The following is a 57671-nucleotide window of genomic DNA, read 5'->3' as shown; positions in this document are numbered from 1 at the left end:
GCCGATAAGCCCGCCATTACGGATGGCTGCGGTGGCCACGCCCGACTACTTTCGGCGTCATGCTGCGCCGGAGATACCGCAGGATCTGCTGCATCACAACTGCATTAACATGCGGCAGGCGACAGCGGGTGGGTTGTACGTCTGGGAGTTTGACGGTGAAGAGGGGCCGTTAAATGTACGGGTAGATGGACAACTGACGTTCAACACCTCGGCACACATTGCAGAAGCGGCTCTCGCCGGGCTGGGGATCGCTTTCCTGCCTGAACAGGAAGTCGCAGAAGGGCTGGGGCAGGGCACCTTGATCCGCGTGCTGGAGCGCTGGTGCGAGCCGTTTCCCGGCTATTACCTCTACTATCCCAGCCGCAAGCAACATTCACCCGCTTTTACCCTGGTCAGAGAGGCATTAAGGATAAAAGAGGGAGCATGATGAACCTTATTGGGATAGATGCCATTCCATGGCGTAATACGTCCTAAAGCGCTTTATTCAGAATTACTTAGAAGGACGGCGACTAATTTTGCCTCCTTTCCGACCGGCTTCCCTGGCTTTTTCAGGATCGTTTTTGAAATTGCCCCCACTGACCTTGCCTCCTGCACTGCCAGCTTCACTCGCCCGTTCTGGATCGTTGGCAAAATTGCCGGCACCACCTCTGTATTTCTGTTGTGTCATAGGAAGACCTCATATCAATGTTCCATTAGATAAAAAGGACTAGCTAGTCACATCTGCAAGCATAGTCGTCCGCTTCGTTTATGCAAATGCACAGACTTAATTTATTGATAATAGTGATGTTAATTTTTCGAAAGGGGATGGTGTCGGCAGGGCTGTGGGGGATGAACTACGCTTACAGACCTGACGAAAAAGGAGAGTGCTATGAGTAATGCGACCTTAATCGACACGCTTGAGCTGGGTTCTGACGAGCAGAAACAGAAATATGAAATTTACGGCGATGATGCACAGACGCCCACTTTTGCTGTGATCTACCGGCAGCAGGGCGATAGCTGGCAGCAGCTGGATGAGAAAATCACGTTCGCCGCGCAGGATGAACAGCAGGAAGCGACGGGATCAATGGGCTACGGTTCCGGCGACACGCTGCCAGATTTACGCGACCTGCCTGCCGAAGCTCGGGAGCGCTGCGAACAGCACTGGAACCAGCAGAGTGACGGGTAAACAGGAATAGCGCCGCTTTGTTTGTTAGCGGTGAAGTCGCCTGTTTAAGAGAGACGCCTGGAAGCGGCAGAACAGACCTCTGAGCGCTCTCTTTTCCCGACAGCCACCACAAAAACGACCACCCGGTCATCAATAACCTGGTATGCAAGTCGATAACCGGATGACTTTAGCTTGATCTTATAGCAGTCAGGCATCCTGCTGAGTTTGTTCGCCTCAATTCTGGGTGACTCAAGACACTCAGCCAGCTTCTTTTTAAGCTGTTCACGTACTGTCGGGCCCAGCTTGCGCCACTCTTTCAGTGCCCTCTGATCACACTCAAGCTGCCAGGGCATTAAAGCTTGTCCAGCGTGATCCTGACAGGCTCAGGATTTCGCAGGCGTTCTTTCACTATGTCTACTAACGCCGCATCTTCGTCACTGAGTGATGTCTGCTTAAAGGGAAGACGTTCATTATCTGCAATATATGCAAGCATAAGGCGCAGCGCGTCAGAGGGCGTCACACCCATTTTTTTGAGCGCAGCAAAGGATCGTCTCTTAAGATCATCATCAATTCGGATGCTAATTGAACCCACAGTGAACCTCCTTTGTATTTACAGTTACCGCATTGGTAAGCCAGCATCGCAAACCTGTTCACCCGCACAGCCTTATATTTTCCCGATAAAATCACGCTAAAGCTTATTTTATGCTACGAAGATGTAACATATTCATCCATTAAACCAACTACAGCAATCGTTAAAGCTTTTCCCGCTACTGGCGATAACCAACTGGCGTTGAGTGCGCCGATCATTGATGAACCCGGCACTCCGCGACGAGTTCTGAACGCGAACGGACCTGCTTTTAGCCCTCCTTTTATACACACCAGAAAGCGCTAATTTAAGCGCAAATTACTCAAATAAAAGCGAATATAATAATATGTCGATCATTAAGACGATCAAAAGACGCCTGCCTGTTGCCCGTCTTTCGCGTAGCAGTCAACCTGCCAGTGGCACCTACGATTGTCGTGCGTTGCCAGATTCACTGGCCTCCATGGGTTTAAGCTCGCGCGCGGGCGGGATCCTGATGACCTTCGTTCCGCCTGAAGCCGATTTTCAGCGGGTCAGTCAGGCCTGGCAGCGCTTCAACTCCGCCGACCTGACGGTGTTGACGCTCTCTTCCAACGGCGCGCTGAGCAGCAGCAGATCGCAAAGCACCTACTGTGATGGCAATGGTCCGGAGGGAAGCTACCTCTGGCTGCCGGACACACTGATCGCACGCCATGAGACGCATATTGTTGATCTGCATGTCGCCGACACCCAGACCGCCAGCCAGCGCATCACCGCCATCCAGCAGGAGCTGGCGCGCTTGCAGGTGCGGATGCCGCTCTCGGCCGATCGTACTTTCGCCATGATTTACTGTGATGGATTGTCGGCATCTGAAGGCTTTCTGATGCAGGCCTGGTATAACAGCGGGCGCTTTCCCTGCCTGGCGATTGGCGGTTCGGCCGGGGGTAAAATCACCTTTGATGGCACCTGGATTGGTACAGGTGGCAGGGTGTTGCAGGGCAAGGCGGTGATTGTGTTCTGCCAGATGGCGCCAGGAAAATCATTTGCTCCTTTTAAAAGCCAGAACTTCACGCCACGCGATCAGAGCTGGCTGATTGCTGAAGCCGATCCGATTGCGCGCACTGTGACGTCAGTGTTTAACCGCCAGGGGCAGCAGCAGTCGTTTGTTGGGGCGCTGTGTGAACATCTTAACTGCAACGAAGCACAACTGAGCGAACGGCTAAAGGGACTCACTTTCGGCGTTAAAGTTGGCGGCGAGTTCTTTATTCGCTCGATCGCCAAAATTGAATCGGGCGGCGTACACTTTTTCTGCGATCTTGAGTTTGGCGATCGGCTGTTCCTGATGGAGGAGAAAGACTTTAAACAGACGACGCAGCGGGAGTGGCAGGCTTTTACCGCTCAGCATGGCAAACCCGCGGCGATCCTGATGAACGACTGTATCCTGCGTCGCGTCGGCAATGCCGACAAGCTGCATAATGCCCACTTCTTCAAAGGCATTGCCGCCGCCGGTTTTTCCAGCTTCGGCGAAATCCTGGGCGTGCCCATCAATCAGACGCTCTCTGCACTGGTGTTCTTTAATCATGACGTCAAAGCGATGAACCAGTTCCCGGTAGAGTACGCCGGCTACGCGGCACACTACGCGCAGCGAGCGTTGCGCCGCTGGGAAGCGCTTAACAGCGTTCAGACGCGGGTTCTGGATCGGGTTATCACTTATCAGCAGGCGCTGACGCCGCTGATGGAGGCGCTGCCGGTGCTGGAAACAGCCACTCAGAGCCAGGGAGAAACCCTGAGCCTGGCAGAGAGCAGTATCCGTAACATCAGTAACATCGCCACCGAGAGCCAGCAGGCTCAGGGGCGGCTGGATGATGGTCTGGACGATCTGGAGAAAATTTCCAACGGCATCAATGAGATTACGCATGGCATCAGCAATATTGCTTTCCAGACTAACATCCTGGCGCTGAATGCCGCAGTAGAAGCGGCTCGTGCAGGCGAGGCTGGGCGGGGATTTGCGGTGGTCGCGGGCGAAGTTCGTCGTCTGGCGCACTCCTCCAAAGAGCAGGCCGAAGCCACAGCCAGTAACATCGGTGAGGCAGTCAGCACCATCTCACGTATCCGGCTGGTGGCCAGTGATTCGGCGCAGACCGCCGCCCAGATGGCAGAGCGCAGTATCAGTGCAGCCGATACCCTGGCGGCCATGAATCAACAGACGCGACATGAGCGCGCTGACATTGCGAAGCATCTCGGCAGCCTGCGTGAACTGACGCAGGGGATGGATGCGATGCAGGAAGCCGTCGCGCAGCTCAAGGTGTTACAAACTCTTTCCGGTGCGCAGGTTAAGGGCTGATTTATCAGCATAAAAGATAAAAAAGTGCGGTGTAAGCGTAACGACCAGGCAGGGCGGGCTTTCAGTTGTTACACTTGTCGGTGATTAACCACGCAGAGGTATGAATGAAAATTAAAAGTTATGCAGCCATGCAGGCTGGCCAGGCCCTTGAACTCTATGAGTACGATGCCGCCGAACTGGCAGCCGAAGAAGTCGAAGTCCAGGTCGAATATTGTGGCGTCTGCCACTCAGATCTGTCGATGATCGACAACGAGTGGGGCATCTCTCAGTTCCCGGTGATTGCAGGACATGAAGTGATTGGCCGGGTTTCAGCCCTGGGCGAAGCGGCTAAGAATAAAGGTCTTTCAGTCGGCCAGCGTGTAGGAATCGGCTGGACAGCAAAAAGCTGTCAGCACTGCGATGCCTGTATTAACGGCGAGCAGGTTAACTGTCAGCAGGGCAGCATCCCGACCATCATGAACAAAGGTGGTTTTGCCGAGAAGCTGCGTGCTGACTGGCAATGGGTTATTCCGCTGCCGGAAAAACTGGATGTGGCGAGCGCCGGTCCGCTGCTGTGTGGCGGTATCACCGTGTTTAAACCGCTGCTGATGAGCAACATCACGGCGACCAGCCGTGTGGGTGTGATTGGTATCGGCGGACTGGGCCATATCGCAATCAAGATCCTGCACGCGATGGGTGCCGAAGTGGTGGCATTCAGCTCAACGCCGGATAAGAAGCAGTCAATCCTGGATATGGGCGCGGATGAAGTGGTTAACAGCCGTGATCCTGAAGCCCTGAAAAAGCAGGCAGGCCGTTTTGACCTGATCCTGAGTACTGTGGCGGTCGACCTGGACTGGAAACCTTATTTCGCTGCGCTGGCACCTCAGGGTAAATTCCACACCGTGGGTGCCGTGCTGAAGCCGATTGAAGTGAGTGCTTTTGATCTGATCCTGGGCGACAAAGCGGTGACCGGTTCATCAACCGGCTCACCAGGCCAGCTGCGTTCGCTGCTGCGACTCGCCTCGCGTGCGGATATTGCGCCACAGGTTGAGTTCTTCCCGATGTCTGACATCAATAAAGCGCTGGATCACGTCCGCGCCGGTAAAGCCAATTACCGTGTGGTTCTGAAAGCCGATTTCTGATGCGAATCTGAAATAACATGCCGCAGCCTGCTGCGGCATTTTTTTAACCTCAATTTGTCAGCAAGCCCTTAGCCAGCCCCGTGGCAATCACCTCATCGGCTGTCACGCTGAACCATTTCTCTGTAGCGCATTCCGCGTTATCACGGCGCCATGCGGCAACCATCTGGTAGCCCAGCGTATAGCCATACCATCGGCGAAAGTCACCCGTGCCGAAGAACCAGGCAGAATGATCATAATGAGGGCTTTGCAGCGTGGTCAGCGGCACTGGATTAGCCTGCAATTCGCTTAGCTCTATGGCTCGTTCCCACGGCTCTGCTGCCGTTTTAAGCAGCCAGCAGACGAACTGACCCGCCAGACCTTCGCTGACCAGCGCTTCACCCAGCGTCCAGCCATATCCCGGTCCGCGCATTCGCAAACAGTGATGGACTTCATGCACGATCTGCCGCACCAGCGTGCCATTTTCCAGCATCCCGGGCAGATTCGGATTTGCCGGGTCAATGGCCAGGCCGAACAGGGTGGGACTGTAAGCCCGACCTGCAAAACCGGTTTCAGGAATGACTGCCTCCGGCATGCACTGAACCAGAATATCCAGAGGAGGGACACGCGTCACGGAGGAGAGGTGCTCGCAGGCGAGCTCAGCGGCCCTGACTATTGACGATTTATAAGGCCCGACATCACCCGATGCCTCCAGCCAGTGCAATTTCCATAAGTCGTTCACAGACTCTCTTGTCAAAGGTTAATAATCAGAACACAGGTCCGGGACCCGCCAGGGCTACTAATATTTTAACCGGCAATGCTTTTAACAGACATCGTCAGAGAGCGTTATCGTTGTCGGTAAAGAGTTAAAAGCAACTTCCGGAACTTCTGCCATTCCTGAACATTCCGGGCTGTCTCGTCACGACGCCAGCACCGATAGATACCCTGCCATAAGAAAATAGTGCAGTTTGGCCCGATTTCATCGAACACTGTCCTCTGAGCCTGTCACGCGCAGGTAAACAGTGCCGTAAAGTGACCTCATGGTAGCCAGTAAGCCTGGCTGATTTCACTGAGAATGTTCACGGAGCCAAAATGAAGCTGACCCAGATTCGTAATGCCACCCTGCTACTGGACTATGCAGGCAAAAAATTCCTGATCGATCCGATGCTGGCCGAAAAAGAGGCCTGGTCCGGGTTTGCCGGAAATGCTCGTCCGCATCTTAGAAATCCGATGGTTGAGCTGCCTGTCCCGGTCGCTGCACTGCTGGCAGTCGATGCGGTTATTATCACTCACACGCATATGGATCACTGGGATGAGGCTGCGCAGCAGTTAGTGCCGAAGACGATGATGATCTACAGCCAGAACGAAACAGATGCAGCGCTGATTCGTTCGCAGGGTTTTGAAAATGTTCGCGTGCTGCAGGATGAGAATCCGTTTGTTGATGGCCTGACAATCTATAAAACCGACGGTCAGCATGGCAGCAATGCCTTATATGCAGACAAAGTGATGGGCGATATTCTGGGTGACGCCTGTGGCCTGGTATTTACCCATCCGGCAGAAAAAACCCTCTACATTGCAGGCGATACCGTATGGGTTAAGCCCTATGTCAGAGCGCTGCAACGTTTTCAGCCGCAGGTAGTGGTAATGAATATCGGCAATGCAACCAACGATCTCTATGGCCCGATTATCATGGGAAAAGAGGATACCCAGCGTACGCTGAATATTCTGCCTGAGGCAACGCTGGTTGCCTCACACATGGAGGCGATCAACCACTGTTTACTGACGCGCGCTGAGCTACGTGCCTGGACTACCGAACAGGGTATTGCTGACCAGGTGCTGATCCCGGAAGATGGTGAAACAATGACGTTCTGAGCGTCGTGGCACTAAACCTGCACAATTGTGCTGGAGATCTCAACACTACGCTGTCACACAGTAAGGGGAGAGGATGGCTGCTCTGAGAGTCGCGGTGCTGGCAACGGCCGGTTTTAGTCCGTTTCATTTTTCAGTTCCCTGTATTCTGTTCGGCTCTGCCCTGCCGCAGCCGGATCTGTTTCATGTCGATATCTGCGCACTGAAACCTGGCCCGGTCATTTCAGAGATGGGATTGTCAATTACGGTGGAACAGGGTCTTGACCCGCTTGATCAGGCGGAGATTATTATCGTGCCCTACTGGCACAATCCGGCTGAAAAACCCGCGCAGGTGTTGCTTGATAAGCTGGTGGCAGCCTGGCAGCGCAGCGCAGAGGTCGTCGGACTATGTCTGGGCACTTACGTACTGGCTTATGCAGGTTTGCTCGATCAGCATCGTGCTGCCACTCACTGGGAATTTGAGCGTGACTTCAGCGAGCGCTTTCCGCAGGTTCACCTCGACAGTAATGCTCTTTATACCCGTGACAATCGTCTGATCACCTCTGCCGGCACCGCGGCGGGCATCGACTGCTGTCTGGATATCATCCGTCACCACTATGGCAGCGCCATGGCTAATCGGGTAGCCAGACGCATGGTGGTGCCGCCTTACCGTGAAGGCGGTCAGGCGCAGTTCATTGAGCGGCCGGTTCCGGAAACAACGCGTGACAGTAAGATCAACGCGTTGCTGGCGTCCCTGCGACAGAATCTGGATCAGCCGCAGGATCTTGACTCACTTTCGCGGACGCTCAGCATGAGCAGGCGAACGCTGACGCGTCATTTTCATAAGGCGACAGGCATGTCCCTGGGAGAGTGGCTGACAGCAGAGCGTCTGCAACGCAGCCAGCTATTACTCGAAACCACCGGCATCAGCATTGAATGTGTGGCAGAAAAGGCGGGTTTTGATTCGCCCGTGTCATTTCGTCAGCGTTTTAAATCCCGGTTTGGCGTCTCTCCCAGCGAGTGGCGCCGGACGTTTCGGGGGCCGCATCCGGTGATGAGTGATGAGGCATTACGACAGGATGATGAGTGACCCGGCGCGGATGAATATCTGCGCCTGTGGCTTTGCCTGCCGGAATATTCCCGCGTAATGGCGGTCACTATTCCGGCAGAAATAAATGTGACTACAGCAGGAAATCATCCAGCGGCTGGCCGTTTTCAATGGCCGCCTTAATTACGGAGGGCGTTCGGCCCTGACCCGTCCAGTAACGAACCTGACCATTTTCGTCATTGAAACGGTATTTCGCCGGACGCTTTGCGCGTTTCTTTTTGCTGGTTACCGAGGGAGATGCGCCATTTACCAGCTCCGCCGGGTTAATCCCTTCTTCCATTAACAGCTCATGGTAGAACGCCAGTTTTTCTGCTTTCTGACGGGCTTCCGCTGCCCGCGCGTTTTCCTCTTCACGACGTTCATTTACCACGGTCTCTAATTTCTGGCGTAACTCTTCCAGCATATCTAAAGCCATATTGCGCGCCTCTGCACGAAGCGTGCGGATATTGTTCAGGCTGCTCAGGTTTTTACTCATAACAAATCCTCAAATACTCAACTTAATCAATAAAGTGCAAATTATTCAGCTGGCAAGGGTAACATTTACCGACGTGATATTTGAAGCGCTAGTGTAGCCTTATTCGCTATTAATCCACTATTAATAGCGCTGGTTAAACCAATAAAGAAGAAATTTTAAGCGAAATCTGCTGGTTTATTGCGGATCATCATTGTTGAAACAGGATTGTGGGATTTGCATTTTTGCTTTTGATTTACTGTGCTTAAATCAGTCAACAGGGTTTATTAAGGACAGGCATGACGTTTCGCCGGAAAAATGAGGGGCCAGCGCCAAAAATCTCGCCGCTGCTAAGAAGTATTATCCTTTCAGGCGTATTGCTCAGCGTGGCGGTGATTGGCTTAAATGTGTGGACGCTGCGGGAAGACTGGAACGAAACCGTCGATAAAGCTGAAGATACGGCGGTTAATCTGTCGCTATCACAGGCGCGCCAGGCGGACGATACGTTTTTGCAGACCGAGCTCTCTTTACGCGAAGTGCAACGCGAGCTCGAAAAGCAGATTGCCACAACCGGTGTAGATGGCGATGCGCTGAGCCAGACGATGCGCCTGTTGCAGAGCCGCCTGCCGCAGCTACACGGCTTATTCTACTATGATGCGCAGGGGAAATGGATAGCCACTTCTATGAGCCGGATACCACCTGACATCAATAATTCCGATCGTGAATATTTTGATTATCACCGCGCCAGCGCTCGCGATACCCTCCATGTCGGCCCGGTGCTTCGCAGCCGCACTACTCACGAGCTGGTGATCCCGGTTACGCTTCGTGTGAACGATGCCTTTAACGGCTTTCGGGGTGTCCTGCTCGCCACCATTAAAGTGGACTATTTCCGCCGTTTCTATAGCTATTATGAACTGAGCGATGGCGATGTGCTGGTCCTGATGCTGGCAGACAGTACCGTGCTTTACGCCCGTCCAATGCCGGATAGCTACATCGGTAAAAATCTCTCAGTGAGTCCGCTTTTCCTCAGGATGCTGGCCCATGCGGATAAAGGCAGCGGTCAGTGGACCGCTGCGCTTGATGGTAAAAAACGCATCTTTGGCTTTGTCCGCTCACAGCGATATCCATTGGTAGTGGCCGCGGGATATGACAAGCGCGCACTGTTTAACCACTGGCTTAAGAGCTGGGTACAGGATCTGATTCTGAGCCTGGCGCTGCTGATTGTTATTCTTTTACTGGGTGCATTTGTACTGCGTCAGGCACGGCATACGCTGCGTTATCAGCTTGAACTGACGCAATTACGCGATGAGCTGACCGCGGCTAATCGCGCACTGGAAAATCTGGCACAGAGTGACGGGCTGACGGGTGTTGCCAACCGGCGCCATTTTGATCACATGCTGACTGAATGCCTGCAGAACGTGGAGCGCAGTGGCCAGCCCGTGTCATTGATCCTGCTCGATATCGATTACTTTAAACGTTTCAACGATACCTACGGCCATGTGGCGGGTGACGATTGCCTGAAAAAAGTGGCTACTGTCCTGAAGAACGCCGCCCGCCGCAAAAACGACCTCACAGCGCGATATGGCGGCGAAGAGTTTGCCATTATTCTGCCTGGAGAACCGTTGTCAGCCGCGTTGCACCTTGCTCAATCAATCATCGACGCCGTTAACAGGCTCGATATTCCGCATCTCACCACGGAATTGCCGCAGAAGCACGTCACCCTGAGTGCAGGCTGCGCCGTCTATCTTGCTTCAGACTCACAACAGGAAAAAGAATCGCTGATAGCGCGCGCGGATGAGGCGTTGTATCACGCGAAACGTGCAGGGCGTAACCAGGCCATGTGTGAAGAACGAAGCGGCTGAGCATCCGTGATCAAATTCTGAATCCTGCCTGTGGCATGGTGACTGCTCAACTTAAACAGGGAGCGGCCATGTCAAACGATACCGGTTTCACTCATCTTGCTTTGCAGGTACGGGATTTAGAGAAGAGCGTGGATTTTTATCAGCGTTATGCCGGGATGCAGGTGATACACCAGCGCGAACCTGGCATTCCTGAAGCACAGAAAGTGGCGTGGCTGTCGGATTTAACCCGACCTTTCGCGCTGGTGCTGGTGCAATCTGACAACAGTGAAGATACGCCGCTGGGTCCATTTGGTCATATTGGCGTGGCCTGTGCCAGCCGTGAAGAGATAGATGAAAAAGTGGCACTCGCACGGCTTGAAGGTGTGTTGCGACGCGACGCGCAGCAATCTGGTGCGCCAGTAGGCTACTGGGCATTTTTTGCCGATCCTGATGGCAATACGCTTGAGCTCTCTTATGGTCAACAGATCGGACTGGAAATTATCACAGCCCGCAACACGCAATCGCTGAATAAATAAAGCGGTTGAGATAACAGGATAAGACCCATTGCCTGTTGCGTGATTGCGTAAGGCTTTTGAGTTATTGAGTTCAGGGAACGCCTGAGCAGGATTATGGATGGAGACAATAACAAGATGAGAAAGGAAAGGGTACAGGCTGGCCGGTAATTGAGATGCTTGAGCCTGACCATTTATGGCGAAAAAACCGCCTGCCTGATGCAGGCGGTGTTTCATAATTCATACTGAATTAAATCAGGAAATCATCCAGCGATTTACCTGCATCAATGGCAGATTTAATAGCAGATGGGGTACGGCCCTGGCCAGTCCACTGCTTAACCTCACCATTTTCGTCGGTGTACTGATATTTAGCAGGACGAGGCGCGCGTTTTTTCTTCACTGCTGGCGCAGTCGGCATACCATTTAACAGTTCGTTAGGATCAATACCTTCCTGCAACAGTAATTCACGGTATTTTGCCAGTTTCTCAGCTTTTTCACGATTAGCTGCTTCAGAAGCCTGCGCTTCTTCACGTCGCTCACTTACCACAACCGACAGTTTTTCCAGCATTTCTTCCAGGGCAGCAAGGTCAAGCTCGCGAGCGTTTGCGCGAAGGGTACGGATATTATTCAAGCTGTTGAGAGTGTCACTCATCAAAGTCACCATAGTCATGTTCAGATAATAAAATACAGAGCGGGTTCACGCTGATGCTTTTCGTCAGACCTGCTTTTTTAAGATGCTTGCCTTCGAAGAATCAAAATACAGAACCGGTAGTTCAACACCAACATATTAATCGCTTTCTCAAAGAGTTTAAACTGTAATTAACGTAAGACCCTTAAACAAAAGTAAAGTTACTCTTTTTTTTACACTCTTCGCTCAAAATGTCAAAATGGTGCACCATCTGATGATGCTGAATAATTTAGTTACGTTATGGATAAACTGTGCTTTCACGCTGTTTTACCAGCGGCATCGCTTCGCTAATCCCATACCTGCTTTGTTCTGAGAGTCAAACATCGTTGCATACTTCTTCCAGCTAAAGCTGGATATGGGCATGAGGTTAACCGTAATTGTTTTGTATAGAACACATAGCAAAATTACGGAAAATCAGCATTAGCGGGCTGATTTATTGGACTATTTGTAAGGTCATGATAACAGGTTAATTTATCACGTTAAATAACGTTCCGGTTAAGGCTATCATCGCCAGGCGGGTTACGGGCTGGTTTTAAAAGCCTGGATAGACGTACTTCAGTAAATGGATATAAAACAGTCAGAATTACGTCTTACCGTATGTCCCTCGATTGATTATTTACGGGCGTAATGACTTTTTTAGCCGCCGTATGGGGCCAGGGAGGCTATCTGCTGATCAAGGCAATCTGAGCAACATCATCCGGGTTCCATATTGCCCTATGCGCTGATAAAACGGTAAAGCGGTGCGATCTCAATTGCCCTCAATACTTACTTACAAGCGTTATTGATTGAGTTCATTGCTTACTTACATCACTCGTTTGTGACACAACCTATAGAATAAGAGGCTAAACAAAAAACCTGGTCAGATATCCCTGCACTTTTAAAGGAAATGCGCTTTGTTAACCATCGCAATTAATTGGTCAGTCGCCTACCCGTGTGTCAAGGAATCCAGACAGCTCAGATTTCAAAGTGCGATGTCAGATCAAATGGCAGAATCACTGAATAAACAGTTAATGAGTTGCTTCGGCAAAGGAGCATGACGCTAACTTCGCGACAATCTCGCCTTCCCTTATTGGAAACGGCACTAAGCTAAAAACTGTACGAGGACACTATTGTCAGCATTATCAGGGTTTCTCAGGAGGGACTAAGGTGTTTAAAGGCAATAAAAAGTCATTACCGGTTCGCTACTGTAAAACGTGTAACAAACCGATGTCATGGCGAAAAAAGTGGGAACGATGCTGGGACGAGGTACTGTATTGCTCGGAACGGTGCCGACGGCAGCGTGCTGAACGACAAGAGGATGATACAGAAATAAATCCTGACCTCTGACGCTGATCACCGCTGGCCAGGGGTTGACCTGGCCTCGGGGAGGGAGATATGGCTATTGCTGAATCTCAATCTGCGCCAGCCTTTTTTAAACATACAATCTTTCACCAGGATCTCTCGCTGGTTTTCATTGGCATCGCTGGTAGAGTAATCGGTGTCAGTGGTTTTATATTTACTGTCTTTTGAGGTGTATTTACCGCTAACGACATTGTCAGGGGGTAAATCCCGCAGTGCCTGGGCCCGACAGGCTGTTTCCGCTATTGTTTCCTGCTGTTCAGATGCATCAGGCTTGACCCATTTATACTGCGCACATCCGGTCAGACAGAGAGTAAATAACATTAGCATAAGAGGTTTCATAATCTGTTTCTCAGTGCTCCCCGCCTGAGTTGAGACGAGTAATTGAGTAAGGAAACCGATCGGTCAATCTGCAGGGTTTCCTCACCACAAAAAAAGGGAAGAGTCATCCGACGTTAAAATGTCAGGCCGCCACCGATATAGGGACCATCGATCAGGGTATGACCCGGACGTCCATCTTTGCCATCAACACCCGCATAGCGATAGCCCACTTTTAAAACCAGTGGCCCCACAGGTGACCAGCTGACACCGCCATTGGCCTCAACGAAATTCTTGACGCTGTTGGTCAGCTGTTCCGGGGCGGAATAACCCTCTCCATACAACGCAAAATTAGCAGGCAGATTGATTTTCACACCGCCGCCAACAGGAAATGCAACGCCGTTGTCTCCTTTTTTGCCGCCGATGTAAGCGGCTTTAACGCCAGCCGTCAGCATCACCGGTCCGATTTCCAGGTTATAACCGGTACCCGCCTGACCAATCTGAACACCATCTGCCGTATTTTTCATCCATTGACCATCGACGTAAAGCCCGCCGGATGAACGGCCGATTTCTGCATCCAGCACCGAAGTGTTTTTACTTTGTTCGGCGTTCAGGCCAATGGCCATGGCAGAGGAGGATGCACACAATAATAAGCCACAGCCAATTACAGAAATTTTCATTGCTCAGTTTTTCCACAGGGTGAGATTTTCATGATAGCGATTAAGAGCGTTATTAAAGCAGATTTACTTTTGCACAATCTCTTTAACATCATGCTGTTGTAACTGATGCATGTTTCCATCCGTGTCTTTATAAGAGATCATGCCTGTTTCTTTATCTCTTGCGGGTTTTCCATGAGTCGTAATCATGTGCCCATCGTTGGTAGAGATCACGTAATTGCTTGAGCAGGCGGAAAGGGACATAACGGAAGCCATCATCGCAACAGCGAAGGCGAATTTCTTGCCAGAATTAAAAGATGTCATTTTACTTTCCTGTCGTTACTTTTTAAGAAGATGCGGCATTATTCGCTGTGATTGTTAAACGACATACTAACAATCTGGCAGTTTGCCTCTTTATCGGGAAGAAAATGATCTGGATCAACTCCATGGCTTGCTCAGGAGTATGCAACATGGACGAGCCTGAATTGTGTTTCGACCAGATGTGCACCCGGTTTATTTCAGAAAAATTTTCTCAGCTGTCAAAAAGTAACAATCATTACTGAACTTTAACAATGAATCCAGAATTGGAATATAACTTCATTTATCAATTTATCTCTTGTGGCTCTGATTTTCTTCGCTATATTCAATCGGAACTATCATTCTGATTAGTTTATTTTAACAAGGATTTTATTTAGCTATGAAAAGTAAAATTATCGCTTTGATTTTGATATCGTCACCCCTGGCAGGGTTCGCTGCAACAGATTCCTGTAATGATCAGTTGTCAGATATTTTAACCAAAACTGAAATGGCCAAAAAACAGGGTAATAGTGCAGAAATTGCACGGCTCAATATTGCTCGTAATAAGGTTGAAACGTATTGTACTGATGAACGTCAGGCAACGCGCGCATCTCATGATGTCAGCAGACGCGAGATGAAGGTAAAAAAAGCGGAGCTCGAGCTCCAGGAAGCCCAGGAGGAACTTGCTGAAGCGAAAACAGAAGGTCGTACTGAAAGAATCAGGAAGAAAACCAGTAAGGTAGAGGAAAAGAAACTAAAGCTGGAATCTGCAAAAATGGATTTGAAAGAAGCCCAGGATGATGCTCAGAGACTGAAATAATTTTCACTTATTCGGATCGGAGGCTCATGCGGGTGAATCTCCGAATTTCGGTAAATTCTGCATGCGTCTTTATCTCTTCTCAGTTGTGATGGGCATCAGGCTATCACCACTCTCTTTAAGAAAGTTTCAATACTACACGGGTGTTTAACCACGTTTCATTTCCTGGTTTATGTATTTGCAGACAGCATTCCCCTCCTTTTTCGCGCCAGAACAGACCGCATTATCGATGGGGACTATTGCCGTAAACGGATTGCTTAACGTTACAGGGATCCGTCACTACCGTTAGTCAGGCAAAAAAAACCACTCAATTGAGTGGTTATAAAAAGTACAAAATATATAATGAGCAAAACTGAGATACAGAATGATTTAATACTGGGATATATCTATGCCAGGAAACAATAGCCGTTAACAGGCAGGTGAGCTATGTAATTTGTGCGAAATTATGCAAAGTGAAAGCGCAAGAATTACCATATTGTAGTGGATGTTAAAGCTTACCTCTCAGTTAAGAGTTTATTTTTTGTGTTAACAACACATGTTTAACTTTGATTGTTATTTTGTAATGGAATTATCGTTCGCATTATGTTCATTACATTTTTAAAAACACGCGCAGGTAATCCTTCTTCTTAAGATCCCGTTAAGATCTGCATCGTAAATTAGCCTTACCATTTAACGGAGATAAAAAAATGAAAAAGATTCTTTTAGCAGCATTGTTTGCCGGTATGAGTTTTGGAGTTTCTGCGCAGGAAGGCTTTGTTAATCCAGCAGGGCAGGGGTATTCTCAGGGCGGATTTAAAGGTCCGACGCCCGGCGTAGTTTCTGTCGCTCAGGTTAAGACACTGCGTGATGACGCATGGGTCGTTCTGGAAGGTAACATTATCAGACAAGTCGGGCATGAACTTTATGAGTTCAAAGATGCTACCGGAACAATTAATGTCGATATTGATGACAAGCGCTGGATGGGGCAATCGTTATCACCGAGTGATAAAGTCCGCATCGAAGGTGAAGTTGATAAAGACTGGAACAGCGTAGAGATTGATGTAAAAACGGTTCGTGTTCTGAAGTAAGCTTTATTCGCTCATCATCTGGCGGTGGCCTGAAAATCAGGGCACTGCCATTATGAAAATGATCCTCCCAGGGCGCCTTTCTTCTCTTACAGCAACTAGCTCAACCGCTAATTAGTTACAACACCCTATTGGAGCATATAAGGTTACCGGCGCTATCCTGCCAGATTGGCTTTTTTTGATTAAACCTTAACGGAGCCGTTCTGTGAATCCGAGTGCTCATTGACCAGCCGCCCTGCACGGCCCGAAGGGCCGTAACTGTTATTTATAGCACGATAGAATGATGTAACTAAACGATACTGTTAACTTCTTGCGGAATTTTAAAAATGGGGAACAGTAACGCCTGGCAGAAATCAGCGGTAGATGCTTTCCATCGGGTTTCGCTCAGGCAGAACGGCATCGATAGCGATACATTTTACTCAGCGCAAAGCAACTATTATCTAAAACCCTCACCCACTTGTGCCTGTGCATACCATTTCATTAGCTCCTCAGCTCCCGGCTCATTTTCGGCGGGTGCCCAGGGGGCTGAGTCCTGTTCAGTCAAAGGCTGGTAACCCCCGTGTTTAATCTCAAAAATAACGCCACCTTTATCCATCGATAACACCGCATGCCAGGTGCCTGCGTCCGTCTCCAGCACCTTACACTCTTCACCTAAAACCACCCGTTGGGTCACATGCCCATTTTCGTCAAAATGTAATACCTGAAACCGCCCACTGAGCGAGGTCAGCAACTCAAAGGTATGCGGATGTCGGTGAGGGCGGACATAGGTGCCCGGCTCCATAGCGATGGCCAGCCGCTGCACCGGATTGCTCAATTCAGGGTGTAAGTTACGATTGGCTCGCAAGCGAGGAGAATCCGCAGCCTGCTCGCTGAGTTGCTGGAGGTGAGTAACAGTAATTTGTTTCATATAAGCCTTTTGGATTTTGGACAACTTACGACAATCAGATTGCCGTAAGGCTTGTCGCCATTCTCAACGGACGAATAGCCCCCTGCATTCACGGGAAAATCACTGCCCGGATTATAGATGCCGACGCCCCAAAGCCCAGAACCTGACGATAGGAGATCTTATAGACATCGCCTGTATCAACCCTTCCCGTAAGCAACCAGGTTACAGGAAGATGTTCTCTGTTTTCTAAACGAAAGCCATTCAGAGCGCTTTTTCACTGTCTGCCCGATGCCAGATCAAAAAGCGAAACGCTTATCATTTATAGAATGAGTGCTTCTTACTCTTAGGCAGGGCGTGATATGGCAATGAATATGGGCAGTACCTACCGAATCCTTGGCTATAAGCCATCGGTAAATTCCGCCTGGCGCCAGAAATTACTGACAATGGGTATGCTTCCCGGTGCAGTTATTGAGGTCATTCGCGTGGCACCAATGGGCGACCCAGTGCAGATCTCTACCCGCCGTGTCAGCCTGGCGGTGCGGCAGCGTGACCTGGACGACATCATCCTGGAGGAAATCGTCTGATGAAAAAGATAACCATTGGGCTGATTGGTAACCCCAATACCGGCAAAACCACGCTGTTTAATCAGCTCACCGGTGCCCGACAGCGGGTAGGGAACTGGGCTGGCGTCACGGTTGAGCGCAAAGAGGGACAATTTTTTACCGCGCAGTCAGATGTCCGGCTCATCGATCTGCCAGGCACCCGATCGCTGACGACGCTATCTGCTGAAAGCTCGATAGATGAGAGCATCGCCTGCCAGTATCTCTATCAGGATCACGCCGATGTCGTGATTAACGTCGTCGATGCCTCCAGTCTGGAAAGTAATCTGTTCCTGACCTTTCAGCTGCTGGAACTGGGCGTGCCCTGCATTGTCGCCCTGAACATGCAGGATATTGCCGCTAGTCAGAACATCACTATTGATGTCGAAGCACTGTCAGCTCATCTGGGATGTCCGGTTGTTTCACTGACCTCAACCAGGGGTGATGGTATTGCCCAGCTCAAAGCGCTGATTGACCAGCCTCATATTTACCGCGCACCGGAACGGGTACGTTATCCGGCCGCAATTGAAACGGCCATTGAGCAGCTCTGCCAGCAGATGCCCGCCGCCATAGCCCCACAAAAACGTTACTGGCTGGCATTGCAGCTACTGGAAGGGGATATCAACAGTCAGAAACTTTGTCCGGCGCTGGTTCCGTATTTGCCCGAGATTATGCAGCAGGCCGGAGGAGAGACCGGTGTGCAGATTGCCGATTACCGCTATCGCGCCATCAACGCAGTTTGCGCGGCCGTCAGTAACCTTCATCAGGCAATGCCCGCCGGTCTGACCCGCAGGATTGATAAAATTGTGCTGAACCGCTGGATGGGCATTCCGATATTCCTGGCGGTGATGTACGTGATGTTCGTGCTTTCAATTAACATCGGTGCTGCGCTACAGCCACTGTTCGACAGCAGTTCGGTGGCGATATTCATCCATGGAGCACAATGGCTGGGCTATGTCTGCCACTTCCCTGACTGGCTGACGGTTTTCCTGGCGCAGGGTATCGGGGCCGGTATCAATACCGTGCTGCCGATCATTCCGCAGATTGGCCTGATGTTCCTGTTCCTCTCTTTCCTGGAAGACTCCGGCTACATGGCGCGCGCCGCCTTTGTGATGGATCGGCTGATGCAGTCACTGGGCCTGCCGGGAAAATCCTTTGTGCCGCTGATAGTCGGCTTTGGCTGTAATGTCCCGTCGGTCATGGGGACACGGACGCTGGATACACCGCGTGAGCGTCTGCTGACGGTGCTGATTGCGCCTTTTATGTCATGTGGCGCACGGCTGGCGATCTTTGCGGTTTTCGCTGCGGCATTTTTTAACAGTCACAGTTCCAGCCTGGTTTTCTCCCTCTATCTGCTGGGTATTATAGTGGCCATCGCGACCGGTCTGGTGCTTAAGCATACCCTGCTGGGCGGCGAAGCCTCGCCATTTATCATGGAATTGCCGGTCTATCACCGGCCTCATCTCAAAAGCCTGCTGTTGCAGACCTGGCAACGGCTGAAAATGTTTGTGGTGCGAGCCGGACAGGTCATCATCCTGGTGAGCATGCTGATTGGCGTACTGAGCAGCTTCGCCTTTAATGGCCAGATGGTTAATGACATTAACCACTCTGCGCTGGCGGCGACCAGCAAAGCGATCACGCCCGTGCTGTTGCCGATAGGGGTCACTCAGGATAACTGGCAGGCAACCGTGGGACTGGTGAGCGGCATCATGGCGAAAGAGGTCGTCGTCGGCACGCTCAACAGCCTTTACACCACAGAGGCAATCCAGAGCAGTCCATTTGATCCGCAGGCTTTCAACCTGCTGGATGAGCTTAAAGAGGCGCTGACAGAGACCTGGGCGGGGTTAACGGCTGCCTTCAGAATTGATGCGCTGGCCCATCCCATCGATGCCAGTAAAGGCGATGGTGAGATGGCGACCGGCTCGATGGGCGTGATGTCAGCCAAATTTGGCAGTGGCTTTGCCGCTTACAGTTACTTAATTTTTGTCCTGCTTTATGTTCCCTGCGTCTCGGTCATGGGCGCTATTGCGCGGGAAGCCGGTAAAAAATGGATGATGTTCTCATTCTTCTGGGGACTCAACATCGCCTACACCACCGCCACGCTGTTTTACCAGACCGTCACTTTTGCCGACCATCCTGCATTCAGTGCTACCTGCCTGATAAGCGTGCTGGTGCTGAACGGAATCATCCTGCTGGCATTGCGAAAAGCGGGAAGCCGGGTGCAGTCAATACCGGTCATGCTCAGGGAGGAAAAGGGGAGTTGCCGCGGCTGCCACAGTAGCTGCAGTAAACAGGAAAATTACGTGCAGTAACGGCTAAAGCCTGGCGGGCCGGATGATACGTTACACGGACCTGCAGCAGTCGAGTGAGTTAATAAGCGCCAAATGAGTGCTTTCTTGTCTGCACAGGTTAACAGGCAAGAAAGCATCTCATTAAGTTAAAGGCTGGCGTCAGGATCTGCCGCTGATGGATTCTGTGATTTCACCGGTCCGCCCAGCGCCTGGCGGAACCAGTGGGTAACTTTGGTGATTACCTCAGGTTGATACCAGCGGTAATCACCATGCTCAGCCCCTTCAATTAATACGTATTCAGCACGGTCACCCGCTTTTTTAAGGGCGTTATAAAGATTCGCACTCTGCTCCGGAGAGACCAGAGTATCGTTGCTGCCGTGCATAATTAAAAATGGCGGTTTAACGCCTTTCAGGTGACCAACCGGACTTGCGTAAAGCGCTTTCTCGGGCTCGTCGGTCACTGATGCCCCGGCGAAATCGCGGAAAGCGGCACCATTAACCAGCAGAGCTTCAGTTACGGCAGGGGATTGATGCACTTTTTGTATTGCATCGGGAAAGCCTTCGCCGATGCTCCGTAGATCGGAAATGCCATACAACGTGGCCACCGCCTGAACATCTGAAGACTGGTCAGGGAAATCGCCTTTATCAAACGTTTTATCCCCATTAGTAGTCCCCATCATCTGGGCGAGCCATCCCCCAGCCGAATCGCCCAGAACCCCTATACGCGCCGGATCGATGCCATACTCTGAGGCATGCTGGCGCAGATATCGGACTGCGGCTTTGGCATCTAAAACTGGTGCCGGAAAAATATCAGGAATAGTGCGGTATTCTGCAGCAGCAACTACAAAACCGGCTTCCGCTAACGCCAGCCGCATTGAAATAAATTTGTCACGTTCCGATGTCAGGAAACCACCGCCGGGAAAATAGACGATCGCTGGTTTCAATTCATTGGTGCGGGGAACCAGCAGTGACCTATGCAATTGCCTGACAGAGCGCGTGCTTTTTACCTGGCGGTAAACCACATCTCCGATATTGTCGATCTGGTCCTGACTGCTGTTAACCTGGATAATCTCTGCACCCTGAGCGTAGCCTGGCAGCTGATCCTGAGCGGATGCGATGGTTGTAGTAGCGACTGAAAGCATAACAACTCCCGACATTAAGAGGGGCCAGTTTCCCATATTTTTGTCCTGTAATGATATAAATGTTAATGCGTTGTCCGGTATGAGTATGACAATAAAGGCTGCAACTCTGTAAACCCGGACCATAATGTAAACGATTTAATATTGACACACTTAAGCAGCTGAAATTCAAACTTCAGACAACATTGACTGACACACTGATAAGACAGCAGCAAAAAGGATTAATTTCAGAAGTTAAATGATCTTTTCAGATTAATAATTTCATCGTATTTTTGGTATCTTCACCCTACCTCATTTCACCTATTATTCCCGCCCTGAAAAGAGTGATACGGATTTTTTAAAAAAGTAAATGGAGTAGTAAATGAAACTTGAGTTTATAGCATTGTTGTCTCTTTTCTCTTTTTTACGCAGCAGCAGAAACGGTTGGATATTGGGCGGAGATCATCTACTTTAAAGCCGACCCAGCAAAAGATAAAGAAGCAGCCGCCCATTACAAAGGCAGCTATCTTATTGTTAAATATGTATATATTTTAAATTCGGGTGATTATACGACACTGAAAGATCAGCCGGTCGACAGCATGATTGACTACAGCGGGAAAATTATTACGCCTGGACTCGTTGACACTCATGTTCATTATCCTCAAATCACCATGATCAGTGAATATGGCGAACAGCTTATTGGCTGGCTCAATACCTACACGTTTCCAACAGAAATAAAATACAGCAATCACGCGTACGCTTCACAGGAAGCGTCTGTCTTCCTTGATCAGTTGGTAAAAAATGGCACAACCACGGCACTGGTGTTTGCAACCCGTTCGCCAGTCTCAGTTGATGCATTTTTTGAGCAGGCGTTAAAACGTAATATGCGTATGATCAGCGGTAAAGTCCTGATGGATAGAAATGCACTCGCTGAATTACTGGATACACCGCAATCAGCCTATGATGAGAGCAAAGCGCTGATTGAAAAATGGCAGCACAAAGGCCGTCTTGATTATGCCGTTACGCCACGTTTCGCGCCTACCTCCACTGACAATGAACTCACTATAGCTGGAAAATTGCTTAAAGAATTTCCGGACGTTTATCTGCATACCCATTTAGCTGAGAACAGCCAGGATTTTCGTCGTCCTCGACCCTCAGGCTGGACAGGTTCTCACCGGACGCAACAAAGAAACTAAGAGCATCGAAGAGCTGCTGTTTGGTATGGAAATGTCAGGGGACGATCGAACTGTTACACACACGTATGTGATGGGAACCAAAATGAAGTAGGGTTCGTGTAATTTTAATTCTCCTGCTGCAGTTCACTGAGCGCCAGAGCAGGGTTCACTGCCGGGCGCAGCAACTCACTCATAATTGCCGACGTGCTCTGTTTATCATGACAGAAACGCCGCAGTTGGTATGGCAGTAAGAATAAATCAATTAAATCAGCCGGATGAACGCTGTGGATACCCGCCGCAGCGATAATCCGTACCGGCTTACACACAGGCTGTCCACTTTTTCTGTGGATAACTTCAGCCTGAAAAAGGGCTTTATTCTCTTTTCAGGAGCCATCAGCCAGGATAATCAGGGTCACTATATTGCTCCATAAACTCCACCATGGCACCTTTGTGTGCATCCACATGGCGGATATAGCGCATCAGTGTTTCTGGTTTTTTCCAGGTGCCTTCCTGCATGATCCTGGCAATCGGATAGCCTTTATCTGCCATATCCTGCGCAGCTCCCACCCTGGCGCTGTGGCCACTCCAGCCGGTGTAGCGATTTTTGTTGGCCTTTACTGCGCCCACTTTTCCGGCAGTACGCCATGCACGGCTAAAAATCTGTTCCAGTGACCTTGTGCTCATCGGCTTTTCAGCAATCAGTGGCCGGCCAGACCGATGTACTGCAGTAAACAGCCAGGCATCAGGCTGGCTTGATATCCCGGACGCTTCAATCCACTCCTCCAGTCGCTGAGTCGAACGGGTGCTGAGCGCCTTAATCAATCCGCCGGTCTGCACAATAGTTTTTGTCCACGCCACATCCAGAATGATACGTCCATCGCCGGCACGCATCACATCCCGCACCCGCAATCGCGACAGTTCACTGATACGCAGTAGTGTCGCATAAGCCACATGTAAAAAAGCCAGATCGCGAAGCGCCTGAAGGTTATCAGAACCTGCCCATTCTTTATCCAGCGCCAGAAGATCAGTCAGCCTGAAGGGCACGGCCTGGCCTGCCCGCTCACCGTTGATCACGGCTACACGGTTTATCTTCTTCATCGTACGGAAAACCAGCGGAGAGACATTGGGCACCGGCAATCCGGCGTTACGGTGTAACATCGAAATTAACGCCGCGTGTGAAGTGACGGTTGAGGAGGCCCGGCCGCTTTCAGCCAGAAAAGAGAGATAGTCACGCAAATCGTCTGCACTCATCGGCAGGAAGCTGCGCTGGTTATCTTCCGACCAGCGATTGCAGATTCGCATTACGCTAAGCAGCTGTCGCCAGGTGTTAGGTGAGAAAGCCTCTTTATCCTGAACGAACTGCCGGAGCCGTTCGGTGATATCGCTATTCCGGTCAACCGTCAGAGGGGTTAACGGCACTAACTCACTCATATTTGCTCACTTATCAACCAAAGACGCCGATGATCGCGCTACGTTAATTCTGAGAACTAAGCAGGGGGATAACCGGGCAGAATTTACGTAGCGTTGTCATTTTCAAGGCGAACTTTATTGCTATCCATCTTAACCCGGCACCGTCCCTATGTCATGACTTCGTATAAGAACAATTATACGAAGTCATGATTGGGTGCAGCATCCAGCCTGGTTTTTACCGGATCGCGAGTCACTACAATCGGATGGGGCAGGGATGCATGGTGAGTACACACTGATGTTTATCGATAGGCGGAACGGCATCTGCTATCGGAACATCGGATTAAAACAGGATACTGACAAAAAAAACCTTAACGCGGGATAGTTTAAATTCTGAACCTGTTATCTGTTAAGACATCACTTAATTAAATCACGCATCCAGACGCTGATTTATTTAGCGCGGTAAACAGTGAAAATGCCAGAAAACTTTATTTAAATGAGCGCAGACAGGATTAAATAGTCAGCCTGTTGAATCTGACGCTCATAAAAAAACCCCAGATAACATTACCCAGAAGGGTTTTCCTTTGAAAACTTTTTTACTCTTAACATCACTGAAAAAATGGGCGGCACTATATTCACAGGCCTGAACTACAGACTGCTCAACTGTACTACTCACAAGCCTGACGCTATTAAAATACAGGATAAAAAACTAAATCCTGCCTTTTTGAAGATTTAAATACCTGATGGTAATTATCATCAGCTATCTTGCAATCCAGCCAGTCAAAGCGTCGATACGTATATTTATCATATTTTTGAATCAAATGAGACTGGCCATTTATTTACCGCATCGGACTCATTTTCGATAAGACAGCATGACCATATCGCAATAGCGAATTATTAGCACTTTTTATGGCGGCGTCTGGGATGTCTCACAGCACGCCGGCTTCCACCAGGGTAAAAGAGGATATTTTTATGAAAAAAACGTTATTATCATTATGCCTTTTAGGTCTCTCCTGCGCGCCTGCAATTACGCTGGCACAACAGCCCGTGACCTGTGTTAAAGCCTCCGAGCAGGATGTCGCAAGCCTGTTTAATACCTGGAATAATGCGCTGGCAACCGGCGATGCAACTAAAGTCTCTCAGTTATATGTTAGCGATGCCGTTTTACTGCCGACCATTTCAAATCAGGTACGTCTGACCGATCAGGAACGTATCGATTATTTTAAAGACTTCCTGAAAAAAGGACCGAGCGGTAAAATAGATTCCCGGACTATCAGAATCGGTTGTAATAAAGCGATTGATACCGGCGTTTATACATTTACTTTTAAAGATAGCACCCACGTCACAGCACGTTACACCTTCACTTATGTCTGGGATGGTCAGGGCTGGAAAATCTCAACTCATCACTCTTCAGCTATGCCAGAGCCTGGAAGTAAGCCTTAACAGCCACGCTGATGAAAAAAGAGCCAGTGTCATGATGTAATGCTGGCTCTTTTCCCTTTGCACAAAAGTAACCCTTCAGGCTGGCAGAAAATAACGCCCGATTGATGCTTAATAAATGATAATTAACATACGTCGCGTTTAGCGTGTTTATTTACCGCATCACGTACTGAATGACCGATATTAAATGGCCAACGCCAGTTTCCCGTCCGGATAAAATGAAAACCGTCACTATGCCATGCTGCTTCCGTTGCCGGCTGATCCATTACCACACCCAAATACCTGCCCATTAAACAGCGATTTTATATCCCATTTCCATTGCCTATCTGCCAGATGAAGGTCGGATCGCTGCCGTTCACCTCCCAGTCACCTACGTTACGTAGCTTGTAGATCACCGGATTGTGCGACGACACCGTTCGTGCATTACGCCAGTGCCGGTCGAGTGCCTTGCTGACGCGGGTATCAGATGCACCCAGCGCATTGAAGAATTCTGTTGCCGCACGCGTCACCAGCTCAACGGCCACCGCCTGTGCCTGGGCAGACTCCACTTCGGCCAGCACGTTAGCCGCATGAAGCTGCGCCTCATCTGCGCCACTCAGTTGCAGCTCAAATGCCCTCTGCAACGAGTAGGTCGCCCGGTCGACAGCGGCTTCGACTGCCCATGCCCAGCTGCTTATCTGACCCACCACCTGCAACACCTGCACATCCTGCTTCACCTGCGAAGCATTACCATGACTGTAAATGCGTTTACGCTGCGCCACGCCCTGAGCGGCATCGCGTACCACCGCCCGCCCGATGCCCGCCAGCGTGGCCAGTAAGACATGCTGATAGAATGCCGTCTGATAGCGGAAACGCTCACTGAAATCATAGACATGTGGCAGTTCAACCCGGGCCTGATGAAAGCGCGTAGTGCCGCTGCCGGTCAGCCGCTGCCCGAAACCATCCCAGTCATCATCGCGCTCCACCTCATTCTGGTGGGTGTTCACCAGGGCAATCACGTCACGGCCATTGTCAGTACGTTGAGCATAGACATCAATCCAGTCTGCATAGAGCGTGCCGGTGCTGTAGAACTTCTCACCGCTGATCCGCCATCCCATTTCATCGGGAGAAACCTGAGTATTGACCTCACCCAGCTTCACCGCGCCGATTTCACTCCAGCCGCTGCCCACCAGTTCACCGTCTACAAAGCGGCGGAACCAGCGACGCCGATCCTCGCTGGCAGGCTGGTTCAGGCGATCCTCAATAAATGCGAAGTGCGCACGCAGCGCCTGTGGCAGGTTCGAATCTGCCTCAGCCAGTTCGGTCAGCAGAGCAAATAACTGGGGCAGCGAAACCCCAAAGCCGCCTTCTTCTTTGGGGATACGCAGGATGCCGAAGCGTGCCGCTTTCAGCCAGTTGATCGGCTCATGCAATAGTGTGCGTTCGGTTTCACGGGCACTGGCCCCCTCAGCGATGCGGGCGAACAGCGGCCTGAAATGCTGAACCAGTTCGGCAAATTCGGTACGATTTAATTCAGACATGATCCACTCCTGAGTCGGGTTGTTCATCGATGTCCTGTCGGGTCGGTTCAAAACGAATGATTAACAGGAAAATAATCGGGATAAGGGCGGCCAGTGAGACAATCCAGAACATATTGGTGCCGTAACGCGCCTGCAAAATTGGCAGAATAAACAGCGCCAGCGCGCTGCCCACACCAGAGAGCGAACGACTAAAGCCGACACCGGTGGCGCGTATGTGGGTCGGGTAGGAGAGCGCCGGATAGATCATCAACTGCGCGCCGGGTCCGAATCCCTCTGCGAAGAGCCACAAACCCAGCATCAGTACCGCAAACACCACGCCAGCAGTCGCCTGCGGATGACCGATCAAAGCCAGCGAAATCAGCGCGATAAACTGCAGCGCAAATCCGGCGATTGCGACATGCCGTGAAGGGAATTTCCACGCCAGTCGCATCCCCAACAGCCCGCCGGTAAAGGCGAACAACGCATTCAGTCCCAGCGAGGCAGAGATGGTTTCAAATATACCCGCGCCGAGAAATTGCGCCAGGATAGAGGGCAGGAAGAAAGCGATGGCGGTGTATTCAAACGAAATACAGATGTTCATCACCGCACTGACGACCGTGCGCTCCAGATAAGGCTTCTGAAACAGTACGTGGAAACGCACTTTCGGCGTCGCTTTCACCGCATCGGTTTTAGCGGGCGACTCCTCATGCGCAACAATGCCGTAAGAGTCACGCAGAATACGCACCGCACCGCTCAGGTCGCCCTGATTCGCCGCCCACAGCGGTGACTCATTCATAAACTTACTGCGCACCGCAATAATCAGTAGCGCCGGTACGGCGCCAAACAGCAGCGAGGCGCGCCACAGCCAGTCGATATGTTCGGCGGGCAGCAGGAAATAAAGCGCAAAAATAATAAAGAAGCAGGCCGACGAAGCGGCATACCACATCGGGCACCAGGCTGCGAGGCGCGATGCTTTATTGCCCTTGCCGGAGAACTTAGAGAATTCTGCCAGATAGGCCATGGCAACTGGCAGATCGATCCCGACGCCGACGCCCATCAGAAAACGAGCACCAATCAACACCCAGACGTTGGGGGCCAGCCCTGCCGCAATGGCGGAGACGACAAAAAACAGCATGTCCGCCATAAACACTGAGTAACGGCCATATTTATCGGTCAGCCAGCCGCCGACCAGATTACCCACAATGGTGCCGATCATGATTGACGACGTCACCAGGCCCGTGAGTACCGGGGTTAAACCAAACTCCTTAACCACATCATCAATGCCGTAGGAGAGGGTAGTGAGATCGTAGGCATCAAGAAACACGCCGCCCAGCGCCAGGAAAACAATCCAGCGTGCATAGCTGTTTTTTTCGGTGTTACTGTTGATCAGCCGGGCCACATCACTCACCGATCGAACCGGTTGAGAGTGAGGCGGTGGCGCAGTTAAGGTGTTGTCAATTTCTAATGTACTCATCGTATCCTCGTTATTATATTCAGCAGGTAACAAGGGTTTTATATGAATTCCTGGCATAGTTAACAACCAACAAATACAGATAACTATTATAATTAATTCAATAAGATAGACTTATATTTCGCCCACACCAGACCCCGCATGAAATATAAAATTCATCCGGTAGCATTCAGCGAAATTTCGTTTATATACTGCTGAAACGGGTGAGGTTTCAGCAGCACATGGCAGACCGGTTCAGCAACGGTTAACAGCAATGACCGGTCCGGTAATGCCTGTCCATCTACCGGCGACAAGACGTACTCTTATCTCTTTGCACTTTGCTATGCGCCGGTTATTCATGCCGGACAGCCAGCCGTCTCTATTATGAAACTTCCACCCTTGCTGCTCGCTGTTCCACATCAGCACTCCGGCGATAACCGGCACCCGGATGCGGCAACGCCAGCCGCGGCCCCTGGCCAAATAACTTTTCACGCAGCGTGCCGGGCTGATACTCCTGCTTGTAGACGCCACGCTTTTGCAGTTCCGGCACCAGCAGTTCCACCACGTCAGTAAAGGTTTCGTGCGTCACGGCGTAGGCGAGGTTAAAACCATCAACGTCTGTCTCTTCAATCCAGCTTTGCAGCTCATCGGCCACCGTTTCGGCGCTGCCCACCAGCAGCGGACCAAATCCGCCAATGCCTACCCAGTCTGCCAGGCCCTGCACCGTCCATTGGCGGTTGGGATCGGCAGTAGAGAATGTCTCAACCGCCGACTGAATCGCATTGGTGTGCAGATGTTTCAGTACCTGATCCGGCTGATACTGCCCGAAATCAATACCGGTCCAGCCTGAGATCAGCGCCAGCGCGCCTTCGTAACTGACATAGCGCTTGTACTCCTGCCATTTGGCCTGCGCCGCCAGGTCGGTTTCACCCACAATGACTGTCTGCAGGTTGAAGACCAGTATGGAGCGGGGATCGCGTCCCGCTTCAGCGGCTCTCCGGCGAATATCCGCCACGGTTTTCTTCAGCAGAACTTTCGAAGGTGCCGCCACGAACACGCATTCGGCATGTTCCGCCGCAAACGCTTTACCGCGGCTGGAGGCGCCCGCCTGGTAAAGTACCGGCGTGCGCTGCGGCGAAGGTTCGCACAGATGGATGCCGGGCACCTGGAAGAATTTACCCTGATGATTAATCGGATGGATTTTATTCGGGTCGCTGAAAATATGACGTTCACGATCGCGCAGGACCGCGCCATCTTCCCAGCTTCCCTCCAGCAGCTTATAGATAACCTGCAGGTATTCATCGGCATAGTCGTAGCGCGCATCGTGGTCGGTCTGGGCCTGATGTCCGATATTACGCGCGCCGCTTTCCAGATAGGAGGTCACAATATTCCAGCCAATGCGGCCTTTGGTCAGATGATCCAGCGTCGAGATCCGCCGCGCAAACGGGTAGGGGTGCTCAAATGACAGTGACGCGGTCAGGCCAAAGCCCAGATGTTCCGTCACCAGCGCCATCGGCGTGATTAACGCCAGCGGATCGTTTACCGGCACCTGCGTGGCGTGGCGAATTGCGGCCTGGTTATTGCCGTTGAGCACGTCGTAGACCCCAAGCACGTCAGCAATAAACAGTCCATCAAACCTGCCGCGCTCCAGCAGGCGTGCTAAGTCGGTCCAGTACTCCAGATCTTTGTACTGCCAGGAACGATCCCGGGGATGCGCCCATAAGCCGGGCGATTGATGACCGACACAGTTCATATCGAAAGCATTCAGGCGAATTTCACGTTGCGATGACATAGCGACTCCTGTGCGGATGCGGCAATCGCTTGCCGCCCACCTTTAAGTGATTGTTCCGGAAGGGTGATTCAGTAGATGAGTGAGCCGGGACATCGCTCGCTGATGGGCAGCGGCATAGTGGAGAGTAGCTGCCGTGCTACGGACTCAGCGTGTTCTGCAACCTGCGGTAATCCCATGAGTTCGCCAAAGCGACCACGCGCGGCAGGCCCGGCCACAAAGAGATGAGGATTTGCATCACCCTGTGCATTCAGCGTCTGTGACAGCGCGTTAACCTGAATGCCCAGCGCCAGCGGGTCAGGCTGAATCACGCCCTCGCCGTGGAGCTGGCGCAGCAGCGCGTTGCTTTTAAGCAGTGCGTTGTGCGCTGGCCCGGTGGTGACAATCACTTTATCCACCACCCAGATTTCTGATTGCGCTCCACGCCAGCGCAGCGTCAGCTCAAGATTGTTTCCCACCGCTTCTGCCCCCATCAGACGTGCCGCCAGCAGTGACAACTGACCGCTCGCCTGCTGCTGGTTCAGAATCTGACTTACCTGTGGGGCAATCCGGTAGCGGTGAACATCCCACCAGGGGCGAAGATGGTGCAGAAAACGCTGCTGCTCATGCAATGAAAGGCTCTGCCAGATATGCTGACCATTACGGCGGATATCATCCAGCACCAGCTGCCAGGGCAGATTCAGTGCGGCCGCCTGTTTTACCTCCTGACGCACACGACGTAACCAGCCAAGTGCGCTGGCGGGCTGCGGCTGACTGTAATCCAGGGTGTAGCTCTCATCGCTGCCGCTCAGGTTGGCACGCGGCAGCTGTCCACGGCGTGAGAAGGCGGTAATCTCTCCGCGATGCTGCTGGCGATGCAGCGATGCCACCACATCGGACATGGTCAGGCCTGAACCGATAATCGCTACCCGATCGTCAGATGCGACCTGTGTCAGCGCGCCATTCTGCCAGGGATTGGCAATTAATCCCGGATGCCCCTGCAAGGGTTTCAGCAGCACAGGCAGGTCCGGCGGTGGATGGCTGATTGCCAGCACCACCTGATCAGCCCGGATCTTCTGCCCTGAGGCTGTGGTCACTACGCCATCCTGCAGCGCAACTGCGCTGTCACGCAGATGGCTGAGTTTTACCGGCGAATGCTGCTGCTGATGCACAAACTGCGCATTGACCCAGCGACCAAACTCACCACGTTGCGGGTAAACATTGCCGTCACGCCACAACGCATCCGGGTCGGCCTGAAAGGCGGGTGATGTGCGATAGTCGCGGTCAAATATGCCCTCTTCATCACCAGCAAGCTGCATTCTGGCGGCCGGCACATTGATGCGGTGGGCCGGATCGGTGGTGCCGTATGCCACCCCCTGAGCAAGCTGCGCTCGTGGTTCAATCACCGTCACGTGCAATCCTGCCTGGCCAGCCCGGGCCAGATGGATCGCCAGCGCGGTTCCGGTAAAACCACCGCCGATAATGACTATCTGCTGCTGTGACATAAGCAAGCCTTCTCTTCTGTTAACTGGCGCTGGCCTGTTTATCAGGACGACGGTCACCGCCAATGGTTTCACCAAAAGGACCGGTGTTCACGCTGCGCTGTTTCTTTTCGGCGTTGGCAGCCAGCGGTAACAGCGGCATCACCAGTTCAGCGAAGCGGTGCGCCTCTTCAAGGTGCGGATAGCCGGAGAAAATAAAGTTCTCGATCCCCAGCGCCTGATACTCCCGGATGCGATCGGCTACCTGTTGCGGACTCCCCACCAGCGCAGTACCCGCGCCGCCGCGCACCAGGCCGACGCCTGCCCAGAGATTGGGGCCAATGCGCAGGCTGTCTCGCGAGCCCTGATGCAGCGCGCTCATCCGCGCCTGTCCGGCTGAGTCCATGCGGGCAAAGATCTTCTGCGCGGCGGCAATGGTCTCTTCATCCAGATGAGAAATCAGCCGATCGGCCGCCGCCCAGGCTTCCTCTTCGGTTTCACGGACAATGACATGCAGCCGGATGCCGTAGGAGAGGCTACGGCCATTCTCCTGCGCCCGCTGACGAACCACCGCCAGTTTTTCCGCTACCTGTTCAACCGGCTCGCCCCACGTCAGATAAGTGTCGATCTGATTCGCCGCAACGTCGATAGCGGCATCAGACGAACCACCAAAATAGAGCGGTGGGCCATTTTCCTGCACCGGCGGAAAGAGGATCTCAGCGCCTTCAACGCGGATATGCTCACCCGAAAAATCGACCTTCTCGCCTTTCAGCAGGCGGGAGTAAACCTCAAGAAACTCTCTGGTCACCTGATAGCGCTCTTCATGACTCAGAAAGATGCCGTCACCTTTGTTCTCAACCGGATCGCCCCCCGTGACCACGTTAATCAATAAACGTCCGCCAGAAAGCCGATCCAGCGTGGCCGCCATACGCGCCGCCAGGCTTGGCGGTTGCAGGCCAGGACGCACGGCCACTAAATAGCGCAGCTTTTTGGTGATCGGAGCCAGTGCAGAGGCGACAAGCCAGGAATCCTCGCAGCTCTTACCGGTCGGGATTAATACACCGTAGTAGCCCAGATTATCTGCCGCCAGCGCAACCTGCTGTAAATAGGGTAAATCGACTGCTCTGCCGCCTTCGGTGGTGCCAAGATAGCGCCCATCGCCATGGGTGGGCAGAAACCAGAAGAGGTTGAGGTTTTCCTGTGTCGCATGGCTCATTAGCTGATTCCTTTATAACGATATTTGGATTTAATACATAGGCATAAATTCTTTAGTTATATAGGTGTTAGCAGGATGCATGCCACTCTGTGTATTAAAATTTATCTCATCAATTCAATAACATATTTATATTTTCTCTTGCTGAATATTGCTGCATTTGCGACAGGTAAAGTTACAGTCTGCTGCATTGGCAACAATCCGGCCCGGTTAACCTCTCGTTTCCGCGTTATCCACGCGGTATGGTCATGGCTTTCCTGTTAACCCGGTGAATAAGATGCAGATTGCCAGCCCTGAGTTGATTGACCCCGCATCGCGCGCCTTTAAAAGCGTGCTGGATCAGCTTGCACCTACCGACGCGACGGTGCTGATCATTGGTGAAACCGGCACCGGCAAAGAGGTGATGGCGCGCTATCTGCATCATCACAGCGCCCGCAGCAGACAGCCGTTTCTGGCGGTCAACTGTGGTGCCCTCACTGAGAGTCTGGCGGAGTCTGAACTCTTTGGTCATGAGAAAGGGGCATTTACCGGCGCACAGGATCGCCATCGCGGCTGGTTTGAGGCGGCAGAGGGCGGGACGCTGCTGCTGGATGAAGTCGGTGAACTGAGTGCGTCGCTGCAGGTGAAGCTGCTGCGCGTGCTGCAGGAGCGTGAGATTACCCGTGTGGGTTCCTCCAGGGCTGTAAAGGTCAATGTGCGGGTCATTGCGGCCACCAACCGCGACCTGGCGGTGGCGATCCGTGAACGGCGCTTCCGGGAAGACCTCTACTACCGGCTGAATGTGGCCAGCGTCACGCTGCCGCCGCTGCGCCAGCGCTGCGAAGATATCCCGGTGCTGGCCACTCACTTCCTGCAGCTCTATGCGCGCCGTCTGGGCCGACCTCAGTTACGTCTCAGTGAAGATGCTGTAGCCACGCTGATGGACTACAGCTGGCCGGGCAACATCCGCGAGCTGGAGAACACCCTGCATAATGCCGTCCTGCTCAGCAAAACCTCGCTGGTCACGCCGCAGCAGCTCCGGCTGAATAATCTGACGGGTAGCGAGCTGCCACCGGGAGAGGAGGCGCTGGATCAGTTTTTACGGCAGCAGATGCAGCAGAGCGAAACACCGCTCTATCCCCGGGTAATTGAGGCGCTGATAAAGAATGCGCTGGAACTCACTCAGGGCAATCAACTGCAGGCCGCCGCGCTGCTTGGCATCAGTCGTCATACGCTGCGCACCCAACTGGGCCATCTGGGAGTGATTAAACCGCGCCGCACTTCACTGCGTCAGCGCGACACTTCTCTGAATCAGCAGCCAGAACGGGAGCGGGAACTGCGCATCGGTTATCAGAAATTTGGCAACCTCGGCATCCTGAAAGTGCGCCAGTCACTGGAACAGCAGCTGGCCGATAGAGGCGTCAGCGTGCTGTGGAGTGAGTTTCCTGCGGGTCCGCAGCTTCTGCATGCGCTGAGCCAACAGGAGATCGATTTCGGCACGACCGGTGAAGTTCCCCCCTTGTTTGCGCAGGCCAGCAACAGCCCGATGGTTTATGTTGCCTGGGAACCCGCCGCGCCGCAGAGCGTGGCACTGCTGGTACCGAACAGCAGCCCGGTTCAGCAGATTGGCGATCTCAGAGGAAAACGCATCGCCGTGAATCGTGGTTCCAACGTTCACTATCTGCTGCTGCAGATTCTGGATGAAGCGGGTTTAGGGCTGGATGATGTGCGCATCGTCTATGCACCGCCCAAATATCCGCTGACGCCCAGCGATCTCAACGCAGTGGATGCCTGGATGATGTGGGATCCGCTGCTCAGCGATGCAGAGAACAGCGGACAGTTCAGGGTGATCGCTGATGGCACCGGCCGGGTCAATAATCATCAGTTTTACCTTGCCGAACGCGGGTTCGCCGCGCAGTCGGGCGATCTGCTGCAGGTTCTGCTCACCGCGCTGGAGCAGACTGGCCGCTACATCGATGCACACCGTGCTGAAGCCGCTGCGTTGCTCTCCACCGAACTCGGGATATCAGCGCCTTCACTGATGCATGCCTTAGCGCGGCGCAGTCACCAGACCCAGCGCATGAACTTAGCCATCATCCGGGAACAGCAGACCATCGCTGACCGCTTCTATGCACTGGGGCTATTGAGTCGCGCCATTCGGGTACGTGAGTCGGTCTGGCATCCATAGCGTTTTTTTCGCTAAGCATCGAACATTTGATCGCTAAGCGCTTCAACCCGCGTTTGTTATGTTGCGCTGACAACAACCAGACTCAGGAATGAGAGATGAAAAGAGTTTTGCTTAGCGCATTGATTATTGCCGCCCAGGCGGGATTAGCGTTCAACACCCAGGCAGCAGCAGAGAAACCCGAAACAGTTAACATTGGTTTTCAGAAAGCCAATATCTTCGCCCTGTTGAAATATCGCGGCACGCTGGATCAGGAATTTAAGAAACAGGGGATTGCGGTTCACTGGATTGAGTTCCCGGCCGGGCCGCAGATGCTGGAAGGCCTGAACATCGGCAGTATCGATCTGGCCGCAACCGGCGACGCACCACCGACTTTTGCTCAGGCCGCACAGGCCGATCTGGTTTATCTGGCACATTCTCCTGCCAACCCCAAAACTGAGGCGATTGTGGTGCCCGCCGACTCCCCCATTAAAAGCGTGGCGGATCTCAAAGGCAAACGCGTGGCGCTGAATAAAGGCTCTGACGTTAACTATCTGCTGGTAACTGCGCTGGAACAGGCGGGGCTGAGCTATAAAGACATTACACCGGTATATCTGCCACCCGCGGATGCGCGTGCCGCTTTCCAGCGCGGTGCAGTGGATGCCTGGGTAATCTGGGATCCTTACTACGCAGAAGTTGAAACCAACGCCCACGCGCGGCTGATTAAAAATGCCGAAGGCCTGGTGCCACACTACACCTTCTATCTTGCCAGCCGTAAGTTTGCGGAAACCTGGCCGCAAATCGCCAGCCAGGTGGTGGATGAGCTTGGGTCGCTAAGTACCTGGGCCAATCAACATCAGGAAGAGGCGGCAAAAATCATGTCCACCTCAACCGGTCTGCCGCAGCCGATCTGGCAACGGGCGCTGGCAAGGATGCCGTTCGGGGCTGAGCGGATGACACCTGAAGTCTTCACGCAGCAGCAGGCTCTGGCCGATAAGTTTACCCAGATTGGTCTGTTACCAGTGAAGGTCGATATCCGCAGTGCAACCTGGTCGCTGGATAAGAAATAGGGGGAGGCGGGCGGCGGCTGATTAGCGGAACCTTCGCCTGACGGCTGATAACGTCATCGCCTGGAGTTAATCAAGTGCAGGCGGATTAGCGTGACGTGTAATCCGCGCATCAGCCTGGGCAGATAAGGTCCTGTCACCGACGTTCAGCTCATCCTCGCTTAAAACGGTTTAAAGTCCTGATGGTGCTGTAAGAAAGATGCCCTTTACGTTAGTAAAGGGCATCGATTAACCTGTATTAAGAACATATTTCCTGAGGTTCCGAAAAAAATCATCTATTTCAGTCTGTATTTCAGACAGATAGCTTCGTTACTCCGCTATTTTTTCTTGTATACATCAGCGGTACCTTTAATTTTGTTATTCGTATTGGCTGAGGTCAGTACGAACACATCGCCGCCTTTTTTATCGGCCATTTCTGATAGCTCCGCTTTTGCATCTGAAGGGCTGGTCTCACCTGATGTTGAGATATCGCCTATCTTTTCATACTGATCCTTCACTTTCATAAAATCATTCTTTGACATCATTTCGGCAGCAAATGAGCCAAACGATAAGGAGCAAATAACCACACCAAAAATTAATTTTTTCATATGCGTATCCTCGGAATGTTATAAAAGACGATTAGAATTCGTAACTACATTTAAAACATAGCATATTCAATGCAAACAGCTATTTCAAAAGCTTATTTACGATCCTATTTTGTGATAACCGATCAGTAATTTAATTAACCACCCGCCGTGTTTTCAGGGTAATTTCAAATCAGAGTCTATTACAAAGCCAGGCCGTTCATAACTGTTCTGATTAACATCTTCAGAAAGGAGGCCAACAGTTAATGGATGGAAAGTTAAGGATATATTTATCATCAGTGATCCAGGTAGAGGTAATGCACCCAGCTGGTCATTCTCAGCAAAATTTTACGCATGACCGAAACATGCGTGAAGTGGTCAGAATAGACCGCAACCTGAGCAAATATGCCGTCTGGCAATGCATCAACGTCCTGATTTGGGTTTAATTCAATTAAGGCTAATACGCCATCAGAACCTGAAGCAAGGCTCAGCGATTGCACCGTTCCCTGTGCCTGATAAGCTCCGCCTGGAACCACTGGCAAAACTCTGAGCAGTTTTCCTGAGAATACCTGTCCCGGAAGGGCATTAAAAACGACCTCTGCTTCATCTCCCGCTGTCAGGCGAAGCAGGGAATTTTGTCTGAACTGAGCAATGATCTGACGTTTTTGCACAGGAATGAATATCATGATCGGGCGCAGCGGCAGGGCGGCTGCGTAGCTTCCGGGACGGATTAAGACCTGAGTGACATAACCATCACTGGGTGCGCGGACAACCGTCTGATCCAGGTTATACCGGGCTTCTGCTAATTGCGCGCGCAGACTGGCTATCTGGGATTGTTCTCCTCCCGATACACTGTTCAACTGGCTTCTGAGCTGCTCCTGTTCCGCCAGAGAACCTTTTACCAGGGCATCCTGCGCCAGAAATGCCTGTCTGGCATTATCAATATCACGTTCGGAGAATGGATTGACTTTCGCCTTGCTGCCTTTGAGATAGCGTTGATAGTCCAGAAATAATCTATCCCGCTCAGCAGATACATGGGTTGTGTAGGCAACGGCTTCGCTTAATTGTCCTTTCATCGCTTCAATATTGTTAATAGCGGTGCTCAGGTCGGCTTTTAATCTTTCGACGCGGACCTTATAACGGGTTTGATCCAGGGTGAAGAGCATTTCTCCCTTTTTAATAAGCACTTCTTTTTTATCAGTAACTTCATTTACGACGCCGGTCACTTGTGGGGTAACAGGAATCGCGACAACTGCTTTTTGTGCCAGTGACGTATAGGGATGGTTATAATTCATTAGCAGAATTAGCGCGCTGACCAGAAAAACCCCACCGAGGGCCGCTGTTGGCACTGTCCATTTATTGACGGGTATGCGAAATATTTTAAAAACAGCCCAGGCTATCGCAACGTAGCTTAAAATAATGAGCAGATCCATATCATCGCTCCGGTCGAAGCGGTTTGGAATCAGCCTGTAAACGCTCCAGTTCTGCTACGCGCTGCTGCAGTTCCAGTAATGAAGTGTACTGGTTCTGCATACCCCAACCACGATCCGGACGATAAAGTGTGGCCCAGATCCACAGGAAAGGCCATATGACATGCAGTGTAAACAGACTTACCCAACCTGCGACGTGAATGGCATCGGCATGAGGATGATTACGGGACTTTGCGATTAAATAGGGAATATCATGAAGAACGATAATTCCATAAAAAATAATTATGAAAACGAAGATCAGCATACCCAAAGCAAAATAGTTAAGGAACATAGGTGCCTCTGCTAAATTGGAATGCGAAGTAAAAATAGATCGGCTGCAAGAATATTTCAATTCGTAAAAGAGTTAACCTGACATACCTCGGTGACAGACGCAATACCAGAAAGTCATGCAGCGCTCAGGGATTTTAGGCACTTCAGCGAGGACGTAGGTGGGCAATACTGTTCATTGGTGATGATTTTAGTGTATTTATTAGACTTTAAACGCAGGATTATTCCTCTTTATTTTGAGTCGTTAACCTCCATGATGTTGGTAACTGATTGATTTGATTTTATTAAAATAATATGACACGTTGATCACAGATTTGTATTTCTAAAGCTTTATTTAAAAAAATATCTTTATACTTATTAACTATCCTGCCCCGACGTTGTTGCGAATTATCCGATCCATTATTTACTGGAAAATAATGCATCTCCGTTTGAAAGTAGATTTTATGATCCTGACTTATCGAAATTTAACGCTTAATGATGAGATTAACTATCATGGCCTCAGGAAAGACCAGCGAATACATAGCCCTGAGATCGAATCCTTCTTCAACAGAACGCCCTGAAAAGTACAGGTTACTCTGTTCTTACACGAGTCCATACTTTGTCGGATAAGCCGGATAGTGCTCAAGTAAACCCCAACAAAAGATGGTCTTCTGTCTGGATCATTCCCTTTGTCACGCTGCTCATCGGTGCCTTTTTATTGTATTACCATAAAAGCCAGCAGGGACCTCTGGTGATTCTGATGACCGAAAACGCACAGGGGATTAAGGCAGGTAAAACCGTAATAAAAAACCGCAACATTGATGTGGGTTTCGTTGAAAGTACCGAGCTTACTGACGATCTTAAGCACGTCGAGATCAAGGTTCGCATGCACACTGATATGCAAAAACTATTGACCGGCAATAGCGCTTTTTGGGTGGTCAGGCCTGAAATTGGATTCGAAGGGATAACGGGCTTAAGCACCTTGTTCTCAGGCGCCTATATAGCCTTACAGCCAGGTGCTCCAGGGCCAGCGCCGGAACGCTATCGGCTGTCAGATACGCCTCCCCAGGCCTCACCGAATGCAAAGGGGATAAGAATCACGCTTAATAGTCGTGACGCGGGGCAACTCATGCCGGGCTACCCGGTTCTGTTTCGCGGCCTGCGTGTCGGGTCAGTCGAGAACAGCCGGTTTGATATGGAAAAAAGGATGATGCGTTATCAGGTATTTATCGCTTCGCCCTTTGATCAGCTTGTCACCTCAAACGTTCGTTTCTGGAAGAATAGTGGGATTGCTGTGGATTTATCCTCATCCGGGATGCGCGTGGAGATGGGCTCCATCACCACATTATTAAGTGGCGGGGTCAGTTTTGACCTGCCTGAAGGCGTGGCCCTGGCCCAGCCGGTTAAGGGCGTAGCAACTTATACTCTTTATGACGATCTGCGAAGCATCGCGAATTCACGTTATACCGAACACCTCGACTTCGTATTGTTCTTTTCCGATTCTGTTCGCGGACTTCAGGCAGGCGCGCCTGTCGAGTTTCGTGGAATACGCCTGGGGACGGTTGCTCAGGTTCCTTTTACCTCGCCAGAGATAACCCAGAATTTTCGCAGCCATTATGAGGTTCCCGTCCTGATTCACATTGAACCCCAGAGATTCATGAGCGGTATGAGGGAAGACTTTGACCTGGAGAAAAAGCTACAGCTGGGTAAAAAACAGGGGTTAAGAGGCTCGCTGAAAACAGGCAGTCTGCTTTCCGGTTCGCTGTTTATCGACTTAGACTATTATGCAAATGTTGAGCCCGACAAAGGACCGGATATCGTCGCGGGTTACAAAGTCATCCCCACAACGCCTGGTGGTTTAAACCAGATACAGCAAAAGATTGTGGCTATAGTGGATAAGATGAACAGTCTTCCGCTTCGGCCACTGATTTCAGTTGCGACCGGTACGCTAAAACAAAGTCAGCGCACCATGACAGAAATACAAAAATCGCTCAGGCATATTGATGGATTTATCAGTAGCCCTGCAATGAAAACACTGTCTGAGGATATGCAGCAAAGCCTGCAACAGCTCAGCCGCAGCATAAAAGGTATTCAGCCTGGATCGCCCGTATATCAAAAACTGACGGGGGATATGCAGCGTCTGGACCTTATGCTCAGAGAATTGCAGCCGCTTCTCAAGACCTTAGATAAGAAAAGCAATGCGCTGATTATTCAGGATGCTGCAACTGAAGATCCTGTTCCTGTCGGCGCGAAAAAGAGAAATGAAAAATAATCCCATCTTCCGGCATTTCAAATAGCTCATTCAGCCTTTGCAGTTCATCAAACATAGCCATTTGTATCTACCGAAAGAGACTGGTTATCAGGTCTTGAGGCTGCTACTATAAAGACCTGTTAAGCAGTCCTGGAGGCTCTATGCCAAACATTATTTTAAGCGATACCAGTGCCAGCGTAAGCGAACTGAAGAAAAATCCGATGGCCACGGTTAATGCAGGTGACGGTTATCCTGTCGCCATTCTTAACCGCAACCAGCCTGCATTCTATTGCGTCCCGGCTGAGCTTTATGAACAGATGCTTGATGCCCTTGACGATCAGGAACTGGTTAAGCTGGTTAACGAACGCAGCGGCCAGCGTCTGCTCGATGTCGATTTGGATGCGCTTTTGTGAGTTATACCGTCAAATTCAGGGAAGAGGCATTTAAAGAATGGCAGAAGCTGGACAAATCTCTCCAGCAGCAGTTTGCCAAAAAACTGAAGAAATGTTGTGACAATCCCCATATTCCTTCTGCCAGACTACGAGGGATTAAAGACTGCTATAAAATCAAACTCAGAGCGTCCGGGTTTCGCCTGGTTTATCAGGTAATAGACGATCAACTGGTGATTGCCGTTGTTGCTGTGGGTAAACGCGAGCGCAGCGATGTTTATCATCTTGCCAGTGAGAGGATGCGGTAGGGAGGGCGGATTTGGCCGTACACACATATTTTTGATAGGGCTACAAATCTTATCAGGATTTACTACTAATAAGGGTCAGGAGGATGTTGGCATCAAAAGCGAATATTGTGTTGGCAGAGATGAAAACGTTAGCTACGGCCTGTTTTTATACGCCGTAAAACCCGGAAAAGCTGGAACACATGACAAATTCCTTTCTGGCTGCGCGATGACTTAGGTGTAATATTATCAATAACTTGCAGGGAAATCTCACGTATGACATCTAATAGTAGTCGGGTCAATGTGGGGAAAACCGGGATCGATAACCGGACCACTTTTTGTTATATCTTGTGGTGTTCCTTGGAACATTTTAAGGATGAAAAGCAATGATAGTAAGTGAAGATGCCCTGCTGCGCTCAGGCTTTAGCTCCGCAGACCTGCGAAAAGTCAAAAACAACCTGGAAAGTTATGGCGGTTCCCTGGGGGATGCCATTCAGGATCTGTCCAGACGCTTCACAATAGCGCTGACCGTTGTGCTGTGTTGTCTTGCTATCTTTATTTTTTTGCTCTTTGCTGGCTCCAGCGAGACCGTTTTTTCCGGCGGAATTGCGCTGCTCTGCGGTTGTGCGGTTGCCATTTTTGTACAACCGCCTGTGTTGTCTTATAAGTCCTGGCGATACCAGAGAGCGAACAGAAATTAGCGACTCTGCTGATCGGTCGTGAGAAGGTCAAAAACCACTTTCGCTTTGACGCCATAGTCCACGATTTTCATCGTTAATTTTGGTCTGCTCATGGTGTCAACTTTCCGGTAATAATCACGGGGCAACCACCGGAACAGACGCCACGCGCCGGGTTTTCTTGCCAGACCAAAAACACTGTAAACGCTGGCGCTCAATGTAGCCGCATTGTAAAGTGCCATTCCTGTATTCGGGCTGAATCCCATGAACTGCGCAGCCTCTATTACCCCATCTGCAAAAATTCCTTCAGAGTGCGACTCTTTGCCGTAACGGAGATGACTGACTTCCTTCGATATGCCATTTACGCCGTCAATGAACAGCGTGGCACCGGCTAGCATACCGATGGGGATCATGGAAGAGATCATGATCATCCCGCCAAACATGGCAACCCCGGATAAAACGATATGTACCGCAGATATGACGTACCCGACAATTTCGTTATTGTCCCGGACAAACTCCACTTTAGCGATGAGTTTTGCGGTCTGCATCCGTAGCAGGCGATCCTGTTCACGAAGGTTCTCAGTCTCTTCCCGTAGGTTTTTTATACAGGCTATACAGTCTTCGTCGGTCCTGGCCTGACGTGCTGCGGCAAACTGTTTCTCAACGACATCCCTGATCTCCTGAACAAACTGAAGTCGCGTGAGGCTGTCGCGCAGATGAAAGGTCCATCAGGAAATTTCAATCGTTGTATCACTAACAAAAGGAATCAGGATGTCATCATTAACGCTTTATTCTTCACCCGCATCTGGCCATTCACATCGGGTCAGGCTATTGCTGGGCGTACTCGGCATTGAATACCAGCTGAAAGATGTTTCCGCTCAGTCGCGTAAACAAGCAGATTTCCTTGTGTTAAATCCTCTTGGCCAGGTGCCTGTGCTGGAAGACGGGAATCGGGTTATAGCGGACAGTAATGCCATTCTGGTCTACCTGTGTCTGAAATACGCGGACGGTTCAGCCTGGTTGCCTTGTGAATCAGAAGCACTCGCACAGGTACAGCTTTGGTTGGGTAAGGCGGCAGGTGAAATTCGCTACGGACCCGGTTCGGCCCGCATGGTCAAAATTTTCGGTGCGCAGGAGGACTATGACTTCGCCTGCAGGGTAGCTGACAGGCTTTTCACCTTCATGGAGCAGCACCTGCAGTCCCGCAACTGGCTGGCAACGCCAGTACCTACCATTGCTGATATAGCCTGTTATGCCTATATTGCGGCGGCTCCCGAAGGCGGTCTGAGTCTGGAAAGTTATCCTGCTATACGGTCCTGGCTCTGCAGGGTTGAATCTTTGCCCGGCTTTGTTCCTTTCGGAAATGTCCGGAGCGAAGCGGACTCAGGCAGACCGGGACCGATTTCCTGATTTCTGAAGAGCCGGTGTCGTCAGCTTGCCTGCCACTCAGCTACAAGCCTTCGGACAAGTTCAGCTGCCGGCATTTCGCGGGCCAGCGTTGCACCCTGGCCGGCCCACTGAGCACCAAAGCCGTGAGCACCTTTCGCTGCTGCTGCTGCTGCAAGGGCTTTTCCCAGAGCATACGTAAGGGGATATGGGGGAATGCAATCCTGCATAAACTCGCGTGCCAGATGGCAGAAATCATTCGTAATACATCTCGCCGGCCGGCCTGATATTGCTGATGTCATCACCGTACTGGCAGCCTTTTCGCTTTTCAGTACCTCTCGGTAAGCTGCATTTGCGGCAGATTCCGGGCAGAGTATGAAAGCGGTTCCCATCTGTACGCCGGCTGCACCCAGCCTGAGCATAGCCCCGATGCCTGCTCCGTCCATGATTCCGCCGGCACTGATTACCGGTAACTGAGTGACTTTTCTTATGGCCTGGACCAGCGTGAACGTGCTGAGTTGATGATCCTCGCAATCGGTACTGAAAATGCCTCGATGGCCACCTGCTTCAATTCCCTGGGCCACGATAAAATTAATGCCGGCAGCTTCAATTTCCAATGCTTCTCTTACGCTGGTTGCTGAAGCCAGCGTAATGATCCCCCGCGATTTCATACGCTGCAGAAAAGCCGCAGATGGCAGACCAAAATGGAAGCTCACTGCTGCAGGAGCAGCCGTAAGCAGGACATCCATCATTTTTTCATTATTGTGAAAAGACTGATATATCTCAGACAGTTCTGCAGGCATCTCTGCGTCATAACGGTCAAAAATTTCACGGAAACGTTCAATCCATGTCCGTTCCAGTTCCGGACTACGCACAACAGGCGCATGGCAAAAGACATTAACATTGAACGGCCCGGTCGTCAGCGAAAGTGTTTTTTTTATCATTACTTCTGCCTGCTCCGGTGTCGAAGCTCCGACGCTGATAGAACCGAGGACTCCCGCGTTGCTGACGGCCGCAGCCATTTCCGGGGTGGAAACACCTGCCATCGGTGCCTGGATAATGGGATACTTGAGGTCAAGGGTCTGGCACAGCATGTTCTTCATCTTATCTGCCTGCTTGATGTCGTAGGGGAGAGGTCATAAAATCCCCTGGCGAGATAAAAAGATCAATATTGTTTTCAAAAAGAGAATGCTGGATGAACCATACTTCACTTGAAATTTTCCGGATTGTGGCTGAAGAGCTGAGTATTGTGAAGGCGGCTAAGCGTCTGGGGCGCGTGCAGTCTAATATCACCACCCGCATTCAGCAGCTTGAAGAAGAGCTGGATACGCAACTTTTTATCCGCGAAAACAAGAGGCTGCGATTATCCCCCCAGGGGAAGCAGTTTCTGATTTATACCAAAAAGATCCTGAGTCTTGCACAGGAAGCCCGCCAGAGCCTGCATCCTACGATGCCAGGCGGTACGCTGTCTCTGGGAACGATGGAATGTACTGCAGCAAGCCGGCTTGCTGAACCGCTGGCGGCTTTCAGTAAGGCGTGTCCGGATGTCAGAGTCAGCCTCAGCACCCACCATACTCAGCTTCTGACCGAAAAAGTTATGCTTTCTGAACTGGACTGTGCGCTTGTTGCGCTGCCACTAAAAAAAGACGGCGAGGTAGTGTGCCCGGATAATCTGAGCTTTCAGCCTCTTTTTACGGAAGAGCTTTTGCTCGTGCTCCCGACAGGTATGAACCTTATCCGCAATCTGGGGGATATCAGTGAGGGACGTCTGGCTGCATTTGCCAGAGGATGTACTTATCGTGAAATCGCCACTGCAGTACTTGCCAAAATGGCTGGCAGCGGGAAGCAGGTACAGATTCAGGAGGTCAGCTCTTATCACTCCATGCTGGCCTGTGTCGCGTCGGGCTCATATATGTGTATGCTGCCGCAGAGCGTACTCGATCTGATGCAGCTGCCAGACGGACTGTCTATCCTGCCAGCTGGCTCGGCAACCACGCAGTTAATCTGGCGTAAGGATTACAGTTCGCCTGCAATGGACAAACTTCTGAGACTTCTGCAGAACACATCAAATATTTCCGCCTGAAACCCATGCCGGAATGCCTGCCAGGCCATTTCCGGCTTGAGCCGGGCAGGCCTTAATGCGATGCCCACTCAGCAGCACCGTAAAGCCGGGGCGTATCTGACGAATGCAGATAGACAGAATAAGCCGGATTATTGTCAGATAAACCTGCTACATATTGGCGGAAGTTCACCGCAAACAGGTCAGGCTGTGTTGTATGGATAATAAAGGCCATATCCTGTGCTTTTACGGATGTACGTTCCTGTATCTGTGAAAAAAAACGGCTCAGTAAATTAAAATAAGCGTTAATCGCGGCTTTACGTTCCTGCTGATTTTGTCCAGTAAAGTTCATCAATACATCCCTGTAGGTCAGGTAATCTGCCTGTCTGTCGTTGCGGGCGCAAAAATACCCGTATAACAGCACCAGACCTCTTTCGTTGAGCAGAGCATCAATTCCGTAATGATGTAAAAAGCCAGTAATGGCTGTGTCATCGGGGGTGATCACGGGTTCATTACAGACGATGCGGCTAGCCTGCCATCTGCCGCTGTTCTGTCTGAGCAGACTGCAACTAAACCGGTCTCGGGTTTCAACTGTAAACTTTATCCCCTCCCCAGTAAGGTTTTCGCTGCCTGTCAGATGCTGAATACCGCTTGCCTCTCTTACCAGTGCGCTAAACGAGAGGGCTTCGGCAGGCGAGAGGAAGCAGATTTTCTTAATGCCTGTCTGTGTTTTCAGCTTATTAATGGACAGCCGCATTTGCGGATTATGCGAGGGAATGACCCATTCGCCCGCATTAATGGCATCGCAAACGATGCAGCAAGCCTCTAGCACGAAGGTCAATCCCTGACGTAAGTGGTGATCCAGTATGGAGTTGATATCATAAAAATCCATGAAGGAGTAATGCTCAATGGAGACCGGTCTGAACCGGATCATATCAAAATCAGACACATTCACACTGTCGTGACTGATATCAATAATCAGCAGCATATTGCTCATAAGGTATTTTCCTCAGCTGGATTTTTATGACTGGTTTCAAGCGCGATGATGATACCGGCGGCAATCAGCGAAACGGCGGCGGCAGTCAGGGAGGGACTAAACGAGCCTGTTGAAGCGTAAAGCGCCCCGGCGGCAAGCGGTCCGGCAATCTGTCCAAGGCCGTAAACGGCGGTCATAGCAGCAATCATATTAAAGCGGACTGCGTCAGCCAGACGCCTTGCTTCCGGCAGGGCAATCGTGACCGTACCCATAAAGGTGAAGCCGACAAGCATGGCACTGGCCAGACAACAAACAAGCGAATGACTGAAGGCTGGCAGAATGACACCGATAGCCTGAATGAAAAGGTTAAGCGTGAAGCTCACCCGGTAACCATGAGTCCGCACCAGGCGGTGCCAGAAAAAACAGGACGGAACTGCAGCCAGGCCAAAAACAGCCCAGACCTGGACGGGATCAATGCCGGACAGTGAGCCAGACAGAAACAGAGGCAGATAGGTGGCGGTAATAATGTAGCCAAAACCAGCAAGTCCGTACACGGCCAGCAACCGGTATGCGGCAGCACGCGTAGACGTTCTGACTGCCGCGCCTGACTGAGTTGGCCTGCTGTAGTCAGTGAGTACATCAGGCGGGCTGTTAAGCAGGCGCGATATGATCAGGAAAAATGCGGCAGCACTGATCGCACACATTATCCAGATAGTCTGGCTGGACAGCGCCAGTGCCTTACCCATCGAAATGAACTCAGCTGATATGAAAATACCCAGCCCCACTCCTGCGTACATCAGCGGGGCGCCGTGCGCGTGTTTCATGTGCTGAAGTAACCACAGCGAAGCTGAAATCAGGCTTACCGCGCTACAGAGACCGGCAATTCCCCTGACGACAATAATAGCTGTTGGTGAACGCAGCCATGCAAGCAGGGCAATACCGACCAGTGTGGCGAATACCGAGCCAAAGCAAAGGTGACGGGCATCAGACGGTCTGGCTTTTGACAGAAGCAACGCCCCGATGAGGTAACCGGCATAATTGGCTGATGCAGCCAGGTTGCCGGTTGTGAGGCTGAGAATTTGCTCATGCAGCATCACCGGCAGTACGCCTGTAAATGCAAACCTTCCGTACCCCATACCGATTACCAGAACGAAACACGCGGCCAGGGACAGTAAAAAAGCCCTGGTTTCGGGCCTGTAATTCAGCGCTGAGATCATTACTCCTCCGGTTAGTGACGAACAGAAAATAACCTGGTGCCTATAAATCTTATAATGAGAATATTATTGAGATTGTATTCATTTATTAAGATTGTATGCGAGCGTAATGTCACCCACAAGTACGACGAGGTGAAGACAGAGCGGCAAATGAAACAGCGCGTGTCAGACATAAGGGCTTTGGCTGGATTTACCGGACTGAAATTAACCATCTGAGCGGTTAAGTTTTTTGCAGTTCAGGCTGAAGCCTGGCCTGCCGCTGGTTGATTAGAATGAGTTAAATAGAATTTAAAATCATTGAATTAGCCGGTAAAAGTTACGGCAATTATCTTACTGAACGTTTTGGCTCGTTTATGAAAGAAGCGTTCAGTTTCATATACCTTAAAAATGGGATCGGAAATGAAATTAAAAAAACTATTTTTACTGCTGGTAACTACTGGCGCGACATTTTCAGCCCTGGGCGGTGAAAGCGAGATCCACTTTACCAGCGGGAGCAATACCATTACAGGCACCCTGACGCTGCCGGACAATGTCAAAAACCCGCCTGCCGTTCTTATTCTTCACGGTTTCACCGGTGAGAGAAACGGTGAAAAAACACCGTATTTCCGGGAAGGTTACCTCAGGTATGCTTCTCAGCAATTGGCAGAGGACGGGATTGCCAGCCTCAGAATCGACTTTATGGGCAGCGGAGACAGCAGCGGTGATTTTGCTGACACAACGCTTGAAAGCCAGATAGAAGAAGTAAAAGAAGCACTGAAATATCTGAGCAATAGCGGGCAGGTGAACCGCCGTAAAATTTCCCTGCTTGGGCATAGCCAGGGCGGCATAGTTGCCAGCGCGGTAGCCGCCTCACCGCCATTTCCGTTGTCCTCAGTCATTCTGTGGAATCCCGGCATCAATCCACCCGCCGCTTATGCGGCAATTTTTGGGGAAAAGGTTTTTAACGAAGGGTTGTCTAAAGGCAATCAGGTATACGTGGCCAGAAGGCGCGAAGATAACTTCGTGATACCCCTCCGCGGCAATTTCTTTGAAAGCCTTTACCGCATCACGCCGGCAGCGGAAATTTCCCGTTATAAAGGTCCTCTGCTATTGGCCATTGGCCTGCAGGATGCGTATATCACGCCTCAGCCAGCTTCAGCAAAGGCTCTGCTGAAATATCATCCAGGATATCATGAACTCTGGAGCAGGAATGTAGATCACGGTTTTGATATTTCTAAAACAGACAAAAGTTATAAAGAGCTGCTGGATGATACGGCCCGCTTTATCAGGGCGCATTGAGCACATCAGTCCGGTTTAAACAATTTTCCTGAGTGATGTCAGGGAAAGCGGCAACCGCCTTTTTCCTGACATCAGAATAAAGATAAAAAACAACCTGCTCTGGAAGCTGGAAAGTTCATCGCCGAAGCTGCGGGATTGCTCAGACATTAACGACGGGAATATGCATCAGACCACTCAGTGCCTGTGGATTACGGACAGCATCGGCCAGCGTGTACTGTTCAAGATAGCTGGTGAAGATGTTTATGGCATCCTGGAGGAGCGATTTCAGCTTACAGTTACTACTGAGCGGACATGCCGGAGTATGACAGTTAACGAGCTGATGAGCATTATCAGCCCGTTCTTCCAGAGTTCTGATGACCGTACCAAGTTTATAATCAGCCGGACTGCGGGCAAGCTTCACGCCGCCGTTATGTCCCCGGAATGTCAAAATCCAACCCTGCCGGGCCATAAAACTTACTACCTTTATCAGATGGTGTGTTGAAACATTCAGTTCTGCTGCCATCTGACGGATGGTAAAGGGTTCCTGACGGGCTGGCTGTGTGAGGTAAATAAGCGTTCGCAGACCGATGTCCGTAAACTGGCTAAGCTTCATAATCCCTCCCTGTTACTCCCCCGGAGGGGAGCAGGTACTGATTAGAGAGAAACGCCGCCGGTACCGAACGCTTCACTGTGGATTCTCTCCTGCGGAATGCCAAGCTCCAGCAGGGATGCATTCTGGTGCTGCATGAAGGGAATCGGTCCGCACAGATAGTAATCCGCATCCTGAGGCAGAAGCTGATCAGGCACCTCCTTCAGGTTCAGCCGGCCCAGCATCTGATAATCTTCGCCGGGGACGTCATCATCAGTTACGAACTCATACGCCACGTAGACGTGAAGATTACTGTGCTTGTCCGCCAGTTCGCTGACTTCTCTGCGCATAGCATGAACATCCGGGCTGCGTGCCGCATGTATAAATGTAATCTGCTTTTTATGCTCTTCATCATGCCTGAAGGGTGATTTCAGCTTGTCCCACAGTGAAGGCTTACCGTCGGGGCGGCTTTTATCAGTAAGGAGCTGATTAAGCATAGCGATCATAGGCGTCAGGCCAATGCCCGCGCTGATGAGCACGTTATTGCGATCGGGGTTGACGAGGAAGAAGTTGCCGGTCGGCGCGCTGACCTCAATAGTGTCACCTTCACCAATTACGTTGTGCAGTGTAGAAGAGACATATCCCGGATTTTGGTTTTCAGCACGCGAGTCTTCACGCTTCACGGAAATGCGCAGGTATTTGCCACCCGGGCTATCTGAAAGGCTGTACTGTCGTGGCTGCTTTATACCGAGCTCCGGGACAGTGACGCGTACAGTAATGTACTGGCCTGGCTTGTAAACAGGGAGAGGCTTTTTGTCTTTTGGCACCAGGTAAAATGACGTTATTTCACTGTTCTCTTTAACTTTCCGCTCGACGATAAAGTCGCGCCAGCCCAGCCAGCTGCCAGGGGTGTTGGCTTGTTGTTCGTAAAGTGACTTCTCAGTAGCAATGAACAGGTCAGCCAGTTGCTGATAAGCGGCACCCCATGCTGCTATCAGCTTGTCGTCCATAGAGATGCTGAGCACTTCGCTGATGGAATGCAGTAAATTTTCACCAACGATATCATAATCCGGAGCCTGAATATTGAGGCTGACGTGTTTGTAGCAAATAAGCTCAACAACAGGAGCAAGTACGGATGGATCATCAATATTCTCAGCATAGGCCAGTACAGCGCCAGCGAGAGCCTTAGCTTGCGCACCACTGCGCTGATGGCCCATGTTAAATGTTTCCTTTAAAGCGGGATTGTTCTTCAGCATGCGTTTATAAAAATAGTCTGTCAGTGCAACACCATTTTCTTTGAGAATCGGCACGGTGGCTTTAACAAGTTCTTTCTGTTCTGGAGTAATCATATCGAGCTCACATAAGTTAAGTTGCATTTTATATACATGTTTAAGGGTAATACTTAACTATGTCTTTGTGAATAAAAAAGTATATGTATTCTCTTTATGAGAATTAACGTTGATTACTTCTTCTCTTTAATTATCTAAAGCTTCCAGATCTTCGATGTGGTCAGGCGTTATCCCACAGTACTGGTTTTGCAGCAGCCATAATTCTGTGAATTATCATGATGCAGCATGAAACCTTGTCAGACCAGAAAATAAAATGCCGAAAAGGTTTCTCTTTCTGTCACATCCCTTTAAGAAAGTGATCGATTATTTCATTTATGTTAGCCGTAAGAACTTTCTTGTCAGTTTTATCTTCTTCAGACCAGATCGTTGAGTATATAGATAACCCATTAAATATAATCGGGATCATATGCATGACTGAACGCAGTTTTTTAAAGTCAGCTGAATGCGTTATGCCCGTTCTGGCCTGCAGTTGAGCTTCTAACAGCGCCTCGGTTTTTTTATGAGACAGATGTAAAATTTTAGCGACCGCAGGATTTCTGGACGACTCTGCCGCAATTTCCAGCCACAATCCTACAAAATCCGGATCCATATGATGATCAACCATTTTTCTGGTGTAGCGGGTCATGGCGGATGAAAGTGGTTCATCAGGCGGGCCAATGGCTATATCCCTGAAAAGCTCCAGTATTGTATTTTCCTGCCTTGCGATTAGCGCCTCAACGATCGCTTCCTTATTTTCAAAATGATAATAAATGTGTCCCGGACTCATGCCGGCCATTTTTGATATCCGCGCAATGCTACTGCCGTGAAAACCACTCTCTCTGAAACATTTAGCCGCAGCCTCCAGCACCTGATTTTTACGGTTTCTGCTTTTTTCACTGAGGCCATCAGTACTTACATCGGTCATCGCTGTTTTACTCCGTTGATCTGTTGTATGTTCATTATAGTATGAATATACTAGAATGAACATACTACTTAAATGAGCCCTGAAATGACTACCCGGACCTTTCTTATACCCAAAGCTTATTTTCTGATGCTTTCCACACTACTGCTGGCGGGATGTGATCGATCATCAGCCATGCCACCCGCTCCGTCAAATGAAGTCGGAGTCATTACTCTCAAAAATGAAGATGTTACGCTGACTACAGAATTATCAGGAAGAACATCTGCTTTCCTGGTTGCTGAAATCAGGCCCCAGGTTAGCGGCATTCTTAAACAACGGTTGTTTGAGGAGGGAAGCGTAGTTAAAGCCGGGCAGCCATTATATCAGATTGACCCTGCATCTTACCGGGCAACACTTTCAAAACAAGAAGCTGCGCTGCAGTCTGCAAAATTGCTGGCACAACGCTATGAAAGACTTATCAAAAATGGCGCCATCAGCAGACAGGACGCAGATGATGCTCGATCAACCTGGCTTCAGGCGCAGGCCTCGGTTGATGCCGCAAAAATTGATCTCGGTTACACCACAATAACCGCACCAATATCGGGTCGCATCGGCCGATCCTCGGTTACACAGGGCGCTTTGCTGACGGCTAATCAGACGGATGCTATCGCAACCATTCAGCAGCTTGATCCTATCTATGTCGATATTCCTCAATCCTCAACTGCGCTGTTAAAGCTTCAGGAAGAGCTCTCAGCAGGTCTTTTATCCAGCGGGGAGGCTCAGCAAACTGACGTTCGCCTGCGTCTCGATACCGGGAAAGATTATGCCTTTCCGGGCCGGCTTAAATTTTCCGAAGTTACTGTAGATGAGGCAACAGACTCCGTCATTATCCGGGCGCAATTTCCTAACCCTGATGGCCGTTTGCTGCCAGGTATGTTTGTTCGCGCCCGGATACAGGATGGCGTTCGTAAAGGGGTAATACTGGTTCCACAGCGTGGGCTGACCCGTGATTCTGATGGCGGTGCAACGGTTCTCGTTGTCGAAAAAAATAATAAAGCCGCACTACGAAAAGTGATCACGGAACGCTTAGTCGGTAACCAGTGGGTCGTCAGCGAAGGCCTTAAGGCCGGGGATCGTGTAATTGTTGATGGCAGACAAAATGTCCAGCCTGGTCAGGAAGTAAAAGCCATTCCTGCAGTTATCGTCCGGTCTGATCAGGCTGCAGCTCAGCCGAAGTAAGGAATAGCTATGTCACGTTTTTTTATTGATCGGCCTGTGTTTGCGTGGGTTATTGCCATTATCATCATGTTTGCCGGTGCTCTGGCCATTTTCAAATTACCTATAAATCAGTATCCAAACATCGCCGCACCGGCTATTGCTATCAGTGGTAATTACCCAGGCGCCTCGGCTAACACAGTACAGGACACGGTAGTTCAGGTTATTGAACAGCAGCTGAACGGGATGGATAACCTCCGTTATCTTAAATCTGAAAGCAATTCGGATGGTTCGTTTACGATTACCGTCACGTTTGATCAGGGAACCGACTCTGACATCGCGCAGGTTCAGGTTCAGAACAAACTGTCACTGGCCAATCCGCTTTTGCCGGAAGAAGTACAGCAGCAGGGGATACGCGTAGCCAAGTATCAGATAAATTTTCTACTGATTGTCGGACTGGTATCTAAAGATGCACGCCTGAGTAGTTTCGATCTGAGTGATTACATGGTTTCCAGACTTCAGGACCCGCTGTCGCGCGTAAGTGGTGTCGGTGATTTCATGGTGATGGGTGCTCAGAATGCGATGCGTATCTGGATGGATCCTGCGAAACTCAACAGCTATAACCTGACGCCAACTGACGTCTCTTCAGCTATTCAGGCGCAGAACGTTCAGGTTTCATCCGGACAGCTTGGTGGGCTGCCTACAGAAAGTAGCACCGAACTCAATGCCACAATCATCGGTAAAACGAGGTTTACGACTCCAGCACAGTTTGAAAATATTTTGTTGAAGGTTCAGCCAGATGGTTCCCGGGTTCTGCTGAAGGATGTTGCAAAAGTGGGTCTGGGTGCTGAAAGTTACACCATACATTCAAAATATGACAAAAACCTTCCCAGCACCGCTATTGCTCTGAGACTGGCTACAGGGGCAAACGCCCTGGCGACTATTGAAGCTGTGCGTAGCAGGCTAGAGGATCTAAAAAGCACTTTACCCGCGGGAGTGGAGATTGTTTATCCTTACGACACCGCACCTGTTATCAGTACGTCTATCAAAGGTGTAGTGGATACGCTGCTGGAAGCGATTGTACTGGTCTTTTTGGTAATGTTCCTGTTCCTGCAAAACTGGCGTGCAACGCTAATCCCAACAATGGCTGTGCCCGTTGTGTTACTGGGTACATTTGGGATCATGTCCGCGTGTGGATTTACAATAAACATATTGACTATGTTCGGTCTGGTGCTCGCCATCGGCTTACTGGTTGATGATGCGATTGTCGTCGTCGAGAACGTTGAGCGATTGATGGAAGAAGAGAGGCTTTCACCATTAGAGGCCACGCGGAAATCAATGGAGCAGATATCCGGAGCACTGATTGGGATCGGTCTGGTATTGTCTGCGGTATTCCTACCGATGGCTTTTTTCAGTGGTTCTACGGGGGTCATTTACAGACAGTTTTCAATCACCATTGTGTCAGCCATGGCGCTCTCCGTGCTGGTTGCGCTGATCTTTACTCCTGCACTTTGTGCAACCCTCCTTCGCCCAGCTAAGGCAGGTCAGCACACGAAAAAAGGATTTTTTGGCTGGTTCAACCGGAAATTTGAGCGAGGAACGGTACTTTACCGTAATGGGGTAGCGCGAACACTACGTGCAAAAAAACGTGCATTGCTTATCTTCTTTGCGATTTTGGCGCTTCTGGTTGTGCTTTTTCCGCAACTGCCGACTGCTTTTCTGCCTGATGAAGACCAGGGTAACCTGTTTGTCCAGGTGCAGATGCCGGTGAACAGCAGCGCAGCTCAGACGCAGCAGGTGCTGACTAAAATTTCTGATTATTATATTGACCACGAAAAAGACGTCGTTGCATCGACCCTGGCGATAAGCGGATTCAGCTTTTCCGGGCGTGGGCAGGGAACAGCCATAGTTTTTGTTCAGTTGAAACCCTGGAGCGAACGAAAGGGCAATGTGTTTGAGTTAGCCGGCAGATCGATGGGCTTTTTCAGTACAATAAAGGAAGCGACGGTAATTGCTTTTGCACCACCAGCAGTGATGGAACTCGGGAATGCCACCGGTTTTAACCTTTTCCTCGAGGACAGAGGCGGCATCGGGCATGAAAAGCTGATGCAGGCCAGAAATCAGTTGCTGGGAATGGCTGCGAAGAATCCGGTGCTGTCCATGGTCAGGCCTAATGGAATGAATGATGAGCCACAGTATCAGGTGATCATTGATGATGAAAAGGTGCGGGCGCTTAAGCTCAGCCTCTCTGATGTTAATGACACGATGTCAGCTGCCTGGGGATCAACCTATGTGAATGATTTCAACGATCATGGGCGAGTGAAAAAAGTTTATATCCAGGGTGAACCCAATTCCCGCGTATCACCCGATGACTTTGATAAGTGGTACGTGCGAAACAGTGACGGCAATATGGTCTCATTCTCTTCATTTGCCAGCGGTAAATGGGTTTACGGCTCGCCAAAACTGGAACGGTATAACGGTCAGCCGGCCATTGAAATTTTGGGTTCTCCAGCGCCAGGGCATAGTTCAGGCGAGGCAATGAAGGCGGTGGAAGAGATTGCAAAGCAGCTTCCCCAGGGGATTCATGTTTCGTGGACAGGACTCTCCTTTGAAGAGAGATTATCTGGCTCTCAGGCTCCCATGCTGTATGCCATTTCTTTACTGTTTGTATTCCTGTGTCTTGCTGCACTTTATGAAAGCTGGAGTATTCCGCTTTCAGTTCTTATGGTGATACCACTGGGTATCATCGGTGCGGTAGCCGCAACACTGATGCGTGGACTCGAAAATGATGTTTTTTTCCAGGTCGGCTTGCTGACCACGATCGGCCTATCTGCAAAGAATGCCATATTGATTGTGGAGTTTGCCCGTGATGAACATGCGAAAAATGGCACACCTATTTATGATGCAGCCATTGAGGCTGCCAGGGTCAGATTACGACCTATTATCATGACATCTCTGGCGTTTATTATGGGCGTTATTCCGCTGGCCATTGCAACTGGGGCCAGTTCCGGGAGTAAACATGCAATAGGAACCGGCGTAATAGGCGGAATGGTCACGGCTACCGTGCTGGCTATATTTTACATTCCATTATTTTATGTTTTAGTTTCGGGCTGGCTTGGCCGTACTAAAAAAACAAGTGATATTAAATCTGAGTGATAAAGTAATGGCAGGGGTAATCCCCTGCCAAATATTCTGGGTTGTATGTTAACAATCGATACTCTGAGGTAATGAACTGTGGTCAGGACTACTAAAATAGTAACTGATGCTACACGCAGGAAAATACTGAATGCAGCAGAAGTTTGCTTTTGTCGCTCGGGCATATCCGGAACCACACTTCAGTCAGTCGCGACGCAGGCAGGGGTCACACGGGGTGCAGTATACTGGCATTTTGTTGATAAAGAAGATCTACTAAAAGGCGTAGTTGAAAGAATGTCCTTTCCTCTTCTGAATGAGCTGAAGAGGATTAACTATTATCGTAACCAGCCTGTTATTTCGCTACGCAATGTTTTGCTTGAAAGTCTTACAACTGTATTAAAAAACAATCAATTAAAGCGGCTTGTCCGGATTGTTTATTTCAATGATGAGTATTTAAGGTTATCAAAAACTATAGGTGGTGATATGGTTTTAGATGAAATTGAGTTAGTTAATGTTTTTTCCAGCATAATCAGGCGATCAAAGGAACTGAAGCAGACTGGACATTACGTTAATGACAAAAGGTTGTCTTGCCTCATCTTTTCTGTTTATTTTTCAGCCCTGAAAAGTGCAGTAACCATGCCAGCTGAACACTGGGTTATAAGAGAAGGTATAGAAAATTTGAAATGGGTTTTTGAAGAGAGGGTAATATGCCAGCAATGCATATAATTGGCGATCTTATTTTATGGATAAATAAAAATCTTGAAAATGATTTATCAATAAGTGTAGTCTCTGCAAGATCTGGCTATTCAGCCTGGCATCTTCAGCGAGTGTTTAAAACGACCACAGGGGAATCGTTAGGAAACTATATAAAAAAAATAAGATTAATGGCTGCTGCGCAAGAATTACGAGAATCAGACCGTCCAGCTTGCCGGATTTACTTGAAATACAACTACGAGTCTTATCATTCCTTTTCTCGTGCATTTAAAGCATACTTTAAAGCCAGCCCTCGCCAATACAGGAAAAATTCATCCTGAAAACATGGTTTTCAAATTCTTTACACCATTATTGATTTATCACTAATATTATAAAGCAGTACTTATCAAAAATTATATTTTATCGGGCTTAATTTTTTCAACTTTTTTGTATCATCGGCCCCGCTCTTACTGAATCGTCAGTATTGCTTCAGCTTCCCAGCATAGCAGTCTTCCGAGCTTCGCGGTATAAGTCTGATAAAACGGCAAATGACTGTAATCTGTCCACATCATCCGCTGCTTTCATGCTGCCAGACGCCATATAAATCATAATCTTTGGTGGGTTGCTAATAACTAAGTAAATTTACCTGTACACGATTTATTGCCTAGGAAAGCACGGTTAGAATAGCGAATATGATTCATAAGAAGGACAGACTGTAGTGACGCTGACACAAAAATCCGGTCATCTGGCCTGGTGTGCTCTGGTAGCCCTTGCACTTGCACGTCAGGACGGTACCGTTAGTTCTGCTGCTCAGGAAAATCTCTTTCTGACACGCTGGCTGGCAACCGCTCTGAAGCAGCGCCGCTTTTCTCGTGAAGTGGCGCCCGACATTGAGTGGCTGCTAACGCAGGGGCGCCAGTATGGCGTTGGCGCAAAGCTTGCCGGCAAGCTGGACTACCTATGGCGTTCCTGCACAGGCGAGCTGTCCCGGCAGAATGACCTGTTCCGTCTGACATATGCCCTGGAGATGGCGAAAGATATGTGCTGGACTTACCGGCTGTTCAGCGACCGGGAGTGGTCAGGAAGGCATGCCGCTGTCCTGAACGCTGGCGTAAACGGAATTTATCTGTCCCGGAGCAGCCTGGATGCTGCATTTGACGATGGCGGCCAGCAGGTCGCACCGGTGATGGCGCGACTGACAGGGCGCGTGCAGGGGCTGGAAACGCTTCTTAACCGCTGTGGATGGCAGATAGCTATTGATGGGCCTTCCGGGCTTTATTTGCTGACGGCAGAAAAATATGAACTAACGGTGGGGCAGTAAGACCTAGGGCGGATGTACCTGGCGGAGCAGCAGTGCGGCCGGAGAGGCCGCTAAATAAGTCAGTGGCGGATCTGC

The 57671-nt window shown here is 50.5% G+C and carries 55 protein-coding genes and 1 pseudogene (1 of these 56 running past the window's edge); 29 read left to right on the top strand and 27 right to left on the bottom strand.

Annotated features, from left to right (window positions below; genetic code table 11):
• Positions 1–427: the end of a LysR family transcriptional regulator gene (locus FOV68_RS20760; RefSeq protein ID WP_143991472.1), read on the top strand. It extends 470 nt beyond the left edge of the window; 427 of the gene's 897 nt are visible here — the last part of the coding sequence; the start codon falls outside the window, past its left edge; the stop codon is at positions 425–427.
• Between the two features lie 63 nt (positions 428–490).
• Here FOV68_RS20760 and FOV68_RS20755 read toward each other — a convergent pair whose 3' ends face one another.
• Complete coding sequence (locus FOV68_RS20755; protein WP_074399946.1) at positions 491–667, bottom strand: general stress protein; 177 nt, start codon at positions 665–667, stop codon at positions 491–493.
• A 201-nt stretch (positions 668–868) separates the two neighbouring features.
• Between FOV68_RS20755 and FOV68_RS20750 the strand changes: the two genes are divergently transcribed.
• Entirely contained in the window at positions 869–1165 is a 297-nt protein-coding gene (locus FOV68_RS20750) for a hypothetical protein (protein WP_064703128.1), read from the top strand.
• A gap of 44 nt (positions 1166–1209) precedes the next feature.
• Here FOV68_RS20750 and FOV68_RS20745 read toward each other — a convergent pair whose 3' ends face one another.
• Together FOV68_RS20745 and FOV68_RS20740 are read right to left on the bottom strand one after the other, a co-directional pair.
• Positions 1210–1497, bottom strand: coding sequence for a type II toxin-antitoxin system RelE/ParE family toxin (locus tag FOV68_RS20745; protein ID WP_031593074.1), 288 nt, complete (start codon positions 1495–1497; stop codon positions 1210–1212).
• Positions 1497–1736: a type II toxin-antitoxin system RelB/DinJ family antitoxin gene (locus FOV68_RS20740; RefSeq protein WP_083070603.1), complete on the bottom strand. Its 240-nt coding sequence runs from the start codon at positions 1734–1736 to the stop codon at positions 1497–1499. The genes FOV68_RS20745 and FOV68_RS20740 overlap by 1 nt, the downstream gene beginning before the upstream one ends.
• A gap of 340 nt (positions 1737–2076) precedes the next feature.
• On the opposite strand from FOV68_RS20740, the gene FOV68_RS20735 reads away from it, so the two are divergent.
• The gene (locus tag FOV68_RS20735) at positions 2077–4050 is read left to right on the top strand and encodes a methyl-accepting chemotaxis protein (protein WP_143991471.1); all 1974 of its coding nucleotides are present in this window, start codon (positions 2077–2079) and stop codon (positions 4048–4050) included.
• 104 nt (positions 4051–4154) lie between these two features.
• Positions 4155–5171, top strand: a complete 1017-nt coding sequence (locus FOV68_RS20730) for an NAD(P)-dependent alcohol dehydrogenase (RefSeq protein ID WP_039387390.1) — start codon at positions 4155–4157, stop codon at positions 5169–5171.
• A 49-nt stretch (positions 5172–5220) separates the two neighbouring features.
• Here the strand turns inward: FOV68_RS20730 and FOV68_RS20725 are convergent, their stop codons facing one another.
• A complete protein-coding gene (locus FOV68_RS20725; protein ID WP_064703131.1) occupies positions 5221–5889 on the bottom strand; it encodes a DUF2268 domain-containing putative Zn-dependent protease in 669 nt (222 codons plus the stop codon).
• A gap of 350 nt (positions 5890–6239) precedes the next feature.
• Here FOV68_RS20725 and FOV68_RS20720 point away from each other — a divergent pair, with 350 nt between their 5' ends.
• A complete protein-coding gene (locus tag FOV68_RS20720; RefSeq protein WP_143991470.1) occupies positions 6240–7019 on the top strand; it encodes an MBL fold metallo-hydrolase in 780 nt (259 codons plus the stop codon).
• Between the two features lie 73 nt (positions 7020–7092).
• Positions 7093–8085, top strand: coding sequence for a GlxA family transcriptional regulator (locus FOV68_RS20715; RefSeq protein WP_143991469.1), 993 nt, complete (start codon positions 7093–7095; stop codon positions 8083–8085).
• A 91-nt stretch (positions 8086–8176) separates the two neighbouring features.
• Here the strand turns inward: FOV68_RS20715 and FOV68_RS20710 are convergent, their stop codons facing one another.
• Positions 8177–8578: an H-NS family nucleoid-associated regulatory protein gene (locus FOV68_RS20710; RefSeq protein ID WP_064703133.1), complete on the bottom strand. Its 402-nt coding sequence runs from the start codon at positions 8576–8578 to the stop codon at positions 8177–8179.
• A 275-nt stretch (positions 8579–8853) separates the two neighbouring features.
• On the opposite strand from FOV68_RS20710, the gene FOV68_RS20705 reads away from it, so the two are divergent.
• Together FOV68_RS20705 and FOV68_RS20700 are read left to right on the top strand one after the other, a co-directional pair.
• On the top strand, positions 8854–10416 hold the full coding sequence (locus FOV68_RS20705; protein ID WP_083070608.1) for a sensor domain-containing diguanylate cyclase: 1563 nt from the start codon (positions 8854–8856) through the stop codon (positions 10414–10416).
• Between the two features lie 68 nt (positions 10417–10484).
• A complete protein-coding gene (locus FOV68_RS20700; protein WP_031593775.1) occupies positions 10485–10931 on the top strand; it encodes a VOC family protein in 447 nt (148 codons plus the stop codon).
• Between the two features lie 226 nt (positions 10932–11157).
• Here the strand turns inward: FOV68_RS20700 and FOV68_RS20695 are convergent, their stop codons facing one another.
• Positions 11158–11559: an H-NS family nucleoid-associated regulatory protein gene (locus FOV68_RS20695; RefSeq protein ID WP_010257055.1), complete on the bottom strand. Its 402-nt coding sequence runs from the start codon at positions 11557–11559 to the stop codon at positions 11158–11160.
• A 1182-nt stretch (positions 11560–12741) separates the two neighbouring features.
• Here FOV68_RS20695 and FOV68_RS20690 point away from each other — a divergent pair.
• Positions 12742–12921 carry a DUF2256 domain-containing protein gene (locus tag FOV68_RS20690; RefSeq protein ID WP_071941192.1) on the top strand — a complete coding sequence of 60 codons (180 nt, stop codon included), beginning with the start codon at positions 12742–12744 and terminating at the stop codon, positions 12919–12921.
• 6 nt (positions 12922–12927) lie between these two features.
• Here FOV68_RS20690 and FOV68_RS20685 read toward each other — a convergent pair whose 3' ends face one another.
• The 3 genes from FOV68_RS20685 to FOV68_RS20675 form a co-directional block, all read right to left on the bottom strand.
• On the bottom strand, positions 12928–13275 hold the full coding sequence (locus tag FOV68_RS20685; protein WP_143991468.1) for a hypothetical protein: 348 nt from the start codon (positions 13273–13275) through the stop codon (positions 12928–12930).
• A 113-nt stretch (positions 13276–13388) separates the two neighbouring features.
• Positions 13389–13931, bottom strand: coding sequence for a YfaZ family outer membrane protein (locus FOV68_RS20680; RefSeq protein WP_143991467.1), 543 nt, complete (start codon positions 13929–13931; stop codon positions 13389–13391).
• Positions 13932–13994: 63 nt separating this feature from the next.
• Positions 13995–14231: a YgdI/YgdR family lipoprotein gene (locus tag FOV68_RS20675; protein ID WP_031593778.1), complete on the bottom strand. Its 237-nt coding sequence runs from the start codon at positions 14229–14231 to the stop codon at positions 13995–13997.
• A gap of 373 nt (positions 14232–14604) precedes the next feature.
• On the opposite strand from FOV68_RS20675, the gene FOV68_RS20670 reads away from it, so the two are divergent.
• Complete coding sequence (locus FOV68_RS20670; protein ID WP_143991466.1) at positions 14605–15024, top strand: DUF1090 family protein; 420 nt, start codon at positions 14605–14607, stop codon at positions 15022–15024.
• Between the two features lie 683 nt (positions 15025–15707).
• Positions 15708–16088 (top strand): YgiW/YdeI family stress tolerance OB fold protein, encoded by a 381-nt coding sequence (locus FOV68_RS20665; protein WP_031593781.1) that lies wholly within the window; start codon positions 15708–15710, stop codon positions 16086–16088.
• 433 nt (positions 16089–16521) lie between these two features.
• On the opposite strand, the gene FOV68_RS20660 is transcribed toward FOV68_RS20665, so the two are convergent.
• The gene (locus tag FOV68_RS20660; protein WP_143991465.1) at positions 16522–16992 is read right to left on the bottom strand and encodes a WbuC family cupin fold metalloprotein; all 471 of its coding nucleotides are present in this window, start codon (positions 16990–16992) and stop codon (positions 16522–16524) included.
• A gap of 338 nt (positions 16993–17330) precedes the next feature.
• Here FOV68_RS20660 and FOV68_RS20655 point away from each other — a divergent pair, with 338 nt between their 5' ends.
• Together FOV68_RS20655 and feoB are read left to right on the top strand one after the other, a co-directional pair.
• Entirely contained in the window at positions 17331–17555 is a 225-nt protein-coding gene (locus FOV68_RS20655; protein ID WP_031593784.1) for a FeoA domain-containing protein, read from the top strand.
• Complete coding sequence (gene feoB, locus FOV68_RS20650) at positions 17555–19882, top strand: Fe(2+) transporter permease subunit FeoB (protein ID WP_064703138.1); 2328 nt, start codon at positions 17555–17557, stop codon at positions 19880–19882. Before FOV68_RS20655 ends, feoB begins: the two co-directional genes overlap by 1 nt.
• A 125-nt stretch (positions 19883–20007) precedes the next feature.
• Here feoB and FOV68_RS20645 read toward each other — a convergent pair whose 3' ends face one another.
• Positions 20008–21039, bottom strand: a complete 1032-nt coding sequence (locus FOV68_RS20645) for an alpha/beta hydrolase (protein ID WP_143991518.1) — start codon at positions 21037–21039, stop codon at positions 20008–20010.
• A 539-nt stretch (positions 21040–21578) separates the two neighbouring features.
• Here FOV68_RS20645 and FOV68_RS20640 point away from each other — a divergent pair.
• Positions 21579–22175 carry an amidohydrolase family protein gene (locus FOV68_RS20640; RefSeq protein WP_143991464.1) on the top strand — a complete coding sequence of 199 codons (597 nt, stop codon included), beginning with the start codon at positions 21579–21581 and terminating at the stop codon, positions 22173–22175.
• A 372-nt stretch (positions 22176–22547) separates the two neighbouring features.
• Here the strand turns inward: FOV68_RS20640 and FOV68_RS20635 are convergent, their stop codons facing one another.
• Positions 22548–23585 carry a tyrosine-type recombinase/integrase gene (locus tag FOV68_RS20635; protein ID WP_064703442.1) on the bottom strand — a complete coding sequence of 346 codons (1038 nt, stop codon included), beginning with the start codon at positions 23583–23585 and terminating at the stop codon, positions 22548–22550.
• Between the two features lie 948 nt (positions 23586–24533).
• Between FOV68_RS20635 and FOV68_RS20630 the strand changes: the two genes are divergently transcribed.
• Positions 24534–25004, top strand: coding sequence for an SgcJ/EcaC family oxidoreductase (locus tag FOV68_RS20630; RefSeq protein ID WP_143991463.1), 471 nt, complete (start codon positions 24534–24536; stop codon positions 25002–25004).
• A 299-nt stretch (positions 25005–25303) separates the two neighbouring features.
• On the opposite strand, the gene FOV68_RS20625 is transcribed toward FOV68_RS20630, so the two are convergent.
• The 5 genes from FOV68_RS20625 to ssuD all read right to left on the bottom strand — a co-directional run bounded on the left by FOV68_RS20625 (position 25304) and on the right by ssuD (position 32415).
• A complete protein-coding gene (locus FOV68_RS20625) occupies positions 25304–26521 on the bottom strand; it encodes a monooxygenase (RefSeq protein WP_143991462.1) in 1218 nt (405 codons plus the stop codon).
• Complete coding sequence (locus tag FOV68_RS20620; protein WP_143991461.1) at positions 26514–27974, bottom strand: MFS transporter; 1461 nt, start codon at positions 27972–27974, stop codon at positions 26514–26516. The genes FOV68_RS20625 and FOV68_RS20620 overlap by 8 nt, the downstream gene beginning before the upstream one ends.
• Before the next feature lie 358 nt (positions 27975–28332).
• Positions 28333–29742, bottom strand: a complete 1410-nt coding sequence (locus FOV68_RS20615; protein ID WP_143790127.1) for an LLM class flavin-dependent oxidoreductase — start codon at positions 29740–29742, stop codon at positions 28333–28335.
• Positions 29743–29810: 68 nt separating this feature from the next.
• Positions 29811–31223 carry an FAD/NAD(P)-binding protein gene (locus FOV68_RS20610; protein ID WP_143991460.1) on the bottom strand — a complete coding sequence of 471 codons (1413 nt, stop codon included), beginning with the start codon at positions 31221–31223 and terminating at the stop codon, positions 29811–29813.
• A 19-nt stretch (positions 31224–31242) separates the two neighbouring features.
• Complete coding sequence (ssuD, locus tag FOV68_RS20605; RefSeq protein ID WP_083070619.1) at positions 31243–32415, bottom strand: FMNH2-dependent alkanesulfonate monooxygenase; 1173 nt, start codon at positions 32413–32415, stop codon at positions 31243–31245.
• 274 nt (positions 32416–32689) lie between these two features.
• On the opposite strand from ssuD, the gene FOV68_RS20600 reads away from it, so the two are divergent.
• Positions 32690–34579 (top strand): sigma-54-dependent Fis family transcriptional regulator, encoded by a 1890-nt coding sequence (locus FOV68_RS20600; RefSeq protein WP_143991459.1) that lies wholly within the window; start codon positions 32690–32692, stop codon positions 34577–34579.
• 95 nt (positions 34580–34674) lie between these two features.
• Positions 34675–35625 carry a sulfonate ABC transporter substrate-binding protein gene (locus tag FOV68_RS20595; protein ID WP_033786327.1) on the top strand — a complete coding sequence of 317 codons (951 nt, stop codon included), beginning with the start codon at positions 34675–34677 and terminating at the stop codon, positions 35623–35625.
• 314 nt (positions 35626–35939) lie between these two features.
• Here FOV68_RS20595 and yahO read toward each other — a convergent pair whose 3' ends face one another.
• The 3 genes from yahO to FOV68_RS20580 form a co-directional block, all read right to left on the bottom strand.
• A complete protein-coding gene (gene yahO, locus FOV68_RS20590; protein WP_010257103.1) occupies positions 35940–36209 on the bottom strand; it encodes a DUF1471 family periplasmic protein YahO in 270 nt (89 codons plus the stop codon).
• A gap of 272 nt (positions 36210–36481) precedes the next feature.
• Positions 36482–37618 carry an HlyD family secretion protein gene (locus tag FOV68_RS20585; protein ID WP_143991458.1) on the bottom strand — a complete coding sequence of 379 codons (1137 nt, stop codon included), beginning with the start codon at positions 37616–37618 and terminating at the stop codon, positions 36482–36484.
• A 1-nt stretch (position 37619) separates the two neighbouring features.
• The gene (locus tag FOV68_RS20580) at positions 37620–37946 is read right to left on the bottom strand and encodes a DUF3302 domain-containing protein (RefSeq protein ID WP_033759973.1); all 327 of its coding nucleotides are present in this window, start codon (positions 37944–37946) and stop codon (positions 37620–37622) included.
• Between the two features lie 594 nt (positions 37947–38540).
• Between FOV68_RS20580 and pqiB the strand changes: the two genes are divergently transcribed.
• The 4 genes from pqiB (at position 38541) to FOV68_RS20560 (ending at position 41546) form a co-directional block, all read left to right on the top strand.
• A complete protein-coding gene (gene pqiB / locus FOV68_RS20575; protein ID WP_143991457.1) occupies positions 38541–40193 on the top strand; it encodes an intermembrane transport protein PqiB in 1653 nt (550 codons plus the stop codon).
• A gap of 140 nt (positions 40194–40333) precedes the next feature.
• Entirely contained in the window at positions 40334–40585 is a 252-nt protein-coding gene (locus tag FOV68_RS20570) for a type II toxin-antitoxin system Phd/YefM family antitoxin (protein WP_031593843.1), read from the top strand.
• Entirely contained in the window at positions 40582–40869 is a 288-nt protein-coding gene (locus FOV68_RS20565) for a type II toxin-antitoxin system RelE/ParE family toxin (protein ID WP_010257115.1), read from the top strand. Before FOV68_RS20570 ends, FOV68_RS20565 begins: the two co-directional genes overlap by 4 nt.
• Before the next feature lie 362 nt (positions 40870–41231).
• Positions 41232–41546, top strand: a complete 315-nt coding sequence (locus FOV68_RS20560; protein ID WP_033759977.1) for a hypothetical protein — start codon at positions 41232–41234, stop codon at positions 41544–41546.
• Here FOV68_RS20560 and FOV68_RS20555 read toward each other — a convergent pair.
• A pseudogene (locus FOV68_RS20555) lies at positions 41543–42244 on the bottom strand (DUF4225 domain-containing protein); the annotation flags it as partial. The gene FOV68_RS20560 and the pseudogene FOV68_RS20555 sit on opposite strands and share 4 nt — an antisense overlap.
• A 49-nt stretch (positions 42245–42293) precedes the next feature.
• On the opposite strand from FOV68_RS20555, the gene FOV68_RS20550 reads away from it, so the two are divergent.
• Positions 42294–42932, top strand: a complete 639-nt coding sequence (locus FOV68_RS20550) for a glutathione S-transferase family protein (protein ID WP_143991455.1) — start codon at positions 42294–42296, stop codon at positions 42930–42932.
• 20 nt (positions 42933–42952) lie between these two features.
• Here the strand turns inward: FOV68_RS20550 and FOV68_RS20545 are convergent, their stop codons facing one another.
• Positions 42953–44011 carry a nitronate monooxygenase family protein gene (locus tag FOV68_RS20545; RefSeq protein WP_143991454.1) on the bottom strand — a complete coding sequence of 353 codons (1059 nt, stop codon included), beginning with the start codon at positions 44009–44011 and terminating at the stop codon, positions 42953–42955.
• Positions 44012–44103: 92 nt separating this feature from the next.
• Here FOV68_RS20545 and FOV68_RS20540 point away from each other — a divergent pair, with 92 nt between their 5' ends.
• The gene (locus tag FOV68_RS20540) at positions 44104–44991 is read left to right on the top strand and encodes a LysR family transcriptional regulator (RefSeq protein ID WP_143991453.1); all 888 of its coding nucleotides are present in this window, start codon (positions 44104–44106) and stop codon (positions 44989–44991) included.
• Positions 44992–45043: 52 nt separating this feature from the next.
• On the opposite strand, the gene FOV68_RS20535 is transcribed toward FOV68_RS20540, so the two are convergent.
• Entirely contained in the window at positions 45044–45964 is a 921-nt protein-coding gene (locus FOV68_RS20535) for a hypothetical protein (RefSeq protein WP_143991452.1), read from the bottom strand.
• Positions 45961–47157: a YbfB/YjiJ family MFS transporter gene (locus FOV68_RS20530; protein WP_370513298.1), complete on the bottom strand. Its 1197-nt coding sequence runs from the start codon at positions 47155–47157 to the stop codon at positions 45961–45963. The genes FOV68_RS20535 and FOV68_RS20530 overlap by 4 nt, the downstream gene beginning before the upstream one ends.
• 399 nt (positions 47158–47556) lie before the next feature.
• On the opposite strand from FOV68_RS20530, the gene FOV68_RS20525 reads away from it, so the two are divergent.
• Complete coding sequence (locus FOV68_RS20525) at positions 47557–48435, top strand: S9 family peptidase (protein ID WP_186289766.1); 879 nt, start codon at positions 47557–47559, stop codon at positions 48433–48435.
• Between the two features lie 139 nt (positions 48436–48574).
• On the opposite strand, the gene FOV68_RS20520 is transcribed toward FOV68_RS20525, so the two are convergent.
• The 3 genes from FOV68_RS20520 to FOV68_RS20510 form a co-directional block, all read right to left on the bottom strand.
• Positions 48575–49027, bottom strand: coding sequence for an Rrf2 family transcriptional regulator (locus FOV68_RS20520; protein ID WP_143991449.1), 453 nt, complete (start codon positions 49025–49027; stop codon positions 48575–48577).
• Positions 49028–49068: 41 nt separating this feature from the next.
• A complete protein-coding gene (locus FOV68_RS20515; RefSeq protein WP_255473727.1) occupies positions 49069–50379 on the bottom strand; it encodes a globin domain-containing protein in 1311 nt (436 codons plus the stop codon).
• Between the two features lie 250 nt (positions 50380–50629).
• A complete protein-coding gene (locus tag FOV68_RS20510; RefSeq protein WP_143991448.1) occupies positions 50630–51256 on the bottom strand; it encodes a TetR/AcrR family transcriptional regulator in 627 nt (208 codons plus the stop codon).
• Between the two features lie 84 nt (positions 51257–51340).
• Between FOV68_RS20510 and FOV68_RS20505 the strand changes: the two genes are divergently transcribed.
• The 5 genes from FOV68_RS20505 to FOV68_RS20485 all read left to right on the top strand — a co-directional run bounded on the left by FOV68_RS20505 (position 51341) and on the right by FOV68_RS20485 (position 57596).
• A complete protein-coding gene (locus FOV68_RS20505; RefSeq protein WP_143991447.1) occupies positions 51341–52471 on the top strand; it encodes an efflux RND transporter periplasmic adaptor subunit in 1131 nt (376 codons plus the stop codon).
• Positions 52472–52480: 9 nt separating this feature from the next.
• Positions 52481–55603: an efflux RND transporter permease subunit gene (locus tag FOV68_RS20500; protein ID WP_143991446.1), complete on the top strand. Its 3123-nt coding sequence runs from the start codon at positions 52481–52483 to the stop codon at positions 55601–55603.
• A 78-nt stretch (positions 55604–55681) separates the two neighbouring features.
• Entirely contained in the window at positions 55682–56308 is a 627-nt protein-coding gene (locus FOV68_RS20495) for a TetR family transcriptional regulator (protein ID WP_143991445.1), read from the top strand.
• Positions 56290–56616 carry a helix-turn-helix domain-containing protein gene (locus FOV68_RS20490; protein WP_143991444.1) on the top strand — a complete coding sequence of 109 codons (327 nt, stop codon included), beginning with the start codon at positions 56290–56292 and terminating at the stop codon, positions 56614–56616. The genes FOV68_RS20495 and FOV68_RS20490 overlap by 19 nt, the downstream gene beginning before the upstream one ends.
• A gap of 377 nt (positions 56617–56993) precedes the next feature.
• A complete protein-coding gene (locus FOV68_RS20485) occupies positions 56994–57596 on the top strand; it encodes a DUF2913 family protein (RefSeq protein WP_143991443.1) in 603 nt (200 codons plus the stop codon).
• The last annotated feature ends 75 nt before the right edge of the window (positions 57597–57671 follow it).

The organism is Pantoea sp. paga (genome assembly GCF_007558755.1).
Lineage (GTDB): Bacteria > Pseudomonadota > Gammaproteobacteria > Enterobacterales > Enterobacteriaceae > Pantoea > Pantoea agglomerans.
Note: the sequence above shows the minus strand (reverse complement) of the source record. Positions and strands in the feature narration are given on the sequence as shown.

Excerpts from the sequence above, each read along its gene's own strand:
- FOV68_RS20755 (WP_074399946.1), bottom strand. The coding sequence starts at position 667 with ATGACACAACAGAAATACAGAGGTGGTGCCGGCAATTTTGCCAACGAT.
- FOV68_RS20750 (WP_064703128.1), top strand. The coding sequence starts at position 869 with ATGAGTAATGCGACCTTAATCGACACGCTTGAGCTGGGTTCTGACGAG.
- FOV68_RS20745 (WP_031593074.1), bottom strand. The coding sequence starts at position 1,497 with ATGCCCTGGCAGCTTGAGTGTGATCAGAGGGCACTGAAAGAGTGGCGC.
- FOV68_RS20735 (WP_143991471.1), top strand. The coding sequence starts at position 2,077 with ATGTCGATCATTAAGACGATCAAAAGACGCCTGCCTGTTGCCCGTCTT.
- FOV68_RS20730 (WP_039387390.1), top strand. The coding sequence starts at position 4,155 with ATGAAAATTAAAAGTTATGCAGCCATGCAGGCTGGCCAGGCCCTTGAA.
- FOV68_RS20720 (WP_143991470.1), top strand. The coding sequence starts at position 6,240 with ATGAAGCTGACCCAGATTCGTAATGCCACCCTGCTACTGGACTATGCA.
- FOV68_RS20715 (WP_143991469.1), top strand. The coding sequence starts at position 7,093 with ATGGCTGCTCTGAGAGTCGCGGTGCTGGCAACGGCCGGTTTTAGTCCG.
- FOV68_RS20710 (WP_064703133.1), bottom strand. The coding sequence starts at position 8,578 with ATGAGTAAAAACCTGAGCAGCCTGAACAATATCCGCACGCTTCGTGCA.
- FOV68_RS20705 (WP_083070608.1), top strand. The coding sequence starts at position 8,854 with ATGACGTTTCGCCGGAAAAATGAGGGGCCAGCGCCAAAAATCTCGCCG.
- FOV68_RS20700 (WP_031593775.1), top strand. The coding sequence starts at position 10,485 with ATGTCAAACGATACCGGTTTCACTCATCTTGCTTTGCAGGTACGGGAT.
- FOV68_RS20695 (WP_010257055.1), bottom strand. The coding sequence starts at position 11,559 with ATGAGTGACACTCTCAACAGCTTGAATAATATCCGTACCCTTCGCGCA.
- FOV68_RS20685 (WP_143991468.1), bottom strand. The coding sequence starts at position 13,275 with ATGAAACCTCTTATGCTAATGTTATTTACTCTCTGTCTGACCGGATGT.
- FOV68_RS20680 (WP_143991467.1), bottom strand. The coding sequence starts at position 13,931 with ATGAAAATTTCTGTAATTGGCTGTGGCTTATTATTGTGTGCATCCTCC.
- FOV68_RS20675 (WP_031593778.1), bottom strand. The coding sequence starts at position 14,231 with ATGACATCTTTTAATTCTGGCAAGAAATTCGCCTTCGCTGTTGCGATG.
- FOV68_RS20670 (WP_143991466.1), top strand. The coding sequence starts at position 14,605 with ATGAAAAGTAAAATTATCGCTTTGATTTTGATATCGTCACCCCTGGCA.
- FOV68_RS20665 (WP_031593781.1), top strand. The coding sequence starts at position 15,708 with ATGAAAAAGATTCTTTTAGCAGCATTGTTTGCCGGTATGAGTTTTGGA.
- FOV68_RS20660 (WP_143991465.1), bottom strand. The coding sequence starts at position 16,992 with ATGAAACAAATTACTGTTACTCACCTCCAGCAACTCAGCGAGCAGGCT.
- FOV68_RS20655 (WP_031593784.1), top strand. The coding sequence starts at position 17,331 with ATGGCAATGAATATGGGCAGTACCTACCGAATCCTTGGCTATAAGCCA.
- feoB (WP_064703138.1), top strand. The coding sequence starts at position 17,555 with ATGAAAAAGATAACCATTGGGCTGATTGGTAACCCCAATACCGGCAAA.
- FOV68_RS20645 (WP_143991518.1), bottom strand. The coding sequence starts at position 21,039 with ATGGGAAACTGGCCCCTCTTAATGTCGGGAGTTGTTATGCTTTCAGTC.
- FOV68_RS20640 (WP_143991464.1), top strand. The coding sequence starts at position 21,579 with ATGATTGACTACAGCGGGAAAATTATTACGCCTGGACTCGTTGACACT.
- FOV68_RS20635 (WP_064703442.1), bottom strand. The coding sequence starts at position 23,585 with ATGAGTGAGTTAGTGCCGTTAACCCCTCTGACGGTTGACCGGAATAGC.
- FOV68_RS20630 (WP_143991463.1), top strand. The coding sequence starts at position 24,534 with ATGAAAAAAACGTTATTATCATTATGCCTTTTAGGTCTCTCCTGCGCG.
- FOV68_RS20625 (WP_143991462.1), bottom strand. The coding sequence starts at position 26,521 with ATGTCTGAATTAAATCGTACCGAATTTGCCGAACTGGTTCAGCATTTC.
- FOV68_RS20620 (WP_143991461.1), bottom strand. The coding sequence starts at position 27,974 with ATGAGTACATTAGAAATTGACAACACCTTAACTGCGCCACCGCCTCAC.
- FOV68_RS20615 (WP_143790127.1), bottom strand. The coding sequence starts at position 29,742 with ATGTCATCGCAACGTGAAATTCGCCTGAATGCTTTCGATATGAACTGT.
- FOV68_RS20610 (WP_143991460.1), bottom strand. The coding sequence starts at position 31,223 with ATGTCACAGCAGCAGATAGTCATTATCGGCGGTGGTTTTACCGGAACC.
- ssuD (WP_083070619.1), bottom strand. The coding sequence starts at position 32,415 with ATGAGCCATGCGACACAGGAAAACCTCAACCTCTTCTGGTTTCTGCCC.
- FOV68_RS20600 (WP_143991459.1), top strand. The coding sequence starts at position 32,690 with ATGCAGATTGCCAGCCCTGAGTTGATTGACCCCGCATCGCGCGCCTTT.
- FOV68_RS20595 (WP_033786327.1), top strand. The coding sequence starts at position 34,675 with ATGAAAAGAGTTTTGCTTAGCGCATTGATTATTGCCGCCCAGGCGGGA.
- yahO (WP_010257103.1), bottom strand. The coding sequence starts at position 36,209 with ATGAAAAAATTAATTTTTGGTGTGGTTATTTGCTCCTTATCGTTTGGC.
- FOV68_RS20585 (WP_143991458.1), bottom strand. The coding sequence starts at position 37,618 with ATGGATCTGCTCATTATTTTAAGCTACGTTGCGATAGCCTGGGCTGTT.
- FOV68_RS20580 (WP_033759973.1), bottom strand. The coding sequence starts at position 37,946 with ATGTTCCTTAACTATTTTGCTTTGGGTATGCTGATCTTCGTTTTCATA.
- FOV68_RS20570 (WP_031593843.1), top strand. The coding sequence starts at position 40,334 with ATGCCAAACATTATTTTAAGCGATACCAGTGCCAGCGTAAGCGAACTG.
- FOV68_RS20560 (WP_033759977.1), top strand. The coding sequence starts at position 41,232 with ATGATAGTAAGTGAAGATGCCCTGCTGCGCTCAGGCTTTAGCTCCGCA.
- FOV68_RS20550 (WP_143991455.1), top strand. The coding sequence starts at position 42,294 with ATGTCATCATTAACGCTTTATTCTTCACCCGCATCTGGCCATTCACAT.
- FOV68_RS20545 (WP_143991454.1), bottom strand. The coding sequence starts at position 44,011 with ATGAAGAACATGCTGTGCCAGACCCTTGACCTCAAGTATCCCATTATC.
- FOV68_RS20540 (WP_143991453.1), top strand. The coding sequence starts at position 44,104 with ATGAACCATACTTCACTTGAAATTTTCCGGATTGTGGCTGAAGAGCTG.
- FOV68_RS20535 (WP_143991452.1), bottom strand. The coding sequence starts at position 45,964 with ATGAGCAATATGCTGCTGATTATTGATATCAGTCACGACAGTGTGAAT.
- FOV68_RS20525 (WP_186289766.1), top strand. The coding sequence starts at position 47,557 with ATGAAATTAAAAAAACTATTTTTACTGCTGGTAACTACTGGCGCGACA.
- FOV68_RS20520 (WP_143991449.1), bottom strand. The coding sequence starts at position 49,027 with ATGAAGCTTAGCCAGTTTACGGACATCGGTCTGCGAACGCTTATTTAC.
- FOV68_RS20515 (WP_255473727.1), bottom strand. The coding sequence starts at position 50,379 with ATGCAACTTAACTTATGTGAGCTCGATATGATTACTCCAGAACAGAAA.
- FOV68_RS20510 (WP_143991448.1), bottom strand. The coding sequence starts at position 51,256 with ATGACCGATGTAAGTACTGATGGCCTCAGTGAAAAAAGCAGAAACCGT.
- FOV68_RS20505 (WP_143991447.1), top strand. The coding sequence starts at position 51,341 with ATGACTACCCGGACCTTTCTTATACCCAAAGCTTATTTTCTGATGCTT.
- FOV68_RS20500 (WP_143991446.1), top strand. The coding sequence starts at position 52,481 with ATGTCACGTTTTTTTATTGATCGGCCTGTGTTTGCGTGGGTTATTGCC.
- FOV68_RS20490 (WP_143991444.1), top strand. The coding sequence starts at position 56,290 with ATGCCAGCAATGCATATAATTGGCGATCTTATTTTATGGATAAATAAA.